Source organism: Paraburkholderia sp. (assembly GCF_028283785.1).
Taxonomy (GTDB): Bacteria; Pseudomonadota; Gammaproteobacteria; order Burkholderiales; family Burkholderiaceae; genus Paraburkholderia.
Map to the genome: position 1 here is coordinate 114,649 of NZ_JAPWKB010000003.1, position 55,526 is coordinate 170,174.

63 protein-coding genes and 2 pseudogenes are annotated in these 55,526 nt (G+C 61.5%); 17 read left to right on the forward strand and 48 right to left on the reverse strand.

Annotated features, from left to right (window positions below; translation table 11 throughout):
• The first annotated feature begins 311 nt into the window (after positions 1-311).
• A complete protein-coding gene (locus PW947_RS02765; RefSeq protein ID WP_299629515.1) occupies positions 312-1,043 on the forward strand; it encodes a hypothetical protein in 732 nt (243 codons plus the stop codon).
• 241 nt (positions 1,044-1,284) lie between these two features.
• Here the strand turns inward: PW947_RS02765 and PW947_RS02770 are convergent, their stop codons facing one another.
• Both PW947_RS02770 and PW947_RS02775 read right to left on the reverse strand, forming a co-directional pair.
• Positions 1,285-2,295: a hypothetical protein gene (locus PW947_RS02770; RefSeq protein ID WP_299629517.1), complete on the reverse strand. Its 1,011-nt coding sequence runs from the start codon at positions 2,293-2,295 to the stop codon at positions 1,285-1,287.
• Positions 2,292-2,513: a hypothetical protein gene (locus tag PW947_RS02775; protein ID WP_299629520.1), complete on the reverse strand. Its 222-nt coding sequence runs from the start codon at positions 2,511-2,513 to the stop codon at positions 2,292-2,294. Before PW947_RS02775 ends, PW947_RS02770 begins: the two co-directional genes overlap by 4 nt.
• Between PW947_RS02775 and PW947_RS02780 the strand changes: the two are divergent.
• From PW947_RS02780 to PW947_RS02790, 3 genes and pseudogenes are all read left to right on the forward strand, one after another.
• Positions 2,512-3,216 (forward strand): annotated as a pseudogene (locus tag PW947_RS02780) (diguanylate cyclase); the annotation flags it as partial. The gene PW947_RS02775 and the pseudogene PW947_RS02780 overlap by 2 nt on opposite strands.
• 70 nt (positions 3,217-3,286) lie before the next feature.
• Positions 3,287-4,258 (forward strand): EAL domain-containing protein, encoded by a 972-nt coding sequence (locus PW947_RS02785; protein ID WP_299629522.1) that lies wholly within the window; start codon positions 3,287-3,289, stop codon positions 4,256-4,258.
• Between the two features lie 210 nt (positions 4,259-4,468).
• Entirely contained in the window at positions 4,469-4,969 is a 501-nt protein-coding gene (locus tag PW947_RS02790; RefSeq protein ID WP_299629523.1) for a thioesterase family protein, read from the forward strand.
• A 16-nt stretch (positions 4,970-4,985) separates the two neighbouring features.
• Here the strand turns inward: PW947_RS02790 and PW947_RS02795 are convergent, their stop codons facing one another.
• From PW947_RS02795 to PW947_RS02805, 3 genes are all read right to left on the reverse strand, one after another.
• A complete protein-coding gene (locus PW947_RS02795; protein ID WP_299629628.1) occupies positions 4,986-6,428 on the reverse strand; it encodes a sensor histidine kinase in 1,443 nt (480 codons plus the stop codon).
• Positions 6,429-6,462: 34 nt separating this feature from the next.
• Entirely contained in the window at positions 6,463-7,389 is a 927-nt protein-coding gene (locus PW947_RS02800) for a response regulator (RefSeq protein ID WP_299629525.1), read from the reverse strand.
• Positions 7,390-7,765: 376 nt separating this feature from the next.
• On the reverse strand, positions 7,766-8,662 hold the full coding sequence (locus tag PW947_RS02805) for a LysR substrate-binding domain-containing protein (protein ID WP_299629527.1): 897 nt from the start codon (positions 8,660-8,662) through the stop codon (positions 7,766-7,768).
• 116 nt (positions 8,663-8,778) lie between these two features.
• Between PW947_RS02805 and PW947_RS02810 the strand changes: the two genes are divergently transcribed.
• The 4 genes from PW947_RS02810 (at position 8,779) to PW947_RS02825 (ending at position 13,860) form a co-directional block, all read left to right on the forward strand.
• Entirely contained in the window at positions 8,779-9,657 is an 879-nt protein-coding gene (locus tag PW947_RS02810; RefSeq protein WP_299629529.1) for an NmrA/HSCARG family protein, read from the forward strand.
• Between the two features lie 260 nt (positions 9,658-9,917).
• Positions 9,918-11,390, forward strand: a complete 1,473-nt coding sequence (locus tag PW947_RS02815; RefSeq protein ID WP_299629531.1) for a benzaldehyde dehydrogenase — start codon at positions 9,918-9,920, stop codon at positions 11,388-11,390.
• Positions 11,391-11,406: 16 nt separating this feature from the next.
• Positions 11,407-12,534 (forward strand): NAD(P)-dependent alcohol dehydrogenase, encoded by a 1,128-nt coding sequence (locus PW947_RS02820; protein ID WP_299629533.1) that lies wholly within the window; start codon positions 11,407-11,409, stop codon positions 12,532-12,534.
• A 126-nt stretch (positions 12,535-12,660) separates the two neighbouring features.
• Positions 12,661-13,860 (forward strand): helix-turn-helix domain-containing protein, encoded by a 1,200-nt coding sequence (locus PW947_RS02825; protein ID WP_299629534.1) that lies wholly within the window; start codon positions 12,661-12,663, stop codon positions 13,858-13,860.
• Positions 13,861-13,917: 57 nt separating this feature from the next.
• Here the strand turns inward: PW947_RS02825 and PW947_RS02830 are convergent, their stop codons facing one another.
• Positions 13,918-15,453, reverse strand: coding sequence for a methyl-accepting chemotaxis protein (locus PW947_RS02830; protein WP_299629536.1), 1,536 nt, complete (start codon positions 15,451-15,453; stop codon positions 13,918-13,920).
• 306 nt (positions 15,454-15,759) lie between these two features.
• The gene (locus tag PW947_RS02835; RefSeq protein ID WP_299629538.1) at positions 15,760-16,680 is read right to left on the reverse strand and encodes a LysR family transcriptional regulator; all 921 of its coding nucleotides are present in this window, start codon (positions 16,678-16,680) and stop codon (positions 15,760-15,762) included.
• Between the two features lie 98 nt (positions 16,681-16,778).
• On the opposite strand from PW947_RS02835, the gene PW947_RS02840 reads away from it, so the two are divergent.
• Entirely contained in the window at positions 16,779-18,206 is a 1,428-nt protein-coding gene (locus PW947_RS02840; protein ID WP_299629540.1) for an aldehyde dehydrogenase family protein, read from the forward strand.
• Positions 18,207-18,405: 199 nt separating this feature from the next.
• Positions 18,406-19,281: a formyltetrahydrofolate deformylase gene (gene purU, locus PW947_RS02845; protein ID WP_299629541.1), complete on the forward strand. Its 876-nt coding sequence runs from the start codon at positions 18,406-18,408 to the stop codon at positions 19,279-19,281.
• A gap of 115 nt (positions 19,282-19,396) precedes the next feature.
• On the opposite strand, the gene PW947_RS02850 is transcribed toward purU, so the two are convergent.
• From PW947_RS02850 to PW947_RS02890, 9 genes are all read right to left on the reverse strand, one after another.
• Positions 19,397-20,251 carry a glycine betaine ABC transporter substrate-binding protein gene (locus PW947_RS02850; protein ID WP_299629543.1) on the reverse strand — a complete coding sequence of 285 codons (855 nt, stop codon included), beginning with the start codon at positions 20,249-20,251 and terminating at the stop codon, positions 19,397-19,399.
• A gap of 155 nt (positions 20,252-20,406) precedes the next feature.
• Positions 20,407-21,621, reverse strand: coding sequence for a hybrid-cluster NAD(P)-dependent oxidoreductase (locus PW947_RS02855; RefSeq protein WP_299629629.1), 1,215 nt, complete (start codon positions 21,619-21,621; stop codon positions 20,407-20,409).
• A 47-nt stretch (positions 21,622-21,668) separates the two neighbouring features.
• Complete coding sequence (locus tag PW947_RS02860) at positions 21,669-22,961, reverse strand: aromatic ring-hydroxylating dioxygenase subunit alpha (RefSeq protein WP_299629545.1); 1,293 nt, start codon at positions 22,959-22,961, stop codon at positions 21,669-21,671.
• Between the two features lie 83 nt (positions 22,962-23,044).
• Positions 23,045-23,812, reverse strand: a complete 768-nt coding sequence (locus tag PW947_RS02865; protein WP_299629547.1) for an electron transfer flavoprotein subunit beta/FixA family protein — start codon at positions 23,810-23,812, stop codon at positions 23,045-23,047.
• A complete protein-coding gene (locus PW947_RS02870; RefSeq protein ID WP_299629548.1) occupies positions 23,809-24,996 on the reverse strand; it encodes an electron transfer flavoprotein subunit alpha/FixB family protein in 1,188 nt (395 codons plus the stop codon). The genes PW947_RS02865 and PW947_RS02870 overlap by 4 nt, the downstream gene beginning before the upstream one ends.
• Before the next feature lie 4 nt (positions 24,997-25,000).
• Entirely contained in the window at positions 25,001-26,914 is a 1,914-nt protein-coding gene (locus PW947_RS02875) for a (Fe-S)-binding protein (protein ID WP_299629550.1), read from the reverse strand.
• 2 nt (positions 26,915-26,916) lie between these two features.
• Positions 26,917-28,980 carry an NADH:flavin oxidoreductase gene (locus PW947_RS02880; RefSeq protein WP_299629552.1) on the reverse strand — a complete coding sequence of 688 codons (2,064 nt, stop codon included), beginning with the start codon at positions 28,978-28,980 and terminating at the stop codon, positions 26,917-26,919.
• Positions 28,981-29,043: 63 nt separating this feature from the next.
• Complete coding sequence (locus tag PW947_RS02885; protein ID WP_299629553.1) at positions 29,044-29,604, reverse strand: DUF5943 domain-containing protein; 561 nt, start codon at positions 29,602-29,604, stop codon at positions 29,044-29,046.
• A gap of 62 nt (positions 29,605-29,666) precedes the next feature.
• A complete protein-coding gene (locus PW947_RS02890; protein ID WP_299629554.1) occupies positions 29,667-30,638 on the reverse strand; it encodes a dipeptidase in 972 nt (323 codons plus the stop codon).
• 437 nt (positions 30,639-31,075) lie between these two features.
• On the opposite strand from PW947_RS02890, the gene PW947_RS02895 reads away from it, so the two are divergent.
• Positions 31,076-32,071, forward strand: coding sequence for a GlxA family transcriptional regulator (locus PW947_RS02895; RefSeq protein ID WP_299629555.1), 996 nt, complete (start codon positions 31,076-31,078; stop codon positions 32,069-32,071).
• A 92-nt stretch (positions 32,072-32,163) separates the two neighbouring features.
• Here the strand turns inward: PW947_RS02895 and PW947_RS02900 are convergent.
• From PW947_RS02900 to PW947_RS03020, 28 genes and pseudogenes are all read right to left on the reverse strand, one after another.
• Positions 32,164-33,303: pseudogene (locus tag PW947_RS02900) on the reverse strand (MFS transporter); the annotation flags it as partial.
• A 115-nt stretch (positions 33,304-33,418) separates the two neighbouring features.
• Entirely contained in the window at positions 33,419-34,549 is a 1,131-nt protein-coding gene (locus tag PW947_RS02905) for a tyrosine-type recombinase/integrase (protein ID WP_299629556.1), read from the reverse strand.
• A complete protein-coding gene (locus PW947_RS31175; protein WP_366146085.1) occupies positions 34,539-34,748 on the reverse strand; it encodes an excisionase in 210 nt (69 codons plus the stop codon). Before PW947_RS31175 ends, PW947_RS02905 begins: the two co-directional genes overlap by 11 nt.
• A 62-nt stretch (positions 34,749-34,810) precedes the next feature.
• On the reverse strand, positions 34,811-34,963 hold the full coding sequence (locus tag PW947_RS02910; RefSeq protein ID WP_299629557.1) for a hypothetical protein: 153 nt from the start codon (positions 34,961-34,963) through the stop codon (positions 34,811-34,813).
• 351 nt (positions 34,964-35,314) lie between these two features.
• Positions 35,315-35,644, reverse strand: a complete 330-nt coding sequence (locus tag PW947_RS02915) for a hypothetical protein (RefSeq protein WP_299629558.1) — start codon at positions 35,642-35,644, stop codon at positions 35,315-35,317.
• Complete coding sequence (locus tag PW947_RS02920; RefSeq protein WP_299629560.1) at positions 35,637-36,434, reverse strand: hypothetical protein; 798 nt, start codon at positions 36,432-36,434, stop codon at positions 35,637-35,639. Before PW947_RS02920 ends, PW947_RS02915 begins: the two co-directional genes overlap by 8 nt.
• Positions 36,431-36,628: a hypothetical protein gene (locus PW947_RS02925; protein ID WP_299629562.1), complete on the reverse strand. Its 198-nt coding sequence runs from the start codon at positions 36,626-36,628 to the stop codon at positions 36,431-36,433. Before PW947_RS02925 ends, PW947_RS02920 begins: the two co-directional genes overlap by 4 nt.
• Positions 36,621-37,196 (reverse strand): hypothetical protein, encoded by a 576-nt coding sequence (locus PW947_RS02930; RefSeq protein ID WP_299629563.1) that lies wholly within the window; start codon positions 37,194-37,196, stop codon positions 36,621-36,623. Before PW947_RS02930 ends, PW947_RS02925 begins: the two co-directional genes overlap by 8 nt.
• A 373-nt stretch (positions 37,197-37,569) precedes the next feature.
• The gene (locus PW947_RS02935) at positions 37,570-38,904 is read right to left on the reverse strand and encodes a DNA cytosine methyltransferase (protein WP_299629565.1); all 1,335 of its coding nucleotides are present in this window, start codon (positions 38,902-38,904) and stop codon (positions 37,570-37,572) included.
• A gap of 16 nt (positions 38,905-38,920) precedes the next feature.
• A complete protein-coding gene (locus tag PW947_RS02940) occupies positions 38,921-39,820 on the reverse strand; it encodes a hypothetical protein (RefSeq protein WP_299629567.1) in 900 nt (299 codons plus the stop codon).
• 35 nt (positions 39,821-39,855) lie between these two features.
• The gene (locus tag PW947_RS02945; protein ID WP_299629568.1) at positions 39,856-40,224 is read right to left on the reverse strand and encodes a hypothetical protein; all 369 of its coding nucleotides are present in this window, start codon (positions 40,222-40,224) and stop codon (positions 39,856-39,858) included.
• Positions 40,221-40,313 (reverse strand): LPXTG cell wall anchor domain-containing protein, encoded by a 93-nt coding sequence (locus PW947_RS31180; protein ID WP_366146086.1) that lies wholly within the window; start codon positions 40,311-40,313, stop codon positions 40,221-40,223. The genes PW947_RS02945 and PW947_RS31180 overlap by 4 nt, the downstream gene beginning before the upstream one ends.
• Positions 40,310-40,888 carry an HNH endonuclease signature motif containing protein gene (locus PW947_RS31185; protein ID WP_366146087.1) on the reverse strand — a complete coding sequence of 193 codons (579 nt, stop codon included), beginning with the start codon at positions 40,886-40,888 and terminating at the stop codon, positions 40,310-40,312. Before PW947_RS31185 ends, PW947_RS31180 begins: the two co-directional genes overlap by 4 nt.
• Positions 40,885-41,646, reverse strand: a complete 762-nt coding sequence (locus tag PW947_RS02950; protein ID WP_299629569.1) for a hypothetical protein — start codon at positions 41,644-41,646, stop codon at positions 40,885-40,887. The genes PW947_RS31185 and PW947_RS02950 overlap by 4 nt, the downstream gene beginning before the upstream one ends.
• 90 nt (positions 41,647-41,736) lie before the next feature.
• Positions 41,737-42,231 (reverse strand): NUMOD4 motif-containing HNH endonuclease, encoded by a 495-nt coding sequence (locus tag PW947_RS02955; RefSeq protein ID WP_299629570.1) that lies wholly within the window; start codon positions 42,229-42,231, stop codon positions 41,737-41,739.
• A 32-nt stretch (positions 42,232-42,263) separates the two neighbouring features.
• Entirely contained in the window at positions 42,264-42,632 is a 369-nt protein-coding gene (locus PW947_RS02960) for a DUF1566 domain-containing protein (RefSeq protein ID WP_299629571.1), read from the reverse strand.
• A 276-nt stretch (positions 42,633-42,908) separates the two neighbouring features.
• Positions 42,909-43,553, reverse strand: coding sequence for a hypothetical protein (locus PW947_RS02965; RefSeq protein WP_299629572.1), 645 nt, complete (start codon positions 43,551-43,553; stop codon positions 42,909-42,911).
• Positions 43,546-44,502: a radical SAM protein gene (locus tag PW947_RS02970; RefSeq protein ID WP_299629573.1), complete on the reverse strand. Its 957-nt coding sequence runs from the start codon at positions 44,500-44,502 to the stop codon at positions 43,546-43,548. Before PW947_RS02970 ends, PW947_RS02965 begins: the two co-directional genes overlap by 8 nt.
• 146 nt (positions 44,503-44,648) lie before the next feature.
• Positions 44,649-46,364, reverse strand: coding sequence for a YqaJ viral recombinase family protein (locus PW947_RS02975; RefSeq protein ID WP_299629574.1), 1,716 nt, complete (start codon positions 46,362-46,364; stop codon positions 44,649-44,651).
• Positions 46,357-47,220: an ERF family protein gene (locus PW947_RS02980; protein WP_299629575.1), complete on the reverse strand. Its 864-nt coding sequence runs from the start codon at positions 47,218-47,220 to the stop codon at positions 46,357-46,359. Before PW947_RS02980 ends, PW947_RS02975 begins: the two co-directional genes overlap by 8 nt.
• Positions 47,217-47,483, reverse strand: a complete 267-nt coding sequence (locus PW947_RS02985) for a KTSC domain-containing protein (RefSeq protein WP_299629576.1) — start codon at positions 47,481-47,483, stop codon at positions 47,217-47,219. Before PW947_RS02985 ends, PW947_RS02980 begins: the two co-directional genes overlap by 4 nt.
• A complete protein-coding gene (locus PW947_RS02990) occupies positions 47,480-47,674 on the reverse strand; it encodes a hypothetical protein (RefSeq protein ID WP_299629577.1) in 195 nt (64 codons plus the stop codon). Before PW947_RS02990 ends, PW947_RS02985 begins: the two co-directional genes overlap by 4 nt.
• A 125-nt stretch (positions 47,675-47,799) precedes the next feature.
• Positions 47,800-48,051 carry a hypothetical protein gene (locus PW947_RS02995; RefSeq protein ID WP_299629578.1) on the reverse strand — a complete coding sequence of 84 codons (252 nt, stop codon included), beginning with the start codon at positions 48,049-48,051 and terminating at the stop codon, positions 47,800-47,802.
• On the reverse strand, positions 48,051-48,359 hold the full coding sequence (locus tag PW947_RS03000; RefSeq protein ID WP_299629630.1) for a hypothetical protein: 309 nt from the start codon (positions 48,357-48,359) through the stop codon (positions 48,051-48,053). The genes PW947_RS02995 and PW947_RS03000 overlap by 1 nt, the downstream gene beginning before the upstream one ends.
• On the reverse strand, positions 48,356-48,583 hold the full coding sequence (locus PW947_RS03005) for a hypothetical protein (protein WP_299629579.1): 228 nt from the start codon (positions 48,581-48,583) through the stop codon (positions 48,356-48,358). The genes PW947_RS03000 and PW947_RS03005 overlap by 4 nt, the downstream gene beginning before the upstream one ends.
• A 137-nt stretch (positions 48,584-48,720) precedes the next feature.
• Positions 48,721-49,029, reverse strand: a complete 309-nt coding sequence (locus PW947_RS03010; protein ID WP_299629580.1) for a hypothetical protein — start codon at positions 49,027-49,029, stop codon at positions 48,721-48,723.
• A gap of 294 nt (positions 49,030-49,323) precedes the next feature.
• The gene (locus PW947_RS03015) at positions 49,324-49,551 is read right to left on the reverse strand and encodes a hypothetical protein (RefSeq protein ID WP_299629581.1); all 228 of its coding nucleotides are present in this window, start codon (positions 49,549-49,551) and stop codon (positions 49,324-49,326) included.
• Between the two features lie 880 nt (positions 49,552-50,431).
• Positions 50,432-50,608 (reverse strand): hypothetical protein, encoded by a 177-nt coding sequence (locus PW947_RS03020; RefSeq protein WP_299629582.1) that lies wholly within the window; start codon positions 50,606-50,608, stop codon positions 50,432-50,434.
• Between the two features lie 185 nt (positions 50,609-50,793).
• Between PW947_RS03020 and PW947_RS03025 the strand changes: the two genes are divergently transcribed.
• Positions 50,794-50,994, forward strand: a complete 201-nt coding sequence (locus PW947_RS03025; RefSeq protein ID WP_299629583.1) for a hypothetical protein — start codon at positions 50,794-50,796, stop codon at positions 50,992-50,994.
• Between the two features lie 103 nt (positions 50,995-51,097).
• Here PW947_RS03025 and PW947_RS03030 read toward each other — a convergent pair whose 3' ends face one another.
• From PW947_RS03030 to PW947_RS03045, 4 genes are all read right to left on the reverse strand, one after another.
• Positions 51,098-51,406: an addiction module antidote protein gene (locus PW947_RS03030; RefSeq protein WP_299629584.1), complete on the reverse strand. Its 309-nt coding sequence runs from the start codon at positions 51,404-51,406 to the stop codon at positions 51,098-51,100.
• Complete coding sequence (locus tag PW947_RS03035) at positions 51,403-51,708, reverse strand: type II toxin-antitoxin system RelE/ParE family toxin (protein ID WP_299629585.1); 306 nt, start codon at positions 51,706-51,708, stop codon at positions 51,403-51,405. The genes PW947_RS03030 and PW947_RS03035 overlap by 4 nt, the downstream gene beginning before the upstream one ends.
• A 145-nt stretch (positions 51,709-51,853) precedes the next feature.
• The gene (locus tag PW947_RS03040) at positions 51,854-52,381 is read right to left on the reverse strand and encodes a zinc ribbon domain-containing protein (protein ID WP_299629586.1); all 528 of its coding nucleotides are present in this window, start codon (positions 52,379-52,381) and stop codon (positions 51,854-51,856) included.
• Between the two features lie 36 nt (positions 52,382-52,417).
• On the reverse strand, positions 52,418-53,212 hold the full coding sequence (locus PW947_RS03045) for a LexA family transcriptional regulator (protein ID WP_299629587.1): 795 nt from the start codon (positions 53,210-53,212) through the stop codon (positions 52,418-52,420).
• Here PW947_RS03045 and PW947_RS03050 point away from each other — a divergent pair.
• From PW947_RS03050 to PW947_RS03065, 5 genes are all read left to right on the forward strand, one after another.
• Positions 53,211-53,582 carry a hypothetical protein gene (locus PW947_RS03050; protein ID WP_299629588.1) on the forward strand — a complete coding sequence of 124 codons (372 nt, stop codon included), beginning with the start codon at positions 53,211-53,213 and terminating at the stop codon, positions 53,580-53,582. The two genes, PW947_RS03045 and PW947_RS03050, sit on opposite strands and share 2 nt — an antisense overlap.
• A gap of 123 nt (positions 53,583-53,705) precedes the next feature.
• On the forward strand, positions 53,706-54,074 hold the full coding sequence (locus PW947_RS03055; RefSeq protein ID WP_299629589.1) for a hypothetical protein: 369 nt from the start codon (positions 53,706-53,708) through the stop codon (positions 54,072-54,074).
• A 312-nt stretch (positions 54,075-54,386) separates the two neighbouring features.
• On the forward strand, positions 54,387-54,569 hold the full coding sequence (locus PW947_RS03060; RefSeq protein ID WP_299629590.1) for a hypothetical protein: 183 nt from the start codon (positions 54,387-54,389) through the stop codon (positions 54,567-54,569).
• On the forward strand, positions 54,570-54,899 hold the full coding sequence (locus tag PW947_RS31190) for a GIY-YIG nuclease family protein (RefSeq protein ID WP_366146088.1): 330 nt from the start codon (positions 54,570-54,572) through the stop codon (positions 54,897-54,899).
• A 94-nt stretch (positions 54,900-54,993) separates the two neighbouring features.
• Positions 54,994-55,482: a hypothetical protein gene (locus PW947_RS03065; RefSeq protein WP_299629591.1), complete on the forward strand. Its 489-nt coding sequence runs from the start codon at positions 54,994-54,996 to the stop codon at positions 55,480-55,482.
• The last annotated feature ends 44 nt before the right edge of the window (positions 55,483-55,526 follow it).

The following is a 55,526-nucleotide window of genomic DNA, read 5'->3' on the forward strand; positions in this document are numbered from 1 at the left end:
GGAATGCCGCTAAGCCGGAATGCCGCTAAGCCGGAATGCCGCTAAGCCGGAATGCCGCTAAGCCGCGTACATCGCGCAATTCGCCCCGCTTGCGGATTTCCCCAATGGCGCGCATTGGCTTTTATTCCACGCGATTGCCGCAGACATGCGAATCCGGCGGAAATGATTGTCCATTAAATCATCGCATTACTTTAAATAACGTCGCCCCTTGGCTTCGTGAGAATCTAGCTTGTCGTGCTTTTGCTTTTGGCATTGCACATCCTCGCCATTGCGGGCACGACGCCATTTCCACAAACCAAAAGGGGTAAAAAATGGACCGCGTTGATCCGGCCGTTCTGGCCGCAAGTATTCCCACGATCGCCACTCAAAATTTCGGACCGTCCACATGGCAAGGTCAGCATGAACTTCAGAAGCGCGAAGGACTGCCGTTTACCATACGTATCGTCAGCGACGATGCCGGCTTGCAAAAGGCCGTGCAGATGCGTCAGGCTGCGTATCGTCGTCATCTGCCCGAGTTCGCGGAGACGATGACGGTCGAAGCCAACGATCGCGCGCCGGGCTTCGCCGTCCTGCTCGCGGAGTCGCGGCTCGACGGCGGCGCGTTGGGTACGATGCGCATCCAGACCAATGCGCACGCGCCGCTGGCGGTCGAGCAGTCGGTTCAGCTGCCGGACTGGCTCGCTTGCGGCAGTCTCGCGGAGGCGACCCGTCTGGGTGTCGCGGGCGGTACGATCGGACGGATGGTGAAGGTGGCGTTGTGCAAGGCGCTGTTCATGTATTGCGCCGCGCACCGGATCGACTGGATGGTGATTACGGCGCGTTCGCCGCTGGATCGCGAATACGAAGCCATGCTGTTTGGCGATATCTTCGGCGAAAAAGAGTTCTTGCCGATGGCGCACGTGGGCGGCTTGCCGCATCGCGTGCTGGCCAAGCCGGTGATTGCGGCGCAGCGGCGTTGGGGCGAGGCGAACCATCCGCTATACCGGTTCGTATTCGAGACCTTCCATCCGGATATCGATGTTGTAAGCTCTCGTCTCGCCTGACGGTGCAAGCCGGATGCAAGCCGGTGCAATCAGACCGGGTAACAACGCAAGCAATTAAAGGTAATGAATTTAAATGCCTGGAAATAAAGGGCTGGTAAATTGACGGATGCCCGGATGTCCGGCCGCGAGGCCGGACTCCAGCACAGGTCGAACGGGGATAGCAACACCACGGCGCATCGGCGTATGGCCGGCACGCCAATCGAGGAAAATGTCCAATATGAAGTGGGTCAGGCTGTTTCCGCTATCGGGCGCCGCGTCCGTTGGTCGTTGCGTTGACTGGCTGCTCAGCCGCTTTGCGATCTACCTCGTGCCTGGCGCGATCACGCTCGGCACGCTGGCCGTGCTGCTCTGGGCGCCGCCCGAGCTCGGCACCGCCGACTTCACCACGCTCGAATTCCGCGCGCTGCAGGATCGCCCCGGCACATTGCAACCCGACGACGCGCTGCGCGCGCTGCAAGCCGCCCCATCGCTGAAAAAATTCAGTACGCATCTGTCCGAAACGCCGGTCTGGTTCGTGTTCAACCCGCCCGCCGTCAGCGCAGGCACCACCACCTATATCGAGTTCCCCTCCCGGCACGCGCAGACGCTCGCCTGCTGGTCGCAGTCGCGCCATGAACTGCTCGGCAGCATCGACCGCGCGGTGCGCACCGACCGGGTTCGCGAGACCGGCATCCTGCGGCCGGTCAAGGCCGGCTTCGCGTTCGAACTCGACGCGCGCACGGGCGGCGCGCCGCTGCTGTGCAAAGGCTCCTTCTCCGGTCCCGCGTACCTGACCGTCGTCGCCCGCGACGAGCGCAGCCTCCTGGTGTCCGCGCGCGACTTCGAGCAGCGTGCGTCGCTGATTACCGGCGGCCTGTTCACGCTGGCGATCTTCGTGTTCGTCACCGCGCTGATCAACCGCGAATGGACCTATGTGATTTTCGCGGTCTGGCTGATCGGCAACTTGCGGCTGACCGCCAATTCGCTCGGCTTCGATACCGAATGGGTCGGCCGTCTGGTGCCGCCCGACCATCTCGCGCTGATCCGTCAGCTGACCTTCGCGTCTTACTATCTGGTCACGGTCACGCTGTTCCAGCAACTGTTTCGCCGCGAACTGAAAGTCGTGAAAGTGGGCTGGGTCGTGCGCGGCGTGCAGGCGGGCGGCTGTCTGCTGATGATCGTCGCGCTGACCGCGTCGTACGAACACTTCATTCCGGTGCTGTGGGGCGTCAGCAGTTTCGGCATGCTCGCGCTGATCTTCCTGCTGGTTCAACTGGTCACGAAGGCGCGCTCGCGGACCGTGCTGTGGTACGTGTCGTCGATGGCGGTGGTGCTGTTCTCGATTCTCTCCGAAGTGATTTCCGCGGCGTTCGGCATCCGGATGCTGTTCGGCGGCGTCAATCCGGTCGTCACGGCGCTGCTGTCCAGCATGATGGCGGCGTTCGCGATCGCCGAGCAGATGCGCGCGGAGCGCGAGCGTCGGCGGCGCATGCAGATCGCATTACGAAATACCTACGACGTCACGCCGATCGGCCTGTTCACGCTCGACAGCGACGGTCACCTGGTCCGCGCGAACCCGGCCTTGCACGCGATGCTCGGCCTGAACGGCGCCGATCCGCAACGGCGCCACTGGCGCGATTTCTTCGGCGACGACGCATGGGACGCGTTGCATCGCCTCGCCGATCAGGAAAGCCCGGCGTCGATCGAAATCGAGAGCCGGCGCGACGACGGCAGCGCATCGCGCCGTTATTCGCTGAAAGCGCGCCGATCGTACGGCACGCACGGCACGATCGAAGGATCGCTCGAAGACGTGACCGACCGCTCGCGCGCAATCGACCGGCTGCATTTCCTCGTCGATCACGATCCGCTGACCGGCTCGCTGAACCGTCGCGGCATCGAAAAGGCGATCAACCGGCTGCGCGCCGAAAACCGCTCGTGGGCGCTCGCGTATATCGACCTCGACCGCTTCAAGCTGATCAACGATCTGTTCGGCCACGCGGCCGGCGACGACGTGCTGAAGCTGGTCGCGAACCGGCTCGCGCTGAAACTCGACGCGCGCTATCCGGTTGGACGGATCGGCGGCGACGAGTTCGTCTGCGTGTTCGAAGATGTGTCGATCGGACAGGCCACCGCGCAGTGCCGCGATCTGGTCGCCGCGTTGAGTGCGACGCCCTACCAGGTCGGCATGCGCTCGTTCCAGGTGAAGGCGTCGATCGGTCTGGTCGAATGCACGCCGCGCGACGAAGTGCACGCCGCGCGACGAAGTGCTCGACGCGCTCGCGCACGCCGACCGCGCGTGCCGCGAAGCCAAACGGACCGCGCACGGGCATCTGGTCACCTACGCGCGCGGCGCGCCCGCGTTCGAGGAACGCGCGCGCGAGATCGGTCTGGTCGAAAGTCTCGGTCAGCATCGGCTGCCCGACGGCCTGTTCCTCGTGATGCAACCGATCATGTCGATGACCGACCCGCACGGCTCGCTCGACTTCGAAGTGCTGTTGCGCCTGCGCAAACCCGACGGCTCGGTCACGCCCGCCGGTCCGCTGATCGCGGCCGCCGAAAGCTCCGGCAATACCGCGTCGATCGATCGCTGGGTGCTGTCCACGGTGCTCGAATGGATCACGACCCACCGCGAGCGGCTCGACCATACGCGCTTTGTCTGCGTCAACCTGAGCGGCGGTTCGTTGAACGACGAGCAGTTCATGGAAGAGATTTTCGGGCTGCTCGAACGGTATCGGGCGGTGGCGCGCTACCTGTGCCTCGAAATCACCGAAAGCGTCGCGCTGCACGATCTGGAAAACACCCAGCGCTTTATCGCGCGCGCGCACGAGATGGGCGCACGCATCGCGCTCGACGATTTCGGTGCCGGTCAAACCTCGTTCAAGTATCTGAAAGAGCTGTCCGCCGACGCGTTGAAGATCGACGGCGCGTTCGTGCGCACGATGTGCCAGCATCCAGCCGACACCGCGATCGTCGAGGCGATCGTTGCGCTCGCACGCAATCTCGGCATGCGCAGCGTCGCGGAATGGGTCGAGGATGTCGACACCCTGCGCGCGCTGAAGGACATCGGCGTCGATTACGTACAGGGCTTCGTGATCGGCAAGCCGCAGGAAAGCGAGGCGCTGCTTGCCGCGCAATCGGCGGCGAGCTTTATCGAACGCGCCGAAGTGCGGGAATTCGTCGATACCGAATGCAAGGCACCACGCCCGCTTTCAATCGAATCCGGCGTGCCGGGTTAACCGTAAAAAGCGCGCTGAAGCGACATTGAAAAAGACGGCTAACGGACCATTATCGTGACTCCGTTATCCGGCGCACGCACGAGATTGCGTGTTGTGCCCGGTAGCCAATACCCACTTAACGCATAACGCCAACAGAATACGGTGTGCGTCCCGTTCAGGGATGCATGCGCGGCTGCCGCAAGCAGCCATTCCTTTTTCAAGGAAAATCGTATGTTGATGCGTGATGCTATCCCCAATGTCCTGTCCCGCAGCCCGGCCATGTCTGTTTCCGGCGAGCCGTTGACGATGCTGTCCCCGAAGACATTTCATCACTCGTTCGATATTTATCTGAAAGACTCGAACGCGTTTATGAACACGTACTTCTCGCGTTATTTCGAATGGCAAGGCGTGTGCCGTGAGCGCTGGTTCCATGAGTGCATTCACAACGATCTGCTCGGCTCCGACGGTATGTTCGTGACCAAGCGTGCGCACCAGGAATACGTGCATGAAACCTTTCCGTTCCAGCGCGTGGATTGCTATCTGAATACGGTGCAGGTCCGACAGTGTTCGGCGTATCTGCTGTTCCGTTTCTACGTGGACGGACGCCAGGTTTCGCAGGGGTATCAGCAGATCCTGTTTGCAGGCCGCGACCGGAAAATCCGCCGTTTTCCGGAAGGCATCATCGACCGTGTGAAGGAATATGAATTGCCGGTATCGGCGCTGACGATCTGACCATGACCGTTATCGCCTAGCCTTCACCACCACCCCGACGCTGGGAACGCTCTTGCGGGTTCCGTACCGCCCGGTCCGCTGGCGAACCTGGCGTCGGCAGGCGCACGATAAACGTCGTGTGGACGCCGCGCGCCGACGTGCATTCGATGCTGCCGCCCAGCATTTCCGTGGCCCGCCGGCAGAACGCGAGGCCCATGCCCGCGCCGCTGCCGTGGCGCTTGGTCGAAAAGAACGGATCGAAGATATGCGGCAATACGTCGGGCGTGATGCCCGGGCCCGTGTCGTGAAACCGCAGTACGCAGAAGTCGCGCTCCTGCGACGCGCTGATCGAAATCTGCCCGTCGCCGCCGACGCGAATCGCATGCAACGCATTTTTCAGCAGGTTGAACAGCACGAACACCACCAGCGTATCCGAGCCGGAAAAGCTGAGCGCCGGGTCGATCGGCGCGACGTCGATACGCGCGCGTTCGTCGCTGCGAAACGGATAGCGTTCGAGCGCCGAGCTGACGCACGGCTGCACGGCATACGTGCTGAAGCGGCTGCGATCGAGTCGGTCGAGCGTGAACGACGCCAGCGCCATCTCGATCACCGCGCTGGTACCCGACACTTCGCGTCGGATCGCCGTCGCCAGCTGGCTGATGCGCTCGGACTGGCCGGAATGCGAATGGTCGTCGTACAGGCCGTGCGCGACCGCCAGCCGGTAACCCTTGAAGACGTCGCCCCACACCGTGGCGATCTCGTCCGCGTGCATCGCAATGGTGGCGAGCGGCGTGGCGACTTCGTGCGCAATGCTCGCGGCCAGCGCATACGGATGAATCAGGTGATAGCGCACGATCGTGATGGCCAGCAGCCCCAGACTCAGCGCGATAAACAGCACGCCCGGCGGATAAAACGAAAAGCCGTAGTTGACCGCGTAATCGACGGCGGCGAACGAGTACAGGCCGAGGCTCGCCACGCACAGATCGAGTCGCCGCCGCGCTTCGCCGCCCGCTTTCCGGCGCGCGTCGAGCAGCAGATAGCCGCTGCGCGCCGCCAGCAACACCGTCTGCACGACGTGCAACGGATGCAGATGCCCGGCCAGCGGATAGAAGCCGAAGAAATAGCGCCGGTAACCCGCGATCACCTCAGTGCCCGGCAGCAGCACCGCCAGCAGAAAACACAGCCCGTACGATGCCAGCAGCCACGGTCGCTCGCGCCGCCGCGCCGAGACTTCGGTGACGAAGTGATAGAACGTGGTCGGCAGAAACAGAATGAACAGATAGCCGAGCCGCACCAGCCAGCCCGCCATCTGCGGATCGTCGGTCTGGAACAGCAGGGTCCAGGTCGCCTGCCACGCGAAGGTGGTCGCGCACATCAGCAGGAACGGCACCGACAGCCGCGTCAGTCCTTGCGTGATCAGCACATAAAGGCCGAACACGATGAACATCGCGGACACGAAGGCCGTCGGGATGGCGTACATATGACTCAGCGCGTCGAACACGGCAATCCAGCGATCATGCAGACGCCCGTGGCTTCTGGTCTTTGCGCCAGTCGGCAAAGCTCAGCGGGCTGACATCGAGCTGCGCGGGATCGAGCGGCATCCAGCAATAGTACGCACCGTCGAAATCCGGAATGGCGCGCGGCGTCAGCGCCCTGAATTCCGCGTCCGGCTGGAAGGTTTCGTGCGGCCAGAACACCGGCATCGCTTCGCGGCGATCCATCACGTTGCGCAATTCCGCCGAACCGCCATTCGCGGTGACGGTTTCAGCGTGAAACGCCCAATCGTCGGCGCGCCACGCGACAAAAACGCTGGGCTTGCCGGCACGGTCGAACATCAGTACCGCATTCTGTTTGGGCCGCCAGTAATATTCGACAATATTCTCCGTTGCGATCAACGTGTCGATCACATTCCGGGTACGCGGATCGGAATAGGTCACGGCCTTTTCGACCGAGCCGAGACCGTTTTGCGAGCAATGCCAGCCAATCGCTTCTTTCAGAAAATGCGTCAACCGGCTGGCGGAATCGAGATCGCTTTTTCTCAGATATAAATCGACAATGCCGGCATTAAAAGCCTGCATCGCGATCCGCTCGTCGGCGACACCGGTCAACAGCACTTTCGCGCATTGCAGATTGGGAATCGACGACAGGAATTCGACACCGCTCATTTCCGGCATGTCGTAATCGACGACGATTGCCGCGACTTCGGAAAAGCGCGCATGACGGGCCAGAATGTCCCGTTCGGCAAGGCTCTCGACGCTGCGGGCGGTGCGCTCGCGCACGTGCTCGCGAATGAAGGCAAGCGCATGTTGCGGACGCGTGAAAAACAGATCGGCTGACATATCCGGGAAGTAACGCCGCAGTGCGCCAAGATAGCTGTCGCTGTCGTCGACGAAAACGACGGCTGCCGGATAGTAAACAGGGGGCCGCATAAAGTTGTTCATATTTTCATGTGCTGTGTCTTGCGCGACAGTCTCCATCCAACTCAAGCGAGCGTCTGCTGTTTTTGAATTGCCCTGTAATATTTTGTATTGCCGCTTTCAAAGAGACGGTGAATGTCTATTAGCGATCTATATACGGGACGGCCCTGACCCGCTTACATAGCTGCTTACATTCCCACTCTCTTTCTACTGCCCGCGAACGCCACAACCGTAACGATTCCCGATGATTCGTATAGTACCGGGACTTTGCATTTTCAGGACACACTTCAATGGCATTTTTGCAGCCCGTGCGAAATGAATCAGATCATCTGAATCCGAAAGCGGCAAATAATGCCGACGCGATCCGGCGCGCAACTTAATCCCAAACCTGATTCACGATTCACGCCGCGCGCCGCTCTGGCGACAGCAGGTCCTGAAGCATATCCATAAACGCCCGCACCTTCGCGCCCAGCAATCGGCGCGAGCGATAAAGCGCCCATATTTCGACCGGCGGCCCGCCGTCCACGCCCCATTGCACGAGCCGCCCCGCCGCCACGTCGCGCTCGACCAGCAGCTTCGGCAACAGCGCCGCGCCGACGCCCGCGACCGCCGCGTCGCGCACCATCAGCAACGACGACAAACGCAACACCGGCGTCGGCGCGAGCGAGCGGGTCTCGCCCGCCGTCGTGCGCACGGTCCAATACGGCTCGGACGCGGCCGCAGCGGGCGACATCACGCTCGGCACCGGCAGGTGCGCCGGGTCCGACGCGCGGGCGGCCGGAATCGACATCGTCGGCGCCGCGACCACCCAGCGCTCGTCGCTGAGAATGCGTCGTCCGATCAGCCGTTCGTCTTCCGACGGATTGATCCGGATCACCATGTCGTAGCCGTCCTCGGCGGGATCGACGATGCGATCTTCCGCGACCACTTCGACCTCGACCTGCGGATACGCCAGTGCAAAGCGCGCGGCAATGCCGCCCAGCACCACATGCGAAAACACCACCGGCGCGCTGATCCGCAAGCGTCCGCGCGGCACCGGCGCACCCGACGCCAGCGCCGCGCCCGCCTCCTGAATCTCGGCCATCAGGCCGCGCGTGCGTTCGTGCAGCTCCAAGCCCTCCCCGGTGAGACGCAAACGCCGCGAGCCGCGCTCGATCAGCCGCACGCCCAACGCGTCCTCCAGATCCGCGACCCGTCGCGAGAGGGTTGCCTTGGGCCGGTCGAGCGCGCGGGCGGCCGGTCCGAAGCCGCCGTATTGCGCAACCGCATTGAAATCGGCCAGCGAGGTCAAATCCATGATCGTTCCGTTGATGAGACGAGATGTCTCGATTCTGGCACTTTCAATGCTTTGGTGGAACGAATAATCTGTTTCTCACGGGCTGACCGCAGTCCACATCAATCAAGGAGAGGATCATGGCCATTCTGGTCACGGGTAGCACGGGCGTCGTCGGCAAGCAGGTTCTCGATCATTTGCGCGATAGCGGCGCGGAAATCCGGGCGCTGACGCGCTCGCCGGAAAAAGCGCAGTTCGATGCGGGCATCACCGCCGTCAAAGGCGAACTCGCCGACATCGACGCGATGCGCGCCGCGATGAAAGGCGTCAGCACGCTGTTCCTGCTCGCGCCGAACGCCGCCGACGAACTGACGCAGGCGCTGCAGGCGATGAGCATCGCGCGGGACGCGGGCGTCAAAGGCATCGTCTATCTGTCGGTATTCAAGGGCGCCGAGTATGTGGACGTGCCGCATTTCACCGGCAAATACACGGTCGAACGGATGATCGAGCACGACGATCTGCCCGCCACCGCGCTGCGTCCCGCGTACTTCATGCAGAACGACGAGCGTCAGAAAGAGCCGCTGACGACGCATGGCGTGTATGGGATGCCGATCGGCAGCAAGGGGATTTCGATGGTGGATGTGCGCGATATCGGCGATGCGGCCGCGCGTGAGTTGCTGCGTCGCGAGCGGGCAAGCGGAGCGTTGCCGCGCGAAAGCTACGACGTGGTCGGGCCGGATGCGATCACAGCCGAAAGTGTCGCGTCGATCTGGGCCGAAGCATTGGGCCGTCCGGTCCGCTATGGCGGCGACGACCTCGATCTGCTCGAACAGCGGCTGAAGGCCGCCGCACCGCCGTGGCTCGCCTACGATATGCGCCTGATGATGCAACGCTATCAGCAGGAAGGCGCGGTGGCGTCGAGCGACGACGTCGCGCGTCTTGCCGGACTGCTGGGCCGCCCGCCGCGCTCGTATCGCGACTTCGCGATGGCCGCTGCGGCCGCGTGGTCGAAAGCATAACGTCCGAACCGTCCGAACCGTCCGTGCCCGCGTGAGTTCGACGCGGGCCCGTGGCGGCTCTGTTCAGAAACTGGACACTTCCACGCGCGCGCCCCCGTCGCGCTGTCGGTCCCAGCGGCAGGAAGAAATACCGATAGCACGCGCGCGGCCTCGCTTCTATGCTCGGCAACCTCAGGCCGTGCCACGACGCGCTTCGATCTTCGACGTGTCACGGCCTTATTGCGCAGCGCCGTCGCGCAGCCACACCGTCAGGAGAATCCATGAGCGTCACCCCCGCTTCGCGCCTACTCGATACCGACATCTGGCAAGCCCGCCTGTTTACCGGCGAATGGCGGCCCGGCAGCCACACGTCGGACGTGATGGAACCGGCGACCGGCCAGCGGCTGGGACGCATCGGCATGGCTGACGCGGACCTGATCGCGCAATCCGCCGCGAGCGCCAGCGGCGCGCAACCGGCATGGGCCGCGCTGCCGTACGACGAGCGCGCGAGCGTGCTGCGTCGTGCGGCGCGTCTGGGCGAAACGCACTTCGACGAGATCGTCGAATGGGTGGTCCGCGAAAGCGGCTCGACGCGCGCGAAGGCCGGGTTCGAAACCTCGGTCACGATCAAGGCGCTGCATGAAGCGACCGGCCTGCCGTCGCGCTCGGCGGGCGAAGTGCTGCCGTCGGTGCCGGGCCGTCTGTCGCTGGCGCGCCGCCGTCCGCTCGGCGTGATCGGCGTGATTTCGCCGTTCAACTTCCCGCTCTATCTGGCGATGCGCGCGGTCGCCCCGGCGCTCGCGCTGGGCAACGCGGTCGTGTTGAAGCCGGACCCGCGCACGTCCGTGTGCGGCGGCTTCGTGATCGCTCGGCTGTTCGAACTGGCCGGTCTGCCGAACGGCGTGCTGCACGTCGTGCCCGGCGACGGCGCGGCAGGCGCAGCGCTCACCAGCGATCCGCATATCGCGATGATCCAGTTCACCGGATCGACCGCAGCAGGACGCAAGGTCGGAGAAACGGCCGGGCGTCATCTGAAGAAGGTGTCGCTGGAACTGGGCGGCAAGAATTCGCTGATCGTGCTCGACGACGCCGACCTCGAACTCGCCGTCGCCAACACCGCATGGGGCGTCTATCTGCATCAGGGACAAATCTGCATGGCGACCGGCCGCGTGCTGGTGCAGCGGAAAATCTACGACCGCTTCGTCGAGAAACTGGTGGATAAAGCGGCCAGCCTGACCGTCGGCGATCCGGCCGCAGGCGACGTCGCGCTCGGACCGCTGATCAACGCGGCGCAACGCGATCACGCCGCGCGCGTGGTGGCCGATGCGCAGCAGGCCGGCGCGACGCTCGAAACGGGCGGCCATTTCCGCGACCTGTTCTTCGAACCGACCGTGCTGAGCGGCGTCACGCCCGACAACCCCGCGTTCAACGAAGAAATCTTCGGACCGGTTGCAGTGGTCGTGCCGTTCGACAGCGACGAAGACGCGATCGCGCTCGCCAATCGCACCGAATATGGTTTGTCGATGGCGATCGTCACGTCGAACGTGGGCCGCGCGCTGCGGATGGGCGAACGGCTGCGTACCGGCCTGCTCCACATCAACGATCAAACCGTCAACGACGAAGTGATCAACCCGTTCGGCGGCGTCGGCGCGTCGGGCAACGGCACCAGTATCGGCGGCCCGGCGAACTGGGAAGAATTCACCCAATGGCAATGGATGACCGTCAAGGGCGAAGCCCCGCTCTATCCGCTCTGATCGCGCAAGGACAACCATGAGCACACTCACACCGTTTCGCAAGATAACCGCCGCCGTCGCACGGGCGAAGGGCGAGCCGTTCTCGATTCAACAGGCACGCATCCGGGCTCCGCAAGACGACGAAGTGCTGGTACGCGTGGTCGCGACCGGCTTGTGTCACACCGATCTGATCGTGCGCGACCAGTACTATCCGGTGCCGCTGCCGGCCGTGCTCGGCCACGAAGGCGCGGGCATCGTCGAGGAAGTCGGGCCGTCGGTGAAGGGCCTGAAACCCGGCGACCACGTGGTGCTGACCTACGGCGCATGCGGCCACTGCCAGCCGTGCAGCGGCGGCCACGGCGCGTACTGCAAGCACTTCTTCGGTCTGAACTTCGGCGGCGGCGATCTCGAAGGCCGTACCGCGATCGAGGACGAAGAAGGCCGTCCGCTTCACGATCATTTTTTCGCGCAATCGTCGTTCGCGAGCTTTGCGCTGGCGCGTGAGAACAACGCGATCAAGGTCCCGCACGACGCGCCGCTCGACCTGCTCGGACCGCTCGGCTGCGGAATCCAGACCGGCGCGGGCGCGGTGATCAACTCGCTGAAGGTCACGCCGGGCAGCAGCTTCGCCAGCCTCGGCGCGGGCGCGGTCGGCTTGAGCGCGGTGATGGCCGCGCGCGTCGCGGGCGCGACCACCATCATCGCCGTCGATGTCGTGCCGTCGCGACTCGCGCTGGCGAAAGAACTCGGCGCAACGCACGTGGTGAACAGCCGCGAAGTGGACATGATCGAGACGATCCGCGAGATCACCGGCGGCGGCGTCGATTTCGCGCTCGAATCCACCGGCCGCGCCGAAGTGCTGTCGCAAGGCATCGAAGCGCTCGGCACACGCGGCGCGATGGGCGTGGTCGGCGCGCCGCCGCTAGGCACGCTGGCGCAGTTCGACATCAACAGCCTGCTGCTGAACGGCCGCACGATTCGCGGCATCGTCGAAGGCGACAGCGTGCCGCAAACCTTCATTCCGCAACTCGTTCAGCTGTATCAGCAAGGCCGTTTTCCGTTCGACAGGCTGGTGCGGTTCTATCCGCTCGAACAGATCAACGAAGCCGCGCAGGACAGCATCAGCGGCGTCACGTTGAAGCCGGTGTTGCGCATTTCGCACTGACGCACGCACGCGCATGGTCCGTCAGCCGGTCTGCCCGGCTGACGGCGCTTCGCGGCATGCGTGAGGTATTCTGTGGACGGAACAGCGCGGCGCCGCGTACGGGCGTCGCGCCGCACAGGAGACAGCGTGGACAAGATCGATTCGACGGCGTCGCGGCAACAGCGTCTGAACGCCGCGCGCGTGCAGTTCAGCGGCGGCGAGCAGTTGCCTGCGGCATTGCTGTCCGCGCCGGTCGCGCGGTCATGGGAGCGTTCGCGGACTGCCGGTCTGCTGCCGTCGCAAGCGCCGCAATACGAATTGCTCGACACCTCGCGCCACGGTTCTGATTCGCGAGCGGACCGCCGCCTCTATAGCTGCGTCGTCGATGAAATCGAGCAGTTGTGGGAAGCATTCGGCGGCGCCGACTGGACCATCTTCTGCGTCAATACGCAAGGCACGGTGGTCCACGCGCGCCACAGTCCCGCCTGCACCGACGACCTGCTGCTGCCCATCACGTCCGGCCGACGCATCCTCGAATCGCATATCGGCACGACCGCGCCGAGTTGCGTGATCCACGACGGCTCGGAAGTCGTGGTCGCGCGCGGCGAGCATTATCTGCAGGAGTTCGAGCGCGCGTTCTGCGTTGCCGTGCCGCTGTTCGGTTTTCATGGCGAGGTCATCGGCGCGCTGGACATCACCGGCACCGGCGAGCGCGACGCGGCCCAGGTTCAGGAGCAATTCCGGCTCGCCGCGCTGGCCGCCGAGCAGCGCATGTTCGCGACCTTGCGCGGCTGTCATCTGTTGCGTCTGCAACATGATCCGCGCTGGCTGAACACGCCGCTCGCGGGCATTCTCGCAGTCGAAGAAGATGGTTTCGTACGGGCCGCCAGCCGGATGGCGCGACGGATGCTGTCGTTATCGCCGGGCGCGCCGTTGCCCGCGCTGCATCTGCGACAACTCTTCGACGCGGCCACGCCCGCGCAACTGAACCGGATGCTGCAAACCGGCCGCAATCCGCAACGGGTGCCGCGCACGGACGGCAGTCATCTGTGGGTGAGTCATGCGCGCGCGCCACAAAGCCGCAGCACCGCGCGGCGTGAAGCAGCGGGTCTCGCGGCAGCCGTTGGCGAAGCCGCTGCATCGCCCATCGTCAACACGTCCACGGCCAACGCCGTAGCCAACGCCAGCTTGCGGGAGCAGACGCTCAGCGCGATCCAGAACGCGATCCGCGAGCATGAGGGCAATATCGCGGCGGCCGCGCGGCAACTCGGGCTGTCGCGCACCACGCTCTATGCCAAGCTCAGGCAGCTTCGTCAAACGGGCATGCTCGATCGCGACGGCGCATGAGCGGCGCGCCGTTCGTGCATTGACGCGGCGCACGCTTCAAGCCGCAAACATCAAGCCTCAAGCCAGCCGGAACTGCGCGACCGTCGCGCGCAAACTGGCCGCCTGATCGTCGAGCGACGCCGCTGCTGCGGCCGCCTGTTCGACCAGCGCGGCATTCTGCTGGGTCACCTGATCCATCTGCGATACCGCCAGATTCACCTGCGCGATACCCGTGCTTTGCTCGCCGTTCGCCGCCGCGATTTCGCCCATGATGTCGCTGACGCGTCCGATCGCGCGGACGATCTCGCGCATCTGCTCGCCCGCTTTCGCGACCTGCTGCGTGCCGGCATCCACCTGCATGACCGAGCTTTCGATCAAACCCTTGATGTCCTTCGCCGCCGACGCACTGCGCTGCGCCAGCGTTCGCACTTCGCCTGCCACCACCGCGAACCCGCGCCCTTCCTCGCCTGCGCGCGCGGCTTCGACGGCAGCATTCAACGCCAGAATATTGGTCTGAAACGCAATGCCTTCGATCAGGCCGGTGATCTGCGCAATCTCGCGCGATTGCCCCGCGATCCCTTCGATCGTGCCGATCACCTGCTGGATCACCGCGCCGCCGTTGCGGCTTGCGTCGAGTGCGTGGACCGCCATCTGGCTCGCCTGACGCGCGTTGTCGGCGTTCTGCTGAACCGCAGTCGACAGTTGCTCCATGCTCGCGGCGGTTTCCTGTAGCGACGCCGCCTGTTCCTCGGTGCGTTGCGACAGATCGGTATTGCCCTGCGCGATCTCGCCCGAACCGGTCGCAATCGATTCGCTCGACTGCTGGATGCCGCGCACCAGGTCGCGCAGCTTCAGACGCATCTCGTGCAGCGCGTACATCAGGCTGGTGCGATCCGACGCTTGCAGACGAATCTCCGCGCCCAGATCGCCCGCGGCGATCTTCGCGGCAAAGGCCGCCGCATCCGACGGCTCGCCGCCGAGCGCACGACGCACGCTGCGCGTCATCAGCCATGCGGTCGCACAGACTGCCGCGATAATCGCGATGGAAATGGCGATCAACGTGGTGGCGAGTCGCCAGAACGCGGCGTTGATGTCGTCGTAGAAGAAGCCGGTGCCGATCCACCAGTTCCATTCGGGCACACCGACCACGCCTTGCAGTTTTTTCTCCAGCGGACCGTTCGGCGAACGCTTGATCAGCACATCGACCAGCGCGACATGCGTCCGCGCAAGGCCATCGCGATACGCTTCGAGGTCGGTTTGTCCGGGCAACGCGCCCTTGCCGACCATGTTTCTGCCGACCAGATCCGCAACCGGATGAACCAGCATGAAACCGTCCGGCCGCATCACGAAGAAATAGCTGTTCTTGCTGGCGTTCAGCGCGGTCAGCGCCTGCTTCGCGGCGGCTTGCGCATCGTCGTGGCTCAGCTTGCCCGCACGCTCCTGCTCGCGATAGAACGCCACCAGATGTTCCGCCTTGCCCAGCAGATTGACGATCTCGGCCTGCCGGTTGTCTTTCAGCGTATGACCCAACGAATAGAGCGCGACTGCGACCACGCACGCGAGGCCCAACAGTGCCGCGCCGACGAGGAGGATCAATCGGGTGGAAATCTTCATGCTCGTGCCTTGTCTCGTCGTAATAGTATTGAAAGACCATAACGGCGAACGGCTACAGAACTTTAGGCGCGGGCCGCCGAAAACCGCGCAAACCGGCGAACGAAGCCATGCGTCGTGTCGAATCGGGGATCTGTTCTGTTTATCGGTGCGGGCCGCGTGCGCGGCGGCGGGAATGCTGGCTGCGCGCGGCTCCCGCGTGGCGCGGCGATACGTGTGCAGGTCGTTCGAACGTCGAAAGTCGCGCGGAAGCGCCGTCCGCGACAGGGAATGCGATCGATCTGTGAGCCGGCGCTTAAAAATCGCGGCTCAACGGGCGTGCCGTTCGATCACGCTGGAAGCGGATGCCGATTCGCGCAGCATCGCGATCAACGCGCGCAAACCGGCCGGGACGTTGCGCCGCCCCGGATAGTAGAGACACAGCCCGTCGAGCGGCGGTGTCCAGTCGTCGAGCACACGCACCAGCGTGCCCGCGTCGAGATCCGCCGCGACGCTCCATTCGGTCAGATACGTCAGCCCCAGACCGGCGCGCGCGGCCGCCAGCATCAGGCCCGACTCGTCGAGCGTGATCGCGCCTTTGCCGTCGATCCGGATCGTCTCGCCGTGCCGCTCGAATTCCCAGTGATAGATCGTCCCGCCCGGCATCCGCGTGCGGATGCAGCGATGCGCGGTCAGGTCGGCGGGCGTTTGCGGCGGCGCATGCTGCGCGAAATACGCGGGGCTGCCGACCACCGCGAAACGCTGACGCTCACCGAAGGGCACCGCGATCATGTCCTGCGGCACGGTATCGGCGAGACGAATGCCCGCATCGAAGCCTTCGACGACGATATCGATCAGCCGCCCTTCGGTGACGATGTCGAGCTTCATCTCCGGATAGCGTTGCAGGAACGCGATAAACAGCGGCATCGCCTGCTTCGCCGCGCCGACCGACGTATTGATGCGCAGCGTGCCCGACGGCGTATCGCGGAAGCTGCCGGCTTGCTCGATCGCGGCGCGAATCGTGGACAGCGCGGGCGACACGCTCTCGACAAACTGCTCGCCCGCTTCGGACAAGGACACGCTGCGCGTCGTGCGATTGAACAGCCGCACGCCGATCCGCGCTTCGAGCGCAGCCACCGCGTGACTCAGCGCCGACGTCGATACCCCGAGTTCGACCGACGCCGCGCGGAAACTGCGATGCCTCGCCACCGCCAGCACAGCTTCGAGCTCACTCAGACCGGACGTTTTCATTATCCCAAATCGTTCAATACAACATGCCGGATTGTACGGCTAGTCAACGCAATCGGTGCGGCCTATCGTGTTCTTCAAACCCGATCCGGAGCCACGCAATGAAAATCATCGACACGATCTACCTCGACGGCGCATTCGTCACGCCGCATGGCGACGAGATGTTCGACCTGTTCAATCCCGCGACGGAGCAGGTGATCGGCCGCGTGCGCCTCGCCGACGCGCAGGATGCCCGCGACGCGATTGCCTCAGCGAAGCGCGCTTTCCCGGCGTTTTCGCGCACCGGCCGACACGAGCGGATCGACATGCTGAAACGCATGCATGCAGCCGTGGTCGCGCGCGAAGACGCGCTCTACGAAGCGATCACCGAAGAGTACGGCGCGCCCGTGTCGCGCGGCCGCTGGATGGCGCAGCACGCGAGCAGCGTGCTGCTCGAAGCGGCCAAAGTCTTGCAGGATTACCCGTTCACACGACGTATCGGTATCGCCGAGGTCGTGATGCAACCGCTGGGCGTGGCCGGTCTGATTACGCCGTGGAACAGCGACGCGGGATTTATTTGCGGAAAGCTGGCGGCCGCGCTCGCCGCAGGTTGCACCGCCGTGATCAAGCCGAGCGAGATGAGCGCGATCCAGACGCGGATCGTCACCGAAGCGCTGCACGACGCCGGTTTGCCGCCCGGCGTGTTCAATATCGTCACCGGTCGCGGCGACACGGTCGGCGCGGAAATCGCGTCGCATCCGGACGTCGCGAAACTGTCGTTCACGGGTTCGACGGCGGTTGGCAAAAGCATTTTGCGCACGGCGGCGGAAACGCTGAAACGCGTGACGCTCGAACTCGGCGGCAAGTCGCCGGTGGTGATTCTCGACGATGCAAATTTCGACGAAGCCGTGCCGCTCGCGATTCAGGCGGGCTTGATGAACAGTGGTCAGGCGTGCATCGCCGGTACGCGGATTCTGGTGCCGCGCGCGCGGCTCGCCGAGTTCGAAGCGCATGTGAAGGACGCGCTGGCGCAGGTCCGCGCAGGCGACCCGCGCGATCCGCTGACGAGCGTGGGGCCGATGGTCAGCCGCAAGCAATGGGAGCGCGTGCAGCGCTATATCCGCGTTGGAATCGACGAAGGCGCGCGGCTGATAGCAGGCGGCGAAGGACGCCCGGACGGCGTCGACGCAGGCTGGTTCGTGCGTCCCACGGTGTTCAGCGACGTCGTCAACGATATGACGATCGCCCGCGAGGAAATCTTCGGACCGGTGCTGTCGATCATCGCGTACGACGACACGCCCGACGCGATCCGCATCGCCAACGACACGAATTACGGCTTGCAGGCCTACGTGATGTCGCGCGACATCGACCGCGCGCGGCAAGTCGCCGCGCAGATCGACGCCGGACGCGTGCTGGTCAATACGCTGGCGCACGAACCCGCTGCGCCGTTCGGCGGCTTCAAGCAATCGGGCATCGGCCGCGAGTACGGCACCTTCGGGCTCGAAGCGTTTCTCGAACCGAAAGCGGTGCTCGGCGTGACCGGCGCGTGATGCGGACGCGTCGGCGCGGCCCGCCGCAATCGAACGGACGCTGACGCGCCCGTACCAGCGGCACGGCGTTTAGCTTCTAGCCGGTTCTATTTCCGGCTTGGTCTACTGCATGTCACGCCTGTCCCGCATGCCGCCCGCGCGGCCATGCGCGACGCGTCGATCAAAACGCCAAACCGCTCACCTGCATTGTGGAGACCGCATGTCCGCCGATTCCCGTCCCGATCAACTCGTTCTTACCGTCGCCTGTCCGAGCGCCGCGGGCCAGGTGGCCGCCGTGGTCGGCTTTCTCGACCGGCATCGATGCTATATCGACGAACTGACTGTGTTCGACGACGACCTCAGCGAGCGATTTTTCGTTCGATGCGTCTTTCATGGCGTCGAACGCAACGAGACGCTGCAACTCGCCGCGTTGAAACGCGAATTCGAAAGTATCGCGGACCGCTTCCGGATGACGTGGTCGATTCACGACGTCAACGCACGACCGAAGGTGCTGATCCTCGTGTCGAAACTCGAACACTGTCTCGCGGATCTGTTGTTCCGCTGGCGCATGGGCGAACTGAAAATGGATATCGTCGGAATCGGTTCGAATCACCGCGATTTCGAACCGCTGGCGCAACAGCATGGTCTGCCGTTCCATCATCTACCGATTACCGCCGACACAAAGCCGCAACAGGAAGCGCGACTGCTCGACCTGTTCGACACATCGGGCGCGGAGCTGCTGATTCTCGCGCGCTACATGCAGATTTTGTCGGGCGAGACCAGCCGCAAGCTGGCGTCGCGCGCGATCAATATCCATCACTCGTTTCTGCCCGGCTTCAAGGGCGCGAAGCCGTATCACCAGGCGCATGCACGTGGCGTCAAACTGATCGGCGCGACCGCGCATTTCGTCACCGATGACCTCGACGAAGGCCCGATCATCGAGCAGGTGGTCGAGCGCGTGGACCATTCGTACAGTCCTGAGCGCCTGCTCGCAACGGGTCGCGATGTCGAGTGCATCACGCTCGCGCGTGCGGTGAAAGCGTTTATCGAACGACGCGTGTTTATCAATGGCGACCGGACGGTCGTGTTGCAGTAACGCGTGGCGAGAAACCCGATGCAATGAAAAACGCCGCTGAAAAGCGGCGTTTTCTTGTGGTGCGTCTTGTGGTGCGACGACTGGCGACGCTCGCACGAGCGTCACCTCGCGCGGCTTACTTGACCCAGCTGTCCACGCGATCCGCATGCGCGCCGATCCACGCGTCAGCGGCAGCGGTCGGCTTTTCACCGCCTTGCGTGGCGAGCATCACGCTGTCGATTTCACCCGGTTTCCACTGGAACTTCTTCAGGAACGCGACCACCGGCGGCGCCTTCTTTTCCAGCTCGGGATTGACCACGCTATCCACGTGCTCCGATTCGCCGAACACCTTCTTCGGATCGTCGAGGAATTTGAGTTTGTACTTCGCGAACATCCAGTGCGGCTTCCAGCCCGTCACGATGATCGGCTTGCTGGCCGCTTCGGAGCGCGCCAGTTCCGCTGTCATCGCACTGCCCGAACTCGGCATCAACTGATAGTCGAGGCCGTACGCCTTGATCGCTTCACTGGTTTTCTGCATCACGCCCGCGCCCGCATCGATACCGACGATGCGCGAACCGAACTCGGACTTCTTCGCTTCGAGATCGCCGACCGTCGTGACGTCCGCGTTTTCAGGGACGATCAGACCGATCTTCGCGTCGTTGAAGTTCGGGCCCAGATCGACCACCTTGCTCTTGAAGTTGGTCCAGTACGCACCGTGCGTCACCGGCAGCCACGCGGACAGCGTCGCGTCGAGGTCGCCGCGCGCCACGCCCTGCCACATCACACCGGCCGCGACCGGCACCAGTTGGACCTGATAGCCGAGCCGTTTTTCGATCACGCGCGCAGCGACATTCGACGTCGCGACACTGTCGTCCCAGCCTTCCACGTAACCGATCTTGATGGTCGGTTTCGTGTCGGCCGACACGCCGCCGCTGACTGCGGCCACTGCGCCAAATGCGCTTAAAACAAGTAGTTTTCTGATCAGTCTCATCGCCATTCTCCTTTCGCGGTCCAAGCCACAGAGCACCCAGAATCACCAGCCAGAATTGACCGGTAGCGTTCATTTCCGACATCCAGTTGTCTGGATGCGACTTGCCTCGCTGCATTCGCTTCTTTGCTGCTTTTCACTTCCGTACGACGTATCGCTTACTTGTCGACGACGAGATCGGTCAACGGCTTGCTACAGCACAACAGCACCATGCCTTGATCGATTTCCCGCTGACGGATGCCGCCCGCGTGTTTCATCGCGACTTCGCCCGAAACCAGTTTCACCTTGCACGTGCCGCACATGCCTTGCGTACACGACGCGGGCAGGCGCACGCCCGCTTTCTTCGCCGCGTCGAGCACATGCTGGCCGCTGCCGCATTCGATCTGACGATTGCTCTTCGCAAAGCTCACGGTGAAGGTTTGCGCGACTTCCGGCTCGACGGTGGCAGGCGAAAAACCCGCCGCCTGCTCGCGCAATACCGCAAACGACACGTCGCCCTCCAATGCGTCGGCGACATGCGCGGTGGTCAGTTGCGCCGCGACGTCCGGGATCGTGTCGAACGAGAAACTCTCTTCGTGATAGTGCGACCGTTCGAAGCCGCCTTCGTCCAGAAGATCGCGCACGGCCTTCATATACGGCGCCGGCCCGCACGTGAAAATTTCGCGTTCCATGAAGTCAGGCGCAATCAGCTTCAATAGCGGCAGACTCAGAAAACCGGTCACACCTGGCCAGTTCGTGCGCGTGCCGACACGTTCACACACGAAAGCCGTCCGGAACCGCGTCTGGTTCGACGCAATCAGATCGAGTTCGCGCGCGAAAATAATGTCGTCCGGCGTGCGGGCGCTATGGACGAACACGATATCGCGGTCCTCGCCGAGTTCGTGATGCGCGCGTGTCATCGACATCAACGGCGTCACGCCCGACCCCGCCGACAAAAACAGATACTTGCGCGCCGGATGCCGTGCGCACGTAAACTCACCTGACGGCCCGAGCACGCGCACCGTCGAGCCGACCTGCAAGCTGTCGTGCAGCCAGTTCGACACCTTGCCGCCCGGCACGCGTTTGACCGTAATCGAAATCGTATGCGGGCGCGTGGGCGGCGATGAAATCGTGTAGCAGCGGTTCACCGCTTCGCCGTCGATCTCCAGTTCCAGCGTCACGAACTGTCCCGGCTCGAACACGAACGCGCGCTCGTCGGGGGCGCGAAAGAAAAAACTCTTCACGTCATGCGTTTCCTGACGGATCTGGCAGCACACCAGCGTGTCGTCGGTATCGCTGTTCCAGCGCGCGGGCAGCGTTCCCCAGAAAGCAGGCTGGGTCACGCGGCTCGCCGCCGTCTCCGGATTAGGCTGGAAATTCGCCTGATCGCGCATCATGGTTATCTCCGGATCCTGGTAGCAATGGCGGGTTTCGCTGATCGTCAGCGCATGAACGACACGACTTTTTCGTCGTGCACGATTGACGCATCCGGCGCGTTCGCGTAGTCGGCCAGACGGCCGATATACCACGCGCAGAACTTCTCCACGAGCCCTTCCGTGAACGGCGAATACGGACCCGGTTCGTACGCGCTGCTCGACGCGCCACGCTGCGAGTACTCGACCAGCGCGCGATCCTGATCGTTGGTCGCGCGCCATACGGCGGTCAGGTTGTTGACGTCGTAATCGATGCCTTCGCGTGCATCCTTGTGAACCAGCCACTTGGTGCGAACCAGCGTCTTGCCGGCCGAAAGCGGAATCACCGAGAACGTGACGATGTGATCGCTCATGAAGTGATGCCACGAATTAGGCTGCGTCCAGAACGACAGACCGCCAAGATCGGCCTGCTCGAAGCCACCCAGCAACTTCTTCGATGCGACGCGCGCATCGAGCGTTTGCGATTCGCCGTCGCGATCGAGCGGCAGGCGCTGCGTGCGAAAACCAGTGACGAGATCGGCGAGCCGTTCGATTTCCGCCGACGGCAGATTCAGCGCTTCCCATTGCGCGGTGCGCCGGGCCACCGTCGCTTCGAATGCGGCCATGCCCTCTTCGTTATCCGGCGTGCGCTGATAGCCGAAGCCGTATTCGTACAGCGAAATTGTGAGTTCCGGATGGTTCGCGACGCAGTGATAGCACTCGCGATTGTTCTCCATCGTGAGCTTCCAGTTACCTTCCTCGACCAGATCGATCGACGCGGCGATCTTGCAATCGGCCAGTCCGTGCGGCAGCAGGTACGGCTCCATCGACGCGCGCATCACCGCGAAATCGGTGGGCGGTTCGTCGGCGAGACAGATGAAAATCAACCCGGCCAGATTCTCCAGATGCACCGGTTTCAGGCTATGTTTACAGCGGTCGAACTGCTCGCCCATATGCTCGGCGAACATCAGCTCGCCGGTCAGGTTGTAGGTCCAGCTATGGTACGGACAGACGATATTACCCAGCGAGCCTTTGTCCGAATTGCACAGCCGCGCGCCGCGATGGCGGCATACGTTATGAAACGCGCGCACCTGCATATCGTCGTCGCGAACGATCAGCACCGAGTCGTTGCCAATCTCCACGGTCACGTAATCGCCCGGCTCCGGCACGTCCGGTTCGACTGCAACCTGAATCCAGTGACGCCGGAAAATCACATCGAGATCGAGCGCGTGAATCGCCTCGCTCGTATAGAACGGCGCTTCCAGTGTGTAGCCCTGCTTGCGGCGTTCGATCATTGCGCGAACGTCTGCCGAAACTTTCATTGTGTGCTCCGTATTGCGTCTATTGCGTCATGTCTGCCGCTTTACCAGGCTCGCCTGGCCGCGCGTGGGGTCGATGCGGATGCCTAGTAATCCACGAGTTGATGCTCGCGCAAATACGCCAGAATCACTTGTGCTTTTTCGACGGAACTCCCTTCAATTACGACGCTGCCGCCGCGACTTTCCGACGACGTCGCGGACAGCATCCGCGCGTGTCCCGAGCGTTTTTCCGCAGCGGCGAGCCGCACCGGTTTGGCGCTTGCGGGCTTGACGGTCCACGCCTTGTGTTCGGCGTCGTTGGGCGCGTAGGCGGCGACCTGACGGATCGACCCGGCGCGCAGACGCGCATACGCGTAAGTCGGCGAAGCCGTGGCGAGCGGATGCACGGCGATCACCGCCGGCAAGCGCACGGCCACGCGGCGTCGCAAGCCTTTCGGCATGAACTGGCGCACGTCGACGCTGTCGCCGGACGGCGTGAGATCGACGGCCGCGCCGACGAACGGCATACCGAGCGCGTCGGCGATCCGGTACGGCAGCGTGCCGCTGTCGAATCCGCCTTCGGCGCGCGTGCCGGTCAGCACGAGGTCGTAGCCTTCGAGCCGCGCGGCAAGCGCGCCCACCGGATCGCCGTTCGTGTCGCCCAATGCCAGCACTTCCACCGACCCCGCGCCGAGCGCGAGATACTCGGGCAACGCGGGGTTCGCCGGGTCGCCGGCATGCAACACGTCGAGCGTCGCGCGCTGCGACTCCACCAGCGACAACGCAATCGTCAACGCCGCGGCATCGTTGCGGCTATACCGCGCGACGCCGCTGACCGGATGACGTCCAACCGACACCAGAACGGCGATCTTCATACCAGGGCTCCTTCGCTCGCGACGACCGTATCCGCTGCGTCGCCGGCCTCCCGATGGGCGCGGGCGATGCGCGCGGCGGTGGCCGCGTCGGTCAGCGCCGCGATGGTTTCCTGCGCGTCCGCCACGATGGTCAGATTCGCGCGTTTGGCGATCGGCGCACTCGCGTCGAGATTCACCGCAATCACGTGACGGCAATCCTTGATGCCCTGCAAATGCTGAACCGCACCCGAAATGCCGAACGCGATATAGACGCTGGCTTCGACGGTTTTGCCGGTCGCGCCGATCTGCTTGTCGCGCGTGAACTTGCCGTCGTCGACCGCGACGCGGCTCGCGCCGATGGCCGCGCCCAACGTGCGGGCGAGCTCTTCGAACGCACGCACATCGGACACGCCATTGCCCGCCGACACGATGAAATCCGCCTCTTCCAGCGCGACTTGCGCGGCGTCCGCGGCTTCGACGCCGAGATCGCGATACGACGGTGCCGCCGTCGTATCAGCCATCGCGGGCCATCCGGGCAAACCGTCGACGCGTTCGCCCGCGCCGACGAACGGCAACTTCGGATCGACTGCGCCGGGTGCAAGCAGAATCACATCGGGCAGCGCGCGCGACGCGAGCGCCCGATTCGATTGCACGTAACTCGCCACGTGCGTCGCATCGATTTCGACGACATGCGTGGCGATACTCGCGTTGGCGCGCGCCGCATAGCGACGGCCTAGATCGCCGTCGCCGGTGGCGTTGTCGGGCAAAAACAGATGCGCCGGCGAATACGCCGCGACGCATGCGAGCAGCGCATGCAACGCCGCTGCGGGATCGAATTCACGCCGGTCGATCTCGCGCAATACCACGACCGTGTCCGCGCCGAGCGTCGCCGCGTCTTCGTTGAATTCGCCGAGCGCCAGCAAGACGACCTGCGTAGCGGCGTCCGCGATCAGCGCGGCGGCGGCAAGCACCTGATGCGCGTGATCGTCGAGCGTGCCGCGATCGGTGTGCGCGGCGACCACGAACGTGCGTTGCGGCGCGGTTGTGGTGCGACGCGCTTTCGCATGCGTGTGGCGCATGGCTGTCATGCTCGCATGCGTCTGCGTCATGCCTGACTGAGCAAGCGCGCCGAGCGTGATGCGTTTCAGTCCTTCGGCCGTGATCGTGAACGGACGGCGCGGGTCGATTCGTTTGATGTCGTTCATCGCGTCACTCCAGCGCAGCGGCGACCAGTTCGGCCACGTCGAGCACGTCCGGACGCGGGCCGACCACGCCTTCGAGCATCGCCGTGCAGTTCGGGCATCCGACCGCGACGATGTCGGCGTCGATCGTGCGCGCATCGGCGATGCGGATATCGGGAATGCGTTGCTTGCCGGGAATATCGGTCAGCGGCGCACCGCCGCCACCGCCGCAGCAGCGGCCGCGCATGCCGTGGCGCTCCATTTCGACCACCTTGATGCCGATCGACTTCAGCAGCTGGCGCGGTGCTTCGATCTCGCCGTTGTAGCGGCCCAGGTAGCACGGATCGTGATACGTGATGCGCTTGTCGGCGAGCGCTGCCGCCGCTTTCGGCGACAGCTTGCCGCTCGCGACGATCTCCGCGATCAGCGACGTGTGATGCTGCACCACGTAGTAGCCGCCGAGCGCCCGGTATTCGTTGCGCAAGCTGTGCATCACGTGAGGGTCGGCGGTGACGATACGCTTGAAATCGTAGTGCGCCAGCGTGCCTATCAACTGCGTCGCCAGTTGCTGAAACGTCGCTTCGTCACCGAGACGGCGAGCGGTGTCGCCGGTATCCGTTTCGACTCCGCCGAGCACCGCGTAGTCGATACCCGCACGATTCAGCACGGTGACGAGCGCGCGCAGCGTGCGTTGATAGCGCATATCGAACGCGCCTTCACCGGCGATCAGCAGCACATCGACCGGACGGCCGGGTTGCGCGACCTGCACCTGCAAATCCACCGACCAGTCGTAGCGCGCGGCGATATCGAAACCGTTCGCGCTGCCGGTCTCGCGCAGATTCGCGAGCGTCAGCGGACCCTTGCCAGGCACGATGCCTTCGACCAGGGTTTGATTGCGCCGCATATCGACGATCGCATCGACGTGCTCGATCAGCATCGGGCACTCCTGCACGCACGCGCGGCAGGTCGTGCACGACCACAGCGTGTCCGCTTCGATCAGGCTCGACACCAGCGGTTTGCCGGGCGCGCCGCCGTGCTTGCCGACCGGAATGCCGGGCGTCGGACTGCCGGCGTAGTCGGCATCGGTCCCGCCGACCATACCCGTCACGAGATCCTGGATCAGCTTCTTCGGGTTCAGCGGCTGGCCGGATGCGAAAGCGGGACACGCGGCTTCGCACTTGCCGCACTGGACGCACGCATCGAAGCTCAGCAACTGGTTCCAGCGAAACTCCACCGGCTTGCCGACGCCGTATTCCTTCGCGTCGAGCACGGGCATTTTGAGTGCGGTCGGCGGTACGAGATCGTTGTCATGGCGCGCGGAAAAGCGTTCCTGGCGCGGATGAAACGCGAGATGCAGCAAGCCGGCCAGCGCGTGTTTCATCGGACCGCCGCGCGCCGCGCCGAAGGTCATCGTCCACGCACCCGCCGCAATCAGCAACGCGACGATGATTGCCAGCGCGCCGGACATCGCGCCCGCCGGCAACGCGATAAACAGCGCGAGACCGGCCGCGAACGCGCCGAGCAGCACGGGTAAACTGTCCCACGGGCCGCGCGACAAACGCGCGGGCGTCGCTTTTGCGCCGTGCCGACGACGCCATACGAACACCGCGCCCGTCAGCATCACCAGCGCCGCGACGAAGATCAGCCGGTCGAGCCATATCGAGTAGATCGCGAGACCGTAGTTCACGAACACCAGCGCCATCGCGAGGATCGCGCCGCCGGCCGTTGCCACGTGCGTCTTCGCGATGTACGGATCGCGCGCGACCACGTGATGCAGATCGACGAAATAGCGCTTGGGAATCGCGAGCAGGTTGGTCCATCCGTATGCGCCCGCCGCCGTCGCGCGACCTTCGCGCCAGTAGGTTGCGCGCTTCGCGACCGCAAACGCGAGACCCGCCACCGACGCCCACAACAAGACCGTGATGACAAATACGGCGCTCATCGTCAAAAGTCCTTGCAAAGCCGCAGCGCATCGTAAATCGCGCCGTGGATGTTGTGCATCGAAATGCAATCGCCGACACGGAACAGCAGGAAGCGGCCATCGCCGAGCGTTTCGCCCAGACACGGTTGCGGCTCGGATGCGAACAGCTTGTGCACGTCCACCTGACCGCGATTGACCGACTCCGGCTTCAGCGACCAGTACAGCGCGTCGTTCGGCGTGCTGCCGTTTTCGATCACGACCTGATCGACCGCGCGCTCTTCCTGCTCCTCGGTGTATTCGTTGCGGATCACGGCGATCTTCTTGCCGTCTTCGTCATAGACCTTGTCGAGCCAGTAGTTCGGCGTGTGGACGACGCCCAGCGCATAGAGACGCCGGTAAAATATCGGGAACGTGGTGCCGCCGACGTCGTCCGCGACCTTGACGTCGGGCGTGACGACTTCGACGGTTGCGCCACGGCTTGCCAGAAAATCCGCGACGCCCGCACCGGCATGCGTGCTGACGCCGTCGTAGACGAGCACGTTCTTGCCGGGCTCGACCTTGCCCGACAGCACGTCCCACGCGCTCACGGCAAGGCCGTCGGCGACGCCCCAAGCCGGCACTTGCGACGTGAACGACGAACCGCCGGTGGCGAGCACCACGATGTCCGGCTTCTCGGCCATGATGGTTTTCTCGTCGGCGGCGACGCCCAGACGACGATCGACACCCAGGCGTTTCGTCTCCATATCGAACCAGCGGACGATCCCCGCCATCTGTTCGCGCTGCGGCGCTTTTGCGGCCAGCATGATCTGTCCGCCGACGTAATCGTTTTTCTCGAACAGCACGACATCGTGACCGCGCGATTTCGCCACGCGCGCCGCCTCGAGTCCGGCCGGCCCCGCGCCGACCACGACGACCTTGCGCTTCGGTCCGCGCGTCCTCGCGATCACGTGCGGCATCGTCGCTTCACGCGAGGTCGCCGCGTTTTGCACGCACAGCACGTCGAGCCCGTTGTACTGACGGTCGATGCAATAGTTCGCGCCGACGCATTGCTTGATCTCGTCCTCGCGGCCGTCGCGAATCTTGATGACCATATGCGGATCGGCAATCTGCGCGCGCGTCATGCCGACCAGATCGATCATTCCCGACGCCAGCAGACGCTCGGCTTGCCCCGCGTCGCGGATGCTTTGCGCGTGCATCACCGGCAGCTTCACCACCGACTTGATGCCTGCCGCGAGGTGAACGAAGGGCTCGGGCGGCAAAGCCATAGGCGGCATGCAGTTGGCGAGCGTGTTGTGCGTGTCCGCGCCCGATCCGATCACGCCGACGTAATCGATCAGACCCGACTCCGACATCACCTGCGCGATCTCTTTCAGTTGCTCGTGATCGAGACCGTCTTCGTGGAATTCGTCGCCGCACATCCGCAAGCCGACCGCGAAATCCGCGCCGACTGCTTCGCGCACTGCGTTGAGCACTTCGGTGCCGAAGCGCAGACGATTGGTCAGCGAGCCGCCCCATTCGTCCGTGCGAAAGTTGGTGCGTGGACTCCAGAACTGATCGATCAGATGCTGATGCGCCGCCGAGATTTCGATGCCGTCCATTCCCGCATCTTTCACGCGCTTCGCGGCAGCCGCGAAGTCGGTGATGATGCGGCGAATCTCCTCGACTTCGATGATCTTCGCGTTGCCGCGATGCACCGGTTCGCGCACGCCGGACGGCGACATCAGATGCGGCCAGTGCTCGCCGTGAAACGCGTTGCGGCGTCCCATATGCGTGGCCTGAATCATGATCTTCGCGCCATGCCGATGCATCGCTTCGGCGAGCCGCGACAACGGATCGACGATCGCATCGGTGGACAGGTTGACCGACTTCCACCAGCCCTGCGGACTATCGATCGACACCGGACTCGATCCGCCGCAAATCGCCAGTCCCACGCCGCCTTTCGCTTTCTCTTCGTAGTAACGGATATAACGGTCGCCGGGCAGGCCGTTCGGCTCCGCATAGACCTCCGCGTGCGCCGTGCTGACGATGCGGTTGCGCAGCGTCAGCGTGTTGAGCGTAAGTGGCTTGAACAGGTTGGGGTAACGCATCGCAATCGACCTCGGAATGGGGAGCTATGTGCGTTTTATGGTCGTGGTCTGCCGGCAATCCGCTCAGGCGGCCAGCGGCGACACTTCGAATACGCAGTGATGGTGCGCATGATCGTGGCCGTGCGCGTGACCGGCGCCTGCGCATTGCACTTCCCGGGAGAACGAAGGCGGTCCTTTCTTTGCGGTATCCGGCGCGGTGTCGTTGACCCAGTCCATTGCACCGGCGAACCAGCCGGCGAACATGTAGCAGAGCTTGCCCGCCTTGTCCGGTTGCGCGAGAACGAACGACGAATTACGCAATTCGATCTGCGCATGCGCGGTAGCAGGATCGGACTCGCGAATCGTGAATTGCCCCCAGCCGCGTTGCGACAGCCGGTTCAGATAATGTTCGAACACGGCCATGCCGCTGATGCCGTGCTGCTTCGCTTCCTTGTCGCACCAGAAATACGCGGACTTGTAGCCCGCTTTATAAAGAATCGCGGCATACGCATCGAGGCCGAGCGCTTCTTCGACGGCTGCGTGATTGTTCGTGAAGAAATGGCGCGGCACGTACAGCATCGGCAGCGCGTCGGTGGTCCAGACGCCGGTTTCCGGATCGACTTCGATGGGCAGTTGCGGTTGCATGTGGGACGTTTTCCGTAGATGAGTCGAGCGATATCGAAGCAAGGAGAAAGAAGCGAAGACCGTCAGACGTTCCACACCGAGCCGAACACGCGCACCCAGTTTTCGCCCATGATCTTTTTGATCCGCGATTCGCTCCAGCCTGCCCGTTCCATCGCAGCGGTCAGGTTCGGGAACTCGCCGATCGTGCGAATGCCTTCCGGATTCACGACCTTGCCGAAGTTCGTCAACTGACGATAACGGCCCTTGTCATGCGTGATCCAGTCGAAGAATTCGGTGCTGTAGCCTTGCGTGAAGTCGGTGCCGATCCCCACCTGATCTTCGCCGATCAGGTCGACCACGTATTCGATCGCCTCGATGTAGTCGTCGACGGTCGCGTCGGCGCCGCGCTTCAGGAACGGCGCGAACATCGTCACGCCGACGAAGCCGCCCGCGTCCGCGATCTCTTTCAGTTGCTCGTCGGTCTTGTTGCGCGGATGTTCCTTCAGCCCCGACGGACAGCAATGCGAATAGCAGACCGGCTGCTTCGACGCCGCGATCGCTTCCGACGATGTCTTGCCGCCCACATGCGACAGATCGACCATGATGCCGACGCGGTTCATTTCCTGGATCACTTCGCGGCCGTAGCCCGACAGCCCGCCGTCGCGTTCGTAGCAACCGGTACCGACCAGGTTTTGGGTGTTGTAGCAAAGCTGGACCACGTTGACGCCGAGATCCTTGAACGCTTCGATATAGCCGAGGTTGTCTTCGAATGCATGCGCATTCTGAAAGCCGAAAATGATGCCGGTCTTGTTCTCTTTCTTCGCGCGATAGATGTCGTCGGTGGTGCGCACGAGCGTCAGGATCTCGCCGTACTCGCGAATCTGCTGCTTCATTTCCGCAATGTTATCGACGGTCTTCTGAAAGCTTTCCCAGACCGACACCGTACAGTTCACTGCGGTCACGCCGCCCTTGCGCATGTCCTCGAACACCGAACGCTCGAACTTCGAAATGTTCAGACCATCGATGATGATGCTGTTGTCGTGCAAGGTGCTCATCTGTCGCTCCAGGAGTTCTCAAAGGATGGGAAGGCGCGGGCCAGCCGACGTTGCGTGTGCTGTGGGGCATCGCTGGCGTTGGATCTATTCTTGACGCTCGCCCTCCGCGTCAATTTATGAATTCAGACGCGTTCTTTGCCTTTTCCGCCATGCGCGACTCTTTTCCTCAAGTCGCACGACACTTGCTTGCAGTGCGCCGACGGTATTGCACCGTCGCGGCGTGAACATGCGTGTTCGCGGTGCGTGCATCCGCGGCCTGGCTCCGTGCTGGTGCCGCGCCGGTCGCCGTTTGCAGAAAGATATTTAGTGATCCATGATTGATCGGCCTCATTCAGGGTTTAGCCTGATGGCATGGTAGTTGCCTTAGAAACAAGAATGAGATGAGGCGGCACCCCACGCCGCCGCGACACGACAGATTCCAAGGAATCAATTCCAATATGTCACCCGACCGCACTGCGTCGCTATCGCACTTCGCGTTCATGCCGCTGCCGAACTTCACGATGATCGCGTTCACCAATGCGATCGAAGTGCTGCGCATGGCGAACTACCTGTCGGGCCAAACGCTGTATCGATGGTCGATCGTGAGTCCCGATGGCGGACCTGTTACCGCCAGTAATGGCTTGTCGGTGGACACCGGGCCGATCGAATGCGTCGGTCAGCCGGATATCGTGTTCGTGGTCGGCGGCATCGACGTGCAACGTGCGACGACGCCCGCGCATCTCGCCGGCCTGCGTCGTTTCGCGCGGCTCGGCAGTGTGCTGGGGAGTCTGTGCACCGGCACCTATGCACTCGCGCGCGCGGGTCTGCTGGCCGGATATGCGTGTGCGATTCACTGGGAGAACATGTCGGCGCTGAAGGAAGAGTTTCCCGACACGCGTTTCCTGAAAGAACTGTTTGTCATCGACCGGGATCGGGTCACGTGCACTGGCGGCGTCGCGCCGCTCGACATGATGCTGAACCTGATTGCCGCGCGCATCGGCACGGCCCGCGTCACGCAGATCGCGGAACAGTTCATCGTCGATCATGTACGCGATACGAGCGCGCAGCAGCGCATGCCGCTGGTGGCCCGTTTGGGATCGGCGAACAAGTCGCTGTTCGAAGTGATCTCGCTGATGGAAAACAATATCGAAGAGCCGTTGTCGCGCGAAGAGCTGGCGCGCCTCGCGGGGATGTCGCAACGCCAGTTGCAGCGGCTTTTTCGCGAGCATCTCGGCATGACGCCGACCCATTACTATCTGACGCTGCGCTTGCGTCGCGCGCGTGAGTTGCTGCTGCAAACCGATATGTCGATCATGCATATCACGATGGCATGCGGTTTCCAGTCCGCGTGTCATTTTTCGAAGAGCTATCGCGATGCGTTCGGCACCGCGCCGACGCGCGAGCGTCGTCGCCAGGCGCCGTCGCTGGCTGCGATGCCGGCGATGGTCGCCTGAACCGCTCAACGCTCGCCTCTCACGGCTGCCCGCATAAACGAAAAGCCCGTCTCGCGTATCCGCGAGACGGGCTTTTTGATTGTGCTAACCGATCATTCGCGCACGGGTCGCAAGCCGAGCGAGGTCTCGCTATCCACCGCTTCCGACACGAGCGTTTCGAGCGCGAGTCCACGTGTCTCGATGCCGAGCACCCACACGGCAAGCGCCGCAATCACGAAGCACATCGCCCCGAGCGAGAACACGCCGCCCTGTCCGAACATCGGCAACACCACGCCGACGACGTACGGTCCGATCAGCGAACCGACCCGCCCGATCGTCGACGCGAATCCCGAACCCGTCGCGCGCGCGCCGGTGCCGTAGAGTTCCGGCGTGTATGTGTAAAGCACCGCCCACATCGCGAACAGGAAGAATTGCATCGCCAGACCCGCGCAGATCAGCAGGGTCGGCGTGTCCGCATGCAATGCCGTCTGTCCGTACACATAGGCCATCACGCCGCTACCGACCAGCGATGCGATACACGTCGGCTTGCGTCCCCAGCGTTCGACGAGCCACGCCGCGCACAGAAAACCGGGAATGCCGCCGAGCGAAATCAACACGGTATACAGCACCGATTTGGTGACGGCGAAACCCGCCTGCTGCATCAGCGCGCCGAGCCACGACGTCAATCCGTAGAAGCCGAGCAGCGCGAAGAACCACAGCGTCCAGACCATGATCGTGCGGCGGCGATAGGCGGCGCTCCAGATTTCGCGGAAGGCGCTGCTGCCCGTCGACACCGGCGCTTCGGCAAGCATCACCGGTACGGGCAGGCTCTTCAGCCCGGTCGACTTCATCACGCGTGCTTCGACTGCGGTGAGTACGGCGTCGGCATCTGCGTGGCGGCCGCGATGTTCGAGCCAGCGTGGCGACTCCGGCACGACCCGACGCACGATCAGCACGAACACGGCGGGAATCGCGAGTAACGCGAACTCGGTGCGCCAGCCGAATTGCGGCAGCACGAAGTACGACACGACGCCGGAGGCGATAAAACCGAGCGGCCAGAAACCGTCCATCAATGCGATCAGACGGCCGCGCGACGCCGTCGGAACGAATTCCGACAACAGCGTCTGCGCAATCGGAAACTCCATGCCCATGCCGAAGCCGAGCAGCACGCGAAACACGATCAACGCTTCGACGCTATGCGCGGTCGAGCACAGGTAAGAGGCCACGCCCCACAACACCATGCTCCACTGGTATGGAGTTGTGGGCGTAAGCCCATGAAAAATATGTGATTTTGTATCTTCGTCAAATATTAGTCCAATTCCTGTCCAATAAGGCTTAAGCGGCCAGTCGATCTTTTTGGTTTTCGTTTCATCGCGGCTGACTCCTGACCTTCACCTCCGTCCATTCCCTGCCCCGATTGTCGCGATAGAGCGCGGTCATTTCAGCGGATCTGTGACCTGCCAAAGCCTGAGCAAAATCAGGCCCGATCTCTTCTGAGTAGAGGCGAATCGCAAGCGATCGGATCTCATGGAAAGAAGGTGGATTCTTGCCTGCGCTTCCTTCGACTCCTGCAGCAGCACGTTGGGCCGCAAATTCGACGCTGATTCGATCGGGATATACCTTGTTGCCAGGCCGTGATGGCCCGCGCGCCCTGATGAAGTGGACCATGTGCTTCGACACCACGTCGTCGCGACACCGCTTGATCATCCCCTCAATGGTCAGGCCAAGGGCGGTCAGACCAATACTCGTAGGGATTTTCAACTTTACCTTCCCCTGCATCTTGATTGGCTCAACCCAAAGAAAACCATCCTTGACCTGATCGAATTGCATCGCTGCAATGTCTGACAGGCGCTGGCCCGTCAGCAACGCAAGCTCGAATGCGTTTGCCGCCCAGCACAAACCGGGGTCTTCGCGCGTTTTATTGACGATCTTGAGAAAGTCTTCCAACGTCAGACGATCGCGCGCCACTTCCACCTTCGGCGTGGCCACGGGCACGACAGGATTTTTCCCAAGATCAATATGCCCCTTCGCCTCGGCTGCCCGAAAGACATCGAGCATCCGGCTGCGAATCTTCGCCGTCATCGTCGCGCCGCGGCTCTCCGTAATCGTTTCGATGTAGGTGTCGACGTCTGAGGTAGACACGTTGCGCAAGGCCTGGTTGGCGAATGGCGCGGACTTGATTGCCCGTATCTGCGTCTGAACGGCCTTGACCGTATTCGCGGCCTTGCCGGACTCCTCGAATTTCTCGAGATATTTGTCGCACCAACCATCAAGCGTCAGGGTACCCCCGTCTATCCGATGGATGAGGCTGACGTCGCCAGCGCGGCGAAGCAGCTCGGCGTTAGCTGCTTTTGCCTCTGCGGAGGCGACCTTAAAGTCGCGGCCCAAGCCATACGAGTTCCCGGTCGCCGGATTCCTGAACCAGTAATAGCCGGCCGCATTCCTGTACAGGTTCGGCGGCCAGCCTCGCCTTTCGGCAATTCTTCGTCTAGCGGCCACGCGACATCCTCTCAATGCGGTCAACTCTCGGATCGACATACTCCGCATCAGGCCGGCAAAAATACTGGCGCCCGACCTTTCTCGGGAGCGGCCGGATTTTGCCGTTCTTGATCCAGTTCAGTAATGTGTTGGCGTGCGGAACCCGCTCGCCAAACATGCCCTCCGCCCACGTCCGGACGGGAATCAGTTGCGCTGCCATTTACTACCTCCCAAACCAATCTTTTCGGGTAACGGTCAAAATCCGCTCAAACGCTGTTTCCATCACCCCTGTTCCTCAGTTAATTCGCGCACCGTCCGTTCTGCCTCATCCACGACCGGCTTCCACCGGTTGATCGTGGCGATTGCGCCGATCAGGTCACATTTCACGCACTGGCATGACCACGGAATTCCGTGGCTGCATTGATTGTCAGGCATCGTGTTACTCCGTTGTTTCGATGATTCTTCGGTCAGCTTTTCAGCCTTCTTCGTGTGTTCGGGACTCGTATTCGGCTGTGTTAGGATGGCTGCAAATAGGAGATGACCATGAGTTCCGCTCTAGCCCCTGATCTCAAAGCCTTCGGTCAAACCGCATCCCATGGAGATGCGTACGTTTGGGCTGTATGGGTCATCGACGTTTCGGCAGGACAGGTCCGCAAATTCATTCCATCGTCCGAAATCTATGCGACCGAAGCGGAGGCGCAGTCAGCGCTAGATGTCGTTCTTGCTGATTTAACTTCCTAGCGCCGCACCGCCTTTCTGTTCGGATAGCGCGCGCATTAACCATGATCAAAGCTCCGGGTCATCGGCAAGCCAGTCAGGGTCTGTAGCGCGCTCTCGCCAGTTAACGGCGTCCTGCTGCGCCTGTCCAAGCTCCTTCGTCAGCACCGCTACCTGTTCCCGCAGCGCGCGGAGTTCGGCGTCGGGGTGCGCCAGCGTAACGCCCTGATTGCCCTGCATATCGGTTGCCCCTGTTCCCGTGACAGGTACGATGACCGCCACCGCGTCATTTACGGTCGGATTTTTATCGGCTTCGAGGGCGCGAAGGCGCTTATCCAGATCGTCAAGAATAGACTGCGGGAACCGGCGTCCGCCTTGATAGTTAAGGGGGTTAGTCATTCGAACCTCCGGTGCGTGCGGCTTTGATGATCTGCCGGATGGCGTCTGCTTGCCGCGAGTAGCCGTCATTCGACAGCTTTTCCGCGATCTGTCGCGCCCATTCTTCGAACGTCAGCCCCTCGCGCTCGTTGCTCGCAACTGGCGATGCGGTACGGCCGAGACGAATGTCTCGCGGGCAACCGCGATTGCCACCCTCCGGAAAGGCGCACGGCAAGTCAGCATCATTTCCGTGGCAAGTTGGGCAAGCAGTTCTGCTGTCAGACGTAACGACAAGTGCGTACTCAGCCTGCTCACAATCGCCGATGCTGTCTTGGCACCAAGTATGCGATCCGTCGTCGCCCATGCCCCGCTGAAGCCAGATGCGTGGCGGTGCCCAGCCCACCGCCTCCGCTGCCTGTTCTTGCGCGACGGGTGATGTGGGCGGGGAAGCATAGAGGGGTATCTCCACGTAATCTACCCATCCACCTTTCGGCGCTTCTGCACGTTTTTCAATAAGACGAACGCCCGAAGTCCCCGGTTTGACGCACTTGTACATCCACGCGACCGCCTCTGCCTGTGCTTGCACCTTCGGCGTGCCGTCAGCGTTGAAGCAATAGTGGCCACCATCGCAGCCTATCGCAGCGCAACCACCCGGCTTACACGCTGCCTGTGCTTGCGATGGCTGGGCGGCGAGAAGGGCGCGTGCGAAGTCCATATCTTGCTCCGTGGCGCAGGTGCCATAGACAGACTTCGCAATATCTTTGATGCGTTCATCCGTCATCGCGCTAGATGTGTTTGGGGTGGGGGTCATTTTGATTCCTCAGTGTTTGCCTGCCTCTCGACCCATGCATTGAACTCGTCGGTCAGCTTGTTGATGGGGTTGTCAGGACAGATGACTGGGTTGCGAGTGACCTGCAATTCCCGGATGTAATGCCCCGGCCCATTGAGTGCCACCAGAACCTCACGCAGCGCTTTTGCATCCACTTCGATGCGCTCATCAGCCATGATCCGCCTCTCCCTTAACCACGCCGGTAGCGTCGGCGCGGTTCTTCTCCCCCTCATCTTGAGCGGTAGCGGCGAGAGCGGATCTGGCTTCGTTCCAGACAGCGCACCATGCGCATTGCGTGCCAGACAGAGCGCCATTGTCGCCATCCCAAATTCCCGGGCGAGAATGCCCGTGGCCGGGCGCGTTCTGACTTTCGGGGCGCCAATGGCGTTGCGGTATTTCGCGGATGAGGAGTGCCAGAAGATTCCGCCATGTATCGGCGTCCCTCTTGTCCGTCTCGGGAGTGGGAGCGACGGGTGCGGCGTGGCGGATGATTTTGACGACCATTTCGACGCAATCGACCGGCAGGCCAATGCCGTGCGCTTCGCAAATCTGCACAACGCGGTCATAGTCAACCGGCGCTTGCGCTGCGTCGGGGATAGCGGCGCGGGATGCCAGGGCGGCATTCCACGCGAGCCGTGCGGCGCGAACTTCGGCTTGTGCATCAGGGTCGGTCGATCCGTAGTCGAACCCCTGCTCGTCGCAGAACAGTTCGAAAGCGGGATTGTTGGTAGTCGTTTCGGTCATGATTCCTCTGTGTGATTAGGCGGCATCAGCGCGGGCGGCGCACCGACAATCAGTTCAACAATTCCGGCTACTGCCGCGGTGGCCTGGCACGCGGCGCATGCATAGGTATGACCCTCGAGGTACAGCGTTGCGCCGCGTGCAGCGTTATCAGCGAGTCGCACCGCATTCACCTCGGCATGCGCGGTCTGGTGACACACGGACCGGCACAACTCGTAACCGACGCCGGTTTGCATGTCGGCCCGCGGACAGCTCGTCTGCGGCGTCATGCAGTGATTCGTCGCGACGTATCGATCGCCGTTCTGTGCAACGACCGTCGCAGTTACCGTTTGCTTCACGCATGGGCCCGAGCCTTTTGGCGAGAGTCGAATGGTTTTCACAGGCTCCCCATATGCGATTCCACGAGTTCGATGCGGCGGCCGATCCACGCCATCACCGGAACCGCCATGCTGTTGCCGAGCGCCTTGTAGCGCGGCCCGTCAGCCGCCGGCTTGCCGCGAACGGTGACGCGCGTGTAGTCATCGGCAAAACCTTGAAGGCGTTCACACTCGCGTGGCGTCAGACGTCGCACCGCTGATCCGTGTGCCACACCGATCTCGCTTCCTTTTGCCATCGTCGGCGACGGAGAGCCGGGCTCTAAGCGCGAGCGGTTGTGCGGGCTGGTTATCTGCTTTAGATCGAGCGCGACCGCCAGATGACCACCGCCGTTTTGATGCGAATTCGAGTGCCCCATACTTCGCATCGTTGATGCGATCTCGCCGACACCGAAGCCGTTTTGGCCTGACGCCTTGCAGTCGAACGCAATCGCCTGGACCTCGGCGCGCGCTTCAAGCGTGTAGGCAATGTCAGATTGGACGCCAATGCCATCGGGGCCGCTGTCCGGGTTCTCGCGTGTCGCACCCGCCGGGATGGCATATGAAACCGGAACATATGTGTCGCTGTCAGCGCGGTGTGATGGCTGCGACTGTGCTCGCAACGGGTGGGCGACAAGCAGCGTTTCGGTTTCTGCGTCAATGCGCTGATTGCTGGTGGTCAGCGCGCGTGCCACACCGGGGATCAATCCGCCGTCACACTCGAAATCGGTGCCGAGTCCGCCACCGCCTTTAGTGCGCGCGCTAAGGGTCGGGGCAACTCCTTTCCCCGTTTCGCGGCGCGGCGCAGGATGCCCGAGCAGGCTTTCGCGCTCAAAAAGTACTGCGGCGGCACGTCGCCAGTCTCCAAGATGTCCGACAACGAACACACGGCGGCGTCGCTGGGCCACTCCGAAGAACTGAGCGTCAAGAACGCGGTAGGCGAACCCATACCCGAGCTCTGCCAGCCCTCCGAGGAGGGTTCCAAAATCCCGTCCGCCGTTTGATGACAGGACGCCGGGGACGTTTTCCCAAACCAGCCAGCGGGGAGCGAAGCGCTCAGCAATGGCAAGATAGGTGAGCATGAGGTTGCCACGCGGATCAGCCAGTCCCTTTCGGAGTCCAGCGACGCTGAAGCTTTGGCAGGGAGTTCCGCCGACGAGAAGATCGAGAGTTGCATCGGGCCAATCCTTGAATTTGGTCATGTCGCCCAGGTTCGGGACGCTCGCATGGTGATGCGCTAGGACGGCGCACGGGAACGGCTCGATCTCGCTGACGAACTGAGCGCGCCAGCCGAGCGGGTTCCACGCGCAGCTCGCCGCTTCGATGCCGCTGCAAACCGATCCGAATTTCAATTCCATGTTTGATCTCGTGCCGTCACGCGGCGGTGTTGTTCAAAACAGCAAGCACGCGTTCTCGTACTGCCTTCGCGGTCGTCTGCGACCTCCGGATGAAAACGCGGATGTCATTGATCGTCGGTTTCAGCGTCCCAGCGCGAACAGCGGCCAGCACGTCGGTCACATAGGCGTCGGTAGGGTCAGTCGTGGTATCGACCGCGACTGCATCGCTACTGACCGGCGCTACTAGCACGACCGGGCACGCCTGACTGATGGGCGCGACTGGCGTTACCGCCTTTACTGGCGCGGGTTCCGGGCGAACCGCGAGCAGCCAGCAGAAGCACGCGACTCCTTCCAGTACTGCCGCGAAAGCCAGTCCCGCGACTAGATCAACGTGACTTGCGGTAACGCCGAAAGCGGTCAGCATTCCCGCAACCGGGTCGGCTTTCGCTGCGGCGCGCGCGGCGTCGGCGCGGTCTGCTGCCAGTTCGCGGCGCGTGACTTCGTCCCGCTCGGCGTCGAGCGCATCGCGTTTTGCGGTCAGGCTGACTGACTCGATCCGTACCGGCGCGCACCGGTCGCGACAGTCACGCTCGGCGAGCCGGGCCAGTCGCGCCACGACCGGCGCACGGTAGGCGGCGATCTCGGCCAGGTTGCGGCGCGGCGCGTCGACGGTCGGCACTGCTGCGGCGCGGACGTCACCGGCGTGCTGCTGGGCGAACATGAAAAACACCGCATGTCCGTAGCAGGTGGCCGCCATACAGCCGATCCAGAGCACGGCGCCGAGCATCCGAATCCGCGCTCCGAAGGGGCGAACCAGAGCAGGGAGCAGGTGAGCGGCGATGACCAGCACGACGCCGACGGAGATCATCAGCACGCGCTCGGTAACGAACCCGCCACGCTGCCAGCCAGCCATTACCGACAGACTGGCGGCAGTCACGGTCGCCGCGACTGCGAGTAACGCCGGTTGCGTTCTCATTGGCATAGCTGTCTCGACGCAACGGCAGCCCGCTTGATTTTGATCTGACGGCGGTAGGCTCCGAATAAGAGGCCTGGCCCTTCGTGCGCCCAGTGCCGGGCCGCTTCGATCGCGTCACCAACCATCGTGTCGTGGTACCAGCAGAAACACGGGATATGAGCCTTCACGAACTCGCGCAGATCGAGGCAATTGGCGCACGTCTTGTACGTTTCGACGCTGTCCGCGATGCCCACGACGTGCTCATATCGGTCACGAGGCTGAATGCGGGCATGGCACTCGTGGCACACATGCACCTTGCGGGCGGTGCGCATCGTCGCCGAATAGACTTTCCACGGCTCGTCGAAATCGCAATAACAGTCGCTCACTTTTTTCTCCGTGCATGTAAAACACCCAGACCCACACCCACTGCGACCGCTCCCAATATGGAGAGAGCGAGCCATTCGATACCGGTCATTCAGGTGACTCGGTTGAACTCGCGTCCGTCGAAACCGGCGACGGCCGGTACGACTTTCCGTAAATCACGCTCTCGATCGTGCTAACGCTCACATCGAAGCGCTTCGCCAGAGCTTTCACTGGCTCTCCGAACCTCCGGGCGCGCCTGATGGCAGCAGCGTGTCCGGGCTTGAGCTTCGCGCTGTGGTGGTTGCTTCCACCGAGATAGGTTCCGTGGCGTTGCCGGTCCTGCGCGTTGTCCAAAGCCGTCCCGTGCGCCAGATTCGTGTACCGGTTATCGGATGGCACTCCATTCAAGTGCCGAACTTGCGTTCCGTTTGGCGCTGGTCCGTGGAACGCATCGGCTACCAACTGATGAACTCCGATGGGTCGCGATTTACCTGACGGCTGTACAACGCTGACGGTCAGATAACCCTTGGCGGTGCGCGTCCGTGCCAGCTCATAGCAATGAGTCCGATCAATACAGGTCACAGATCCACCCACGGCACCAAGGGTTCGCACCCCGCGACGGCGGTGCGAAATGATCCGGCCGTCTTCGGTTGCCGAGTAACCGCGGAAGGAGGGGCACGGTCTCATCGCATCACCCGATCAAACGAAACGCACCATACCCATGGGTTTTTCGCCCAGGCGCCGTCGCCGTTGATGCCGTCCCAGAGGCAATGGAACAGGCCACGCGCATCAAGCGTTTCATCGGCGTCTGGCACGCTGCGCAGGAAGTTGACGCCCTCTGACTCGGCATCTGCTTCGCTGATGTCGTGCAAACGCTCAACGCGCACACCTGTGACTTCGAGCGTGATGCGCGATGCGGCGCGCGGCATGTGGATGCTGGGAGTCCAGCGAACTGGCTGGCTGTCGCCTACGTGATGCCATTGCACATTAGGCATCTCGCCATCCGCCAAATAGACGTAGCGGCTCTTCCAATCGGGGCGCGCGGGCGATCCGGCGGTGCCGAGCGGCCCCGTCGTGCGTCCTGCGGGGATGTCGACCTCAAACACTTGGGCGTGCGTCTCGCGCACCCACAGACGATCGCCAATCTTCCCGAACGGGCTCGGCGTCCAGTACCAGTCGCCCGCCATTGGATGCTTTGCCGGCAAGATAGGCCATCTCCGCAGCGACTTGAGCGGTTGGCCGGGCCGAAGTTCCTCGGACCAGAAAAACGATCCGACTGGTCTCGGCGCGTTGTCTTGTGATAGCGAATGACCTTCCGATGCGAACGTCGCCCATGCCGGCGGCAATTCGTTTCGCACCTTCACGATACGTCGCGTCTGCGTCTTGCTGCCGTCGAGCAGAGCGCGCACCATCGGGCCGCTGAAGAGGATCGGACGTTCTTTCATGCTCTACCCCGATAGGTTTTGGTAAGCGAGTGATTGACTGCATGACCACGCCTGCGCGCGGCGTTCGCCAGTTGTGCGCGATCGTGGTGGCTAAAGCGCGGGATTCGTGTCGAGCAAGTGCGACCACAACTTGCCGATCACGATGTAGTAAATGAGAGTCCCGGTAACGCCAAACTCGCGCGCCAAAGCGTCGGCGCCGTTGCGCCGGTCATAGCGTTTGAAACGTCGGCGAATTTCGAAAACCTGCGCTTCAGTCAGCTTCGCCTGATGATGTTTCTCGCCGCGGAGCTGAGTACCGTGTTCGATCTTGTCGAACTCATTTTCGGTCGCTGTGCCGTACACAAGATTCGTATGTCGGTTATCGGCATTGATGCCGTTTCGATGACGGACTACCATGCCGTCTGGACGAGGGCCAATGAATGCTGCTGCCACTAAGCGCTGCAAGGCACGTTTGGTGGGTTTCTGACGCGACCAAAGAGTCACGCTCAAATAGCCCTTGCGATCAGCGCGAGGCTTTTTGATGGACGCACCCCTTCGCACCCTTCCAAAACTACTAACCTCGTATTGAGGAAACTCTGCAATCACTCGCCATTCTTCAGCGCAGAGCATGTCGGCCCTTAAATATGAGGCTGATGGGTTCTTCGGACGGCGCGAGCGCGAAACTCGGTGTCCTTGCGGTAGTAGTCCTGGTAGCCGTTGATGAAGACCTGAAACCAGGCCCAACCGCTCTCGCGGTGGTGCGTCTCGTTGCTCCAGTAATAGTCGCCCTTGAACTGATCTCGGAAACCGTCCCACAACATCACCTGCTCGATACGGTTCGGCAGATCACCGCCGATGCTCTTGGCCCATTCGAGTTGTTTCTCGAATGTGGCGTCGTCGTTGTCGCCCGGCAGCAGCACGACATGGTGGAAGTCGCCGTTCTTGTCGCCGATCGCACCGATGTAGATCTCACCTTCGGCGAGCGGGGGAAGCTGAAGCTGTTGCATTGATTGACTCCGTTTTGTGAAGGAACTGCGCTTAATCGCCAGCGCGCGGATAGGGCGCGCTAGAACTCTCCCCTCTCGCCATCCAGCCTTCGAAGCGCCAGCGCGTTTGCAGCCAGAGATATGTCCCGTCCGGTAACCGGTCGAGCGGCAATGCTTCGCTCCGTGCGTAGTGCTCGAAGGATTCGATGGGGTCGGGGGTCATCTGAGGAATAAAAAGAAGGGCTAGCTTCAGCCCTTGAAAGCAGACGCCGCCTTGGGCGTCCGCCTGAGAGTTGGTTAGGCGGCGACTACCTGAATCGGTACGTGCTTGCTGGGCTTACCGCATCCGACGCTGGGTCTTGCCTGATCCGGATGACTTCGCATCCAGTCCTGGACCTTCCCGCACCAATCGAACAACTCTTCGTTGCTCATGACGTTTTTCATGATGTTGACCTTCTTATGGACCCACTGAACATTGTTCTCGGTGTATCCAAAGCGACTGTCTTTTCGGTCAAGCGAGGCTGTCTGTGTCCCGCGCTGATCTCTGATATTCGTGCTGAACTTGATCGGCTCTCCTGTTAGTGCACATAGGCCGCCTTGATCTAGATAAAGCTGCCAAGCAAATTCGCGTGTAACTTCGAAAGGGATTCCGCGGCGCACGGCTTGCCGAGTGATTGGAGTCCAGAAAGACAGCGTGATTTCTGCCACGGCATCCCGATTGTGTGCATTGCCCTTGTTGAAGCATCCGCAGGATTTGGTGTCGCCGTTTTGGAGGTATTTCCCGAGAACCGCGACGGTTTCTCCGCAGTCGCAATGGCATTCCCATATCGGGCGTCTTGATTTCCGCCGCCGCGTGTCAACTAGAACAAGCAGCTTGCCGAATTTCCGACCGCGCAAGTCGATGAGATTGTGGCCACCTCGATTCGTATGGCGATCAGTCATGCGCGCACTCCACGCGGATAGGGGTATGCACCTTCGGTTTCCCAAACCCGATGCTTTTGATCGTCTTGTCTGGGTTGCTTCGCATCCACTCTTGGGTCATCCACAATTGTCCGCATCCGCCGCCGATGGTGTCTTGCCCAGCTGGGTCAAACATCCTGGTGTCGTAGCCGCGCTCAACCAGTTTCGACGCGAAATCAGATGCCAGTCCGCGTTGATGGTCGTTCGATGTCGGAAGCCACTCCTGGCGCTCGCAGATCACACTGACCGTAGCGCACCAGATGATCGGATCAAAGAGAGCCAGAATCCTGTCTGCGTCGGCAGGCGTCGAATTGGCATCGTGAGCGCAGTAGTTGAAGAATGGCTTCCGGCCGGTATTGACGAACCATGCCGTGCCAGTCGATGCGATTTCCTCCAGCGTCAACTTCGCCTTGAACGGAATCAACTCGTTACGCGCTTCGTCCGTCGATTCGTGGACGGAGAATTGCAGACCAACGGTCGGCACATCCACGCTCAAATTGATGACTTGGCCGTAATCGACGCGCGGTGCCGATGTGGAGATCAGCAACGCGGCGTTCGGATAACGGCGGTGCAATTCGCGGATCGCCGGATCGAGCGCCTTCATGTTCAGCATCGGTTCTCCCATGCTCATGAACATGATTTGCAGGCGCCCCATCGTTGCGGGGTCGACTCCGGTATCCTCGATGCATCGCACGGGCTGCGACACGATCTCTTCCGTGGTCAGCGATCGCACGAAATAATCGCCGGAACCACAGAACCGACATCCGATCGGACATCCTGATTGCGTCGAACAGCAGATAACGGTTCGGGTTTGGTAATCAGGGTATCTGTACAGAACCGCCTCAACCACTGCGTCGTCGTGCGAGAATACGTACTTGGAAACGCTGGACGCGTCATCGCTCACGACCTTCACGTCGCTCCATTCGCTCATTGTGGGGATCCAGAAAAAGACCGGCCCATACAGGCGCCGGCTAAACAGACGCCATGCGAGACCAATCACATGGATTCCGGGGGGCCACTACACCGGCTTACCGGGAAACGCCGTAGCCAATCCGTGCGGTGTTGAGGCGGTAATGGTCAGGCCGCGTGTTCGAGCGCTACATGCGTGGAGATTGTCGCTGTCTCGATGTGTCGGATCAGCGCAGCGCAGATCTTCGGGAAGTCTTCTTCGTGATACAGCTTCGCCGACTTGTCCGTTGCTGCTGGTTTGAACCCCAGCGTCGCGAGGCCTTCGGCACTGAGCGCGACCGGCGCCAATCGTTCGTTGATCTGCCCGAGTCTTAGGGTTGGCGCGCTGGTCGGGGCCGAGCGCGTCTTAGCCATGGTCTCTGCGAACCCACTCCGCGTACCCACACCCTGATTCGCAACTCCAGCAGCCGTAGAAATCGTCGAGCCAGAGGTGACCTCCGCAGAGACACGCGCGTTTCCCGCCTCTTCCGCGATCTTCTGCCGCGCTTTGTCTTCTTCCTCGCGCCGGATGCGTTCGCGCTCGTCGTCGAGGCGCTTTTGTTCTGCGGCCTTGTGGGTCGCGATCCGCGTCGAGACGATCAGCTTCAAATCGTCCAGATGCTTTGCGATGAGCGCCGCTGTGTCATTGAACAGGAAGGCGTAGCCAGCGCCGTCTGTTGCGATGCACGCGAGGTTCTCGCGGACGCGCCTCGCGGAAGCATCGGCGTCGATCTTCGCGTTAGCCAGCACCGTGTTTACGGCATCCTGAATGCTAGCGACGGTGCGTTTTCCCTTGGCGGCAGCGCCGAAGTCGGGCTGAGACATGCTGACGAGATGACCGCCGGTCTCTTCACGCAGGACGGCGAGATGACGCTCATACGCGCGCTTTGCCTTGAGCAGGATCTCGTCCTTGATTTCGACCTTCCGCTTCGTGACGAGCTTGTCGAGAGCGAGGCGCGTGGAGCGGGCTTCGGCGGCGATATCGTCGATCGTCTTGAACAGCACATCGATGCTCTCGGTCTGGCTCAGTGCGTGCTGCTTTGCAGCCTCGAGGCGTGTCTCGACTTCACCGCACCACTTGACGGCCTTCTCAGCGTCAGCGAAATGCTGATCGGTCGTGAGTTCACGATTGATGCCACCAAACACGGCCATCGCATGAGCGCGGAACTCGGTCAGGTTGCTGGCCGTCACCATGCCGGTCACTTCAATGCGTAGCGCGGGCAGGGCCTCAGGCGTGCGGCCAACCGGCTTTGCTTCGATGACCTCCGGAGAGTAGGCTTCGGCGTCCCTCTCAAACTGGCTCCAGCCGGCCAAAATGCGGTCGCGCCAGACAGGATCAGGCAAGACTTCCATGCTTACCATGTTCTCGCGCGTGCCGTCCGACACGGTGAAAACCACTTTCTCTGCGCCTGTCACCAACATGATCTGTTGCGGTTGCGGTATGTACTCCTCAGGGAGAACCCCCGCAGCGACCGACTTCGCGAGTGCGTCGTTCCATTGTTTGTGCTCCCAGGCGATCCGTTCGTCCATCGTCAGGCCGTCGCACGAAGCGGACAGGACGCCGAGCGAGCAGGTGACCGGATAGAGTTCTTCGCCGAGCATCTCTTCAGCGAGGGGTCGCGCCATCGCTTCGACTTCGTGACCTTTATCGAGGATGCGCGTCTGCACGAACTCGCTGAATTCTTTGGCCGTTCCGACGACCTTCATGTGCAGAAGTTCGGTTCGCTTAATCTTCGTCGAGACGCCGAGCATCGCGCCGGCTTCGCTCGCGCCGAAGTGGGTTAGGCGGAACTGCGCCCACTCTTCGCTACCCTGCGCGAGATCGTGAATGATGCGTTCAGTCATTTTCGTGACTCCATGAATCGATAGTGGTTTTCTGGTCTTCGGTCAGCGCGGCACCGCGCGCTTCGATGAACGCGACCATTCCAGCGACCGTCTTGCGACCTGACTTGACAATCTCGCGCCACGAAGCCTTGTTCTTGTCGAACGCCTCCTGGCTGTATTGCTGAGGCTCGGCTGACGACTTGGCACCCTTCTGGTTTGCGGGCGACTCACTGCGGTGACTTTCTTTCCCTGCGTCGCCGTCAGCGCCGCCAGCGCCGTCGTCGTCCTCTTCCTTCGTGGACATACCAGTGACGGACAGAAGCGTGTAGCGCTGGAGGTAGGTGATCGTGCTGGCGGCTTGCTGGATCGCATTCTTCTTGCCGCTCGAGTCGGGTGCGCCGCTCATGGTCACTTTCTTGGAGTAGCCAAGTTCATGCGTGACTACACAGTCGATCGTGATCGATCCCGCCGTCTGGTGAATATCCCAATCAAAGCTGAGACCGTGCCGCGCCATCGCAGGGGCTATTGCGTCAGTGATGTCTGCCAGCGTGGCGTGCTTGTAACCGACGAAATCGCCAGCGCCCGTCTTGTAGCCGACCTCTTTGCGCTTGAAGATTTCGATAGGCTCACGCTTGAAAGTCGCCATAGCCGACACGAATGCCTTGCGGGCCTCGTTCGCCTCCCAGCGCTCCTGAAGCTCCATCAGCTTTTCGAGCCGGTCGAGATCGGCATTTGACTCAACTGCAATGCGTAGTAGATCGGAGGGCGTCGTCGTCGCGATTGCCGTGCGTTGCTCTGGCTGCACAACTGGTCTGTTGGAAGAGGTAAATTCGGCGGATTCGACGTCGATCACGTCAGCCATCGTTGCTGTATTCACGCTTGCTCCCCTTCTCCGGCCCTATCGATCCGCGTGTACGGATATTTTTCAGGAAACGGCTTGATGAATTTGTAGAAGTGACTTCCGATCGACTCTGCGTCGCGGAACGACGCGAAGTCCTCGGGGGAAACGTTCGCATAGTGATAGAGCGAACCCGGACCGCGCCTGCTTGCGAATTGAATCGCGAGAGTGTTCGTCGCCGGGTCGTAACCGATAGCAGCTATCTGACTCGACTCGACAGAATCCATAGCGATGATGGTCATGCGACCTCCTTAGATAGTTGTTCTTGCCACTGCCTGAAACGCTTTTCGTAGCTATCGAAGTACGATTCGAACGCTTCCCGCAGCTTTGTTTTGTTGGTGGCGTCGGCTGCGTAGTAGCAGCCAGCCAGTGAGCGGACAAACGATCCGCCCTGCTCCTCCATCATGTGGAGGGCGTTGTCGAAGTGCGCCATCGCGCCTCCCTAGTTCGAGCACGCCACAATCAGCACAGCCACGGCGGCCATCGCGAAAGCCGTCCGGACCGGGTAGCGGTGTCCGTATGCGTCCAATTTGCGGATCCAGCGATCAATTTCGCGGTTCATGCGGAGAGCACCTTGAAAGCTGCGTAGCCGATTGCGGTGCCGAGCGCGCAGCAAGATGCCTTGGCGATCAATTCGTGCAGCCTCGCCGTCGCCAGAAGCCGCTCGTTCTTCGCGGCCTCACGCAATAGCGCGTTGTCCTGCTCGGCGCGAAGCTGGCGGAATGCTTCAGGGGTGATCGCTACAACGAAGTGATTGGCGTCGTCGGCCGGCGCCTCAGCGGGGAGGATTTCCCAAATGGCGTGCGTCATTACCAACCTCCCGTACCGTCTTGACCGTGACTCGTCGTCGATTCGTGCAGGTCGCGTTCGTGCTGAATCTCGCGACGCTCCCAGTCCGACATATCGCGGTCATAGCGACCGTCAGGGAAACTCGATTCGTGTTGCAAATTCTTGAACTGGTGAGTGCGCTTTTCCTGCTTCATCGCCTTGCACGACTTCGAGCAGAACAGGCCCCATCCGCGCTTTACATCGACTGCACGTGCCTGGAATGGCTTGCGGCACCACTTACATTTGCGGTCAACCATCTTCGGAGGTGGGTAGACTTTTGGCTCGGTCATCGCCACGCCCCCGCCTCATCGCCCAGCCGGATATGCCCCACCGGCACCGCATACCGCTGTACCGCATACATCCGATCCATATGCAGGCGCTCAAGGTCGTCCGCTTCGATCTGCTCGATCTGCTCCGGCGTCAGGACTGGTTCGTCGCCGAAGGCCTCGTCAAGGCCCGCTGTCAGTGTGTCGTCGTAGTACTGCCAGAGCATGGCATTGTTGGCTTTTCCCATGATTTGCTCCATAGGACTGCGTATTAATGTGGATTTGGCGCTGGCGACAGGCGACTTTTTAGATGCCTCGCGTCAGGGCGCCAGGCTTCCCACCTGACTTGACGCTCTTGTGAGCCGCGCTGGCTTGGGGGAATCAGTCAGGCCCTTTCCCATTCGACGTCTGCGAAGTACTTGCTCATCAGGTAAGCGACCCCCGCTTCCTTGTGCTCGTGCTTCGGCTCCCAAGACGCCATCAATGCCTTGATGTGCTTGAGTGCGGCCGCCTTGTCTACGCCTTCATGTGGCGCTATCTTCAGAGATTTGAGGCCGCCGTAAAACCACGCGCTGAATAACTTGTTCCACTTGGTGTTGCCGCGCTTGAATTCTTCGGGGATGGATGCGTAATCAGGAAGACCCTTTACCGTTCCAAACGCGACGTCAAGGTCCGAGATATTTGGAGTCTTCACGCTTTCACCCCCGTTAAGCCGCCTTGCTCCATGCGCTCCGCCGACTCGCGCTGCTTCCTGGCGCCGTGGATGAAGAGGACTGCGCAGATTGCTAGCCCCGTCCAGACGCCAATTCCGATTCCGAGATAAAACATGTTGGTCTCCGTTAGCACCAGACGATCAATTCGAACGAGACCGTTCGGGCAAAGATCGAATTCAGGTACTGGTCGAAATGTCTTGTGAACACCACGCAGTGATGCGTTGTGCGTACCAGGCGTAGGCCGGTGAAATCGCTGTAAAACACGGTGGTCTCCGCTATGGGCAGCATCGAGGCGAGCCGCCGCAGTAATGCACATAGTCGATGTCGATCTCTTCCGGTCCGCAGTACAGTTCTCGCCACTCACCGCACCGGCAACACATCGCCTCGTAGCCGCCCTGCACGTCCCGCAGAACGTCCTCGTCAAGCAACTCTTGAACGTGGCGATCGGCGTCGCTCTGAACTGGAATCGGCGCTTGCTGGTTTAGCCAGCGACTGAAGTCCATAACTTGCTCCTGTAGCAGTCCTAATCCGTGAATCTACAATTCCATCAACCACGCTTCTAGCTGCTCACTCAGCGAATGGGCATCTGGTAGCGTGGTTTGAACAATCTCAGTGGAGCGCCCTATACCCCGATCGCCATTTCGGGATGCAACACAGGGAGGTTAGGTTCACCAACCCTGCCACCGGAGTTCGCACCGGTTCGCTCGTTGTGCGTTTTTGAATTGAGTGCGCCACCACTCATGTCGCCGTAGAGAGGATTTGCCCCTCAGTCGGCCGCGCCCACTGGATCACTAGGACGCTCCACTGAAACTGCATCCCGAACCCTTCCGGCTACACCCAGCGATGCTGGCTCCGGCCTGAGTTCGGGCGGTACTACTCAATCAAGCATCCGTTCTATAACCACTCTGGCGGCCAGGCGGATGACTGATAGGTCCCGATCTTTTCAGCGGTAGGACGTTGAGCGCTCCCTTTCGGGTATCTCTTCTGTTGCAACCCACCCCAACTCCTATTGTTCGACAGGTAGCGGATAACCGCCCTAAGTCCGGCTCAAGCTAGTGGGTCGCGTTGTTAAAGATCACTTGCCCCACCAGGCGACGCTATGCGCCTGTGTTCCTCTACTGCGGTGATTCACGGTCTCGTCAGTGAGCGCGTTACGCTCAGACCGGCTGCATCTATTGCGGCCGGTTTCGACCTTTTATCTCTATCCAGTTTCCGTTTTCGGCGTCACTCCGATGTGCGTACCGGGTGACGCACCAGTTAGCCGTAATCCAGCTTTGCCAACTGGTGGTGCGCACGCTGCTCGCGATACGCCTTAGTCGGGTTAGGCCGCCACTTCCGAAGTACGCACACTACGATCAGAGGCAGCAGGAGAAAGATCAGCATTCAATACCCAAGCACTTCGCGAGCTGCCTGCATCGTCGCCGGGATCGTTTCGTACTCGATGAAGTGACGGCGATCGGCGGCAACGCACATCGTCGCGATGGTCAGCGTGCCGTTGCCGTTGTCGATCGTCGGTTCCGGTCGGTCGTGGCTGTCAATCCATGCGATCAGTCCGTTCATCTCGCTCTCCTCGGCTTGGGTTCGTTGCTGCTTGGTATGGACTCTATTAAACACCACGTTTAAACGTGTTGTCAAACACGATGTTTAAACTTCGCGAAGAAATTTGTAACAGACGGAGTCGTGGCGTTTAAACGCTCGGTGCTGGCGGCATCGACTAGACTAAAAGTCTCGTTTGGAGGTGCGCTATGACAGCGGACGATGTGCTGACAGTGTTTGAGCGCTTGAATGTCGAAGGACGCGCGGATGTGCCGCTCGATGACGCATGTGCGGGGTTCGCCGGCTGGCTAGCGGAGAACTGGGAGAGATTCGAGGGTGACGACCTGGCGATGCTCACATCGGTTGGCGCCACGCTCTGGAGGGAGGGATTCGCGCAGAGGCGGAAATGAAAAAGCCCGCGCGCGGCGGGCTGAGGCGATCGGTACTAAGGTTATGACTTTAAAAATTAAAAACCCGGCTCGGCGCGAAGTTCCTATGTTGCTGGGCGAATCTTTACGCTGGCTTGTGGTCGGCCACCGCCGAAAAGCGGATCCCGAGCGCGTGCATTAACTTGTTGATCGTTTCGAATTTAGGGCTGGCGCCAGGTTTGAGGGTCTTGTAGAGACTCTCACGCCCCAGTCCAGCGTCTGCCGCGACTTTAGCCATGCCACGAGCCTTTGCTACGTCAGCAAGGGCGAGAAGCAGTACATCTTGGTCGTCAGCTTCCATTGCCGCGCTGATGTAGCTGGCGATGGTTTCTTCGTCATCAAGGTATTCGGATGCGTCGAACGGCGTGACTTTGATTGCTTCGACCGTGTTCATGGCTGCTCCTTCTTGTACTGCGCCCAGACTGCCTTTGCGTGTTTGACGTCCCTGTCTTGCGTGGACTTGTCTCCACCACAAATCAACAGGTACACAATCCGGCCTTCGCGGGCGTAGTAGACCCTATAACCTTGGCCGACATCGACCTTCATTTCGGAGACGCCATCGCCCAAGTCTTTGTGATCACCAAAATTGCCGAGCCGCGCACGGTTAATCCTGTTGAGGATCGCGCCCTTTGCCGTCTTGTCTTTCAGGTTAGCGAACCAGTCCTGAAAGTTGCCCGTTTGGTTGATCGTGTTCATGCAAACAATGTATCCTGCAAGATACTTATCGGCCAATTGTTTAAATTAATTGAGTGCGATAGCCCACAATATTCGCGGTCAATAGTTCGGCTTGCAACCGTCAAATAGCCCGCACTGCGGCGGCCTTCTGGTCCAAAGATGGACTTTATTTCGGCAAGCGTCCTTCGTGCACTCGGGCATCCAGCACGGTCTTGTTGTCGCGCGCGAGGTCGCATTCGTACGTGACCGGCGAATAGGCGCCGAACCCGTTCTGGAACTCAGCCTTGTCGCCAATGTAGGTGATGGTGCCGGCGTTCTTATCTGCCCAGCGGAAGCGGCTGAACTTCGTTTCAAACGTGCCGTCTGTCCACTTCACGCTGTGCGTTGCTAGTCGCTCAACATCATCTTTGCAATAGACGCCAGCTGCGACTACGCCTTTATCGCCCAAGCATTGCAAGTCATCAGCATTGCAGGCAGCCTCGGTTTGCGTGGGCTTCTCCGCGGCGCCAGTATGGCCCGAGCCGCCGCCAAATATCTCGACCAGGATCCAGCCGATAAGGCCGAACACGACGAGCCCCGCAGCAGTCTCAGCGCCCTTCGACATCTGCTTCTTGACCGGCGCGCCACATTTCACGCACGCAGGCGCCTTGCTGCTGACTTCCGTGCCGCATTCTCGACACTTTATTAGGGCCATTATGGTCTCTTTCGCCGCTCGGACGGCATGGTGATTTTAGTTTCCGCCAGCCAGGCCGGACCCCGACCGGTACACGACCTCACCTGCGATCTGCAGCCCCTCGAGCTGCTCGGCAGAGATGATCTTGTCCGGATACTCAGAGTTGTAGGAATGAAGGCGCAAAGCGCCCTCGGGTTCCTTGAAGATCTGTTTCACAAGCGGCTCGTCTTCGAATGTCACCGCATAGATTAGGCCGTCTTTGACCCGGGTTTTCGCCGTGCAGATCATCATCATGTCTCGATTGAACAAGTAGGGCTCCATGCTCCGGCCATGAACCTGAGCCAACTTGCAATCCTGCGGGCGCACACCGAGCGCCTTGAAAAACCCGATATCAAACGGCAGCGCTTTTTTCTGTCGCACTTCCCACTGAATCACGCCGTTCCCCGCTGAATAACGATAGTCATACCGGTCGATCCATACCCGATCGCTGTCGGGCTCCAGGTCGTCCGGCTTCTCCCAGGTAACCAAGTTACCTTTGTCTGAAGGGAGTAATTCAGCGATTACACGCTTTGTTTGGTCGTTTATCTCCGCACTCTCAAGCGGAGATTCGTGTTTAAGACCGCTCGGGACCATCTCTCCGACGCCCGTTAGCAACCATGTTGCGTCACATCCAATAAGGGCCTGCGCCTTCAGCGCGCCCTCTCTTGACACGCCCCGGCTCGACCAGTTGGTGATCGACTGAGGCACCACATCAAGCAGACGAGCGACATCCGAAGGGCCTTCAACACCCTTCATTTCTTTGGCAGCCAGGAACAACCGTGCGGCTGTTCCGTGAATAACGCGTTCTTTCATGGCCGCGATCTTTGCACAAGTAAACGGAATGTTGTTACACGCGGCGTTTGTAAAATCTGTTGACGGTGGTTTAAACATAGTGTGTAATGTACTCACCATGATTAAACACACCGACCTTCACCCCGACAGCCAGCTCATCGAAGAGCTGGGCGGTGCCACCAAGTTGGCCGAACGGCTTGGCTACCAGGCGCGCGGCGGCATTCAGCGGATCCAGAACTGGAAGACGCGCGGAATACCAGCCGAAGTCAAGCTGGAGCACCCCGAGCTGTTCCTGACCGATCTTATTGATCGCGCCAGGGCGACAGACGATACCCAGCCGCCAGTCGGGACAGTAAAGGGATCGGACAAGCTCTCGAAGATGGTCGCGTAGCGGTTTCATAGTTTTTCGTTTTTCTAGGGTGCCTGAGTGGTGCCCTTATTTTGCAGTGCAGCGCAACTGGGGAACAAAGAGGGGCATCAATTGGGTCTCGATGAAATTTAACTAGAGGACGAAATGGATCAGTTTGAGATGCGGATGTTCGCGATGTACCAGGAGCCAGCCAAGCTCCCCGAGTCGCAAATTGACGCGATGACGTTTGAGAACACGCTTTCGCTCGCGTTAGAGCTTGGCCTCAAGCGCTTTGATCGCAAGTCACTCGCCAAGCTGTGCGGCATTCACTATCCGCACTTCGGTGATCTGGTTGCGGGCAAACGGCCCTTCCCGGCTGTGAAGCTGTCGAAGTTTTGCATCCTGACGGCGTGCGATTACCCGCGCCAATGGATCGCAGTTCAGGAGCGCAAGGAAGTGGAGAAATACAAGGCGGCAAGCGCGCAGATGCTCGGCGAATTCATTCAACAGGCGATGCAAAAAGTGGCCGCCTGAAGAGCGCTGGGCCGGTCGAAAACCAAGGCGCTTTCGAGCGTCTTTTGTTGACTCTGGAGCAGGTAAAAACTCCCGGGCCTAAAAAATGAGCAACTTGGAACGCGAAGTAATGGTTTCTACCAAGACGAATTACGACGAGTTTGGACCGGTTGAGGCAGCACATCGTGCGTATCTCGAGGCCGCGAGTGGCAATCGTGACCGGTCGCTGTTGTGGAAGGTCACAAGGCATCACGCGACGTTCTTTGGCGCCCTTGGACTGCTTGTGTTGCTCGCGCTCCTGCCGGCCGCTGGACTTCTTTGTGGGTGGTTCAAATGAATGGATTCGAATCTCGAGCTTTGGACGTATCGCTGTTCGCTATCAACGAACTGGTTGCTCGCATCACGGTCGCCCAAACGGTCGAGGTTCGCATGCAACTGGCGAATGAACTCAAGGCCGAGATCGGCGCGTATCTCCGCGATATGACGGCTACGGCTTGTGTTGGCAAGGGGAAGTGAATGAGTTACGGATTTGTGTACGTTCTGGGCCACCGCTGCATGCCTGGTGTCTACAAGGTGGGCTACACCGAGCGTAGCCCCCGTGCGCGCGTTGAAGAGCTGAACAAGAGCACGTCGATACCAGGTGATTTCGACCTGATCTGTTATGCGGAGTATGAGAATCCGCGTGATCGAGAGCAAGAAATTCATAGGCTCCTCGATGCTTTCAGAGTTACGCGGGACCGCGAGTTCTTCAAATGCGACCTGATCCATATAACCAGCCTTGTGATGGAGAGGAAGAGGCCTGTTCGCTGGCGAGCATCAAAAGGATGCGTTTCTATACAGCGATAGCCCGAAATTCCGGGAGCGCCTCCGCGTAGCTGAGCAAATGTCCCGCGATGTCGGGATCGAGCCAACAAAGAACTGTGCTGGCGCAGGAGCGTAAATGGAATGGTTCCGCTGGTGGCACGGCACCCTGACCGATCCGAAGTTCCAATGGGTCGCGCGGAAGTCTGGCCAATCGTTTACCTCGGTGATCGCACTTTGGGTCGCGTTGCTCGAACGAGCCAGCAGTGTGACGCAAGGTGACGCAGATGTGACGCGCGGTGACGTCGCAGGATTTGACTGTGACGACCATGATGTTTTGTTCGGCCTAGATGATGGTTGTTGCGCCCGGATTCTGGATGCTTTTGTTGCCAAGGGGATGATCGCCAACGGCGTGATCACGAACTGGGAAAAGCGCCAGCCTAAGCGCGAAGACTCAAGCGCAGCAAGGACTCGCGCGTATCGTGAGCGCAAAGCACAGGAGTCCTCTGTGACCACCGGTGACGCTGCTGTGACGCACGGTGACGATAAGAAGAGAGAAGAGAAGAGCAGAGAAAACCCAGAGCCTAACGGCTCTGTCGACAGCGGCGCAAAGGGCAGCGCCGACTGACGACCTGTTGGCGGCAGAGATCGGAAAGGTAACGGCTGAGACCG

Coding starts and splice junctions, on each gene's coding strand:
- PW947_RS02765 (WP_299629515.1), top strand. CDS start 312: ATGGACCGCGTTGATCCGGCCGTTCTGGCCGCAAGTATTCCCACGATC.
- PW947_RS02775 (WP_299629520.1), bottom strand. CDS start 2,513: ATGCGCCGCCGACGCTCGCGCTCCGCGCGCATCTGCTCGGCGATCGCG.
- PW947_RS02790 (WP_299629523.1), top strand. CDS start 4,469: ATGTTGATGCGTGATGCTATCCCCAATGTCCTGTCCCGCAGCCCGGCC.
- PW947_RS02795 (WP_299629628.1), bottom strand. CDS start 6,428: ATGTACGCCATCCCGACGGCCTTCGTGTCCGCGATGTTCATCGTGTTC.
- PW947_RS02800 (WP_299629525.1), bottom strand. CDS start 7,389: ATGAACAACTTTATGCGGCCCCCTGTTTACTATCCGGCAGCCGTCGTT.
- PW947_RS02805 (WP_299629527.1), bottom strand. CDS start 8,662: ATGGATTTGACCTCGCTGGCCGATTTCAATGCGGTTGCGCAATACGGC.
- PW947_RS02810 (WP_299629529.1), top strand. CDS start 8,779: ATGGCCATTCTGGTCACGGGTAGCACGGGCGTCGTCGGCAAGCAGGTT.
- PW947_RS02815 (WP_299629531.1), top strand. CDS start 9,918: ATGAGCGTCACCCCCGCTTCGCGCCTACTCGATACCGACATCTGGCAA.
- PW947_RS02820 (WP_299629533.1), top strand. CDS start 11,407: ATGAGCACACTCACACCGTTTCGCAAGATAACCGCCGCCGTCGCACGG.
- PW947_RS02830 (WP_299629536.1), bottom strand. CDS start 15,453: ATGAAGATTTCCACCCGATTGATCCTCCTCGTCGGCGCGGCACTGTTG.
- PW947_RS02835 (WP_299629538.1), bottom strand. CDS start 16,680: ATGAAAACGTCCGGTCTGAGTGAGCTCGAAGCTGTGCTGGCGGTGGCG.
- PW947_RS02840 (WP_299629540.1), top strand. CDS start 16,779: ATGAAAATCATCGACACGATCTACCTCGACGGCGCATTCGTCACGCCG.
- purU (WP_299629541.1), top strand. CDS start 18,406: ATGTCCGCCGATTCCCGTCCCGATCAACTCGTTCTTACCGTCGCCTGT.
- PW947_RS02850 (WP_299629543.1), bottom strand. CDS start 20,251: ATGAGACTGATCAGAAAACTACTTGTTTTAAGCGCATTTGGCGCAGTG.
- PW947_RS02855 (WP_299629629.1), bottom strand. CDS start 21,621: ATGCGCGATCAGGCGAATTTCCAGCCTAATCCGGAGACGGCGGCGAGC.
- PW947_RS02860 (WP_299629545.1), bottom strand. CDS start 22,961: ATGAAAGTTTCGGCAGACGTTCGCGCAATGATCGAACGCCGCAAGCAG.
- PW947_RS02865 (WP_299629547.1), bottom strand. CDS start 23,812: ATGAAGATCGCCGTTCTGGTGTCGGTTGGACGTCATCCGGTCAGCGGC.
- PW947_RS02870 (WP_299629548.1), bottom strand. CDS start 24,996: ATGAACGACATCAAACGAATCGACCCGCGCCGTCCGTTCACGATCACG.
- PW947_RS02875 (WP_299629550.1), bottom strand. CDS start 26,914: ATGAGCGCCGTATTTGTCATCACGGTCTTGTTGTGGGCGTCGGTGGCG.
- PW947_RS02880 (WP_299629552.1), bottom strand. CDS start 28,980: ATGCGTTACCCCAACCTGTTCAAGCCACTTACGCTCAACACGCTGACG.
- PW947_RS02885 (WP_299629553.1), bottom strand. CDS start 29,604: ATGCAACCGCAACTGCCCATCGAAGTCGATCCGGAAACCGGCGTCTGG.
- PW947_RS02890 (WP_299629554.1), bottom strand. CDS start 30,638: ATGAGCACCTTGCACGACAACAGCATCATCATCGATGGTCTGAACATT.
- PW947_RS02895 (WP_299629555.1), top strand. CDS start 31,076: ATGTCACCCGACCGCACTGCGTCGCTATCGCACTTCGCGTTCATGCCG.
- PW947_RS31175 (WP_366146085.1), bottom strand. CDS start 34,748: ATGGCAGCGCAACTGATTCCCGTCCGGACGTGGGCGGAGGGCATGTTT.
- PW947_RS02910 (WP_299629557.1), bottom strand. CDS start 34,963: ATGCCTGACAATCAATGCAGCCACGGAATTCCGTGGTCATGCCAGTGC.
- PW947_RS02915 (WP_299629558.1), bottom strand. CDS start 35,644: ATGACTAACCCCCTTAACTATCAAGGCGGACGCCGGTTCCCGCAGTCT.
- PW947_RS02920 (WP_299629560.1), bottom strand. CDS start 36,434: ATGACCCCCACCCCAAACACATCTAGCGCGATGACGGATGAACGCATC.
- PW947_RS02925 (WP_299629562.1), bottom strand. CDS start 36,628: ATGGCTGATGAGCGCATCGAAGTGGATGCAAAAGCGCTGCGTGAGGTT.
- PW947_RS02930 (WP_299629563.1), bottom strand. CDS start 37,196: ATGACCGAAACGACTACCAACAATCCCGCTTTCGAACTGTTCTGCGAC.
- PW947_RS02935 (WP_299629565.1), bottom strand. CDS start 38,904: ATGGAATTGAAATTCGGATCGGTTTGCAGCGGCATCGAAGCGGCGAGC.
- PW947_RS31180 (WP_366146086.1), bottom strand. CDS start 40,313: ATGACCGGTATCGAATGGCTCGCTCTCTCCATATTGGGAGCGGTCGCA.
- PW947_RS31185 (WP_366146087.1), bottom strand. CDS start 40,888: ATGAGACCGTGCCCCTCCTTCCGCGGTTACTCGGCAACCGAAGACGGC.
- PW947_RS02950 (WP_299629569.1), bottom strand. CDS start 41,646: ATGAAAGAACGTCCGATCCTCTTCAGCGGCCCGATGGTGCGCGCTCTG.
- PW947_RS02960 (WP_299629571.1), bottom strand. CDS start 42,632: ATGCAACAGCTTCAGCTTCCCCCGCTCGCCGAAGGTGAGATCTACATC.
- PW947_RS02965 (WP_299629572.1), bottom strand. CDS start 43,553: ATGACTGATCGCCATACGAATCGAGGTGGCCACAATCTCATCGACTTG.
- PW947_RS02970 (WP_299629573.1), bottom strand. CDS start 44,502: ATGAGCGAATGGAGCGACGTGAAGGTCGTGAGCGATGACGCGTCCAGC.
- PW947_RS02975 (WP_299629574.1), bottom strand. CDS start 46,364: ATGACTGAACGCATCATTCACGATCTCGCGCAGGGTAGCGAAGAGTGG.
- PW947_RS02985 (WP_299629576.1), bottom strand. CDS start 47,483: ATGACCATCATCGCTATGGATTCTGTCGAGTCGAGTCAGATAGCTGCT.
- PW947_RS02990 (WP_299629577.1), bottom strand. CDS start 47,674: ATGGCGCACTTCGACAACGCCCTCCACATGATGGAGGAGCAGGGCGGA.
- PW947_RS02995 (WP_299629578.1), bottom strand. CDS start 48,051: ATGACGCACGCCATTTGGGAAATCCTCCCCGCTGAGGCGCCGGCCGAC.
- PW947_RS03000 (WP_299629630.1), bottom strand. CDS start 48,359: ATGACCGAGCCAAAAGTCTACCCACCTCCGAAGATGGTTGACCGCAAA.
- PW947_RS03005 (WP_299629579.1), bottom strand. CDS start 48,583: ATGGGAAAAGCCAACAATGCCATGCTCTGGCAGTACTACGACGACACA.
- PW947_RS03015 (WP_299629581.1), bottom strand. CDS start 49,551: ATGGACTTCAGTCGCTGGCTAAACCAGCAAGCGCCGATTCCAGTTCAG.
- PW947_RS03020 (WP_299629582.1), bottom strand. CDS start 50,608: ATGAACGGACTGATCGCATGGATTGACAGCCACGACCGACCGGAACCG.
- PW947_RS03025 (WP_299629583.1), top strand. CDS start 50,794: ATGACAGCGGACGATGTGCTGACAGTGTTTGAGCGCTTGAATGTCGAA.
- PW947_RS03030 (WP_299629584.1), bottom strand. CDS start 51,406: ATGAACACGGTCGAAGCAATCAAAGTCACGCCGTTCGACGCATCCGAA.
- PW947_RS03035 (WP_299629585.1), bottom strand. CDS start 51,708: ATGAACACGATCAACCAAACGGGCAACTTTCAGGACTGGTTCGCTAAC.
- PW947_RS03040 (WP_299629586.1), bottom strand. CDS start 52,381: ATGGCCCTAATAAAGTGTCGAGAATGCGGCACGGAAGTCAGCAGCAAG.
- PW947_RS03050 (WP_299629588.1), top strand. CDS start 53,211: ATGGCCGCGATCTTTGCACAAGTAAACGGAATGTTGTTACACGCGGCG.
- PW947_RS03045 (WP_299629587.1), bottom strand. CDS start 53,212: ATGAAAGAACGCGTTATTCACGGAACAGCCGCACGGTTGTTCCTGGCT.
- PW947_RS03055 (WP_299629589.1), top strand. CDS start 53,706: ATGGATCAGTTTGAGATGCGGATGTTCGCGATGTACCAGGAGCCAGCC.
- PW947_RS03060 (WP_299629590.1), top strand. CDS start 54,387: ATGAATGGATTCGAATCTCGAGCTTTGGACGTATCGCTGTTCGCTATC.
- PW947_RS31190 (WP_366146088.1), top strand. CDS start 54,570: ATGAGTTACGGATTTGTGTACGTTCTGGGCCACCGCTGCATGCCTGGT.
- PW947_RS03065 (WP_299629591.1), top strand. CDS start 54,994: ATGGAATGGTTCCGCTGGTGGCACGGCACCCTGACCGATCCGAAGTTC.